The organism is uncultured Cellulomonas sp. (assembly GCF_963527515.1).
Taxonomy (GTDB): Bacteria; Actinomycetota; Actinomycetes; order Actinomycetales; family Cellulomonadaceae; genus Cellulomonas.
This window is the reverse complement of record NZ_CAURTV010000015.1, coordinates 1-53,929: the sequence shown is the minus strand read 5'-3', so window position 1 is coordinate 53,929 and position 53,929 is coordinate 1. Positions and strand designations below refer to the sequence as shown.

General features: G+C 71.1%; 53 protein-coding genes, 1 tRNA gene and 1 pseudogene. 26 read left to right on the top strand and 29 right to left on the bottom strand.

Annotation, left to right across the window (positions count from 1 at the left end):
• On the top strand, window positions 1–481 hold a 481-nt coding region (locus RYN42_RS06505; protein ID WP_315094752.1), incomplete at its 5' end, for a hypothetical protein.
• Between the two features lie 175 nt (window positions 482–656).
• Here RYN42_RS06505 and rocD read toward each other — a convergent pair.
• The 3 genes from rocD to RYN42_RS06490 form a co-directional block, all read right to left on the bottom strand.
• Window positions 657–1,865: an ornithine--oxo-acid transaminase gene (gene rocD, locus RYN42_RS06500; RefSeq protein WP_315094751.1), complete on the bottom strand. Its 1,209-nt coding sequence runs from the start codon at window positions 1,863–1,865 to the stop codon at window positions 657–659.
• On the bottom strand, window positions 1,862–2,707 hold the full coding sequence (gene ddaH, locus RYN42_RS06495) for a dimethylargininase (RefSeq protein WP_315094749.1): 846 nt from the start codon (window positions 2,705–2,707) through the stop codon (window positions 1,862–1,864). Before ddaH ends, rocD begins: the two co-directional genes overlap by 4 nt.
• A 104-nt stretch (window positions 2,708–2,811) precedes the next feature.
• Entirely contained in the window at window positions 2,812–3,279 is a 468-nt protein-coding gene (locus RYN42_RS06490) for an SRPBCC family protein (RefSeq protein WP_315094747.1), read from the bottom strand.
• A gap of 47 nt (window positions 3,280–3,326) precedes the next feature.
• On the opposite strand from RYN42_RS06490, the gene RYN42_RS06485 reads away from it, so the two are divergent.
• Window positions 3,327–4,316 (top strand): aldo/keto reductase, encoded by a 990-nt coding sequence (locus RYN42_RS06485; protein WP_315094756.1) that lies wholly within the window; start codon window positions 3,327–3,329, stop codon window positions 4,314–4,316.
• Between the two features lie 3 nt (window positions 4,317–4,319).
• Here the strand turns inward: RYN42_RS06485 and RYN42_RS06480 are convergent, their stop codons facing one another.
• On the bottom strand, window positions 4,320–5,060 hold the full coding sequence (locus RYN42_RS06480) for a hypothetical protein (RefSeq protein WP_315094745.1): 741 nt from the start codon (window positions 5,058–5,060) through the stop codon (window positions 4,320–4,322).
• Entirely contained in the window at window positions 5,060–5,518 is a 459-nt protein-coding gene (locus RYN42_RS06475) for an OsmC family protein (protein ID WP_315094744.1), read from the bottom strand. Before RYN42_RS06475 ends, RYN42_RS06480 begins: the two co-directional genes overlap by 1 nt.
• Before the next feature lie 82 nt (window positions 5,519–5,600).
• Here RYN42_RS06475 and RYN42_RS06470 point away from each other — a divergent pair, with 82 nt between their 5' ends.
• Both RYN42_RS06470 and RYN42_RS06465 read left to right on the top strand, forming a co-directional pair.
• Window positions 5,601–6,878, top strand: a complete 1,278-nt coding sequence (locus RYN42_RS06470; RefSeq protein ID WP_315094742.1) for an MFS transporter — start codon at window positions 5,601–5,603, stop codon at window positions 6,876–6,878.
• Window positions 6,879–6,904: 26 nt separating this feature from the next.
• Window positions 6,905–6,977: transfer RNA gene (locus RYN42_RS06465), tRNA-Arg, on the top strand.
• Between the two features lie 300 nt (window positions 6,978–7,277).
• Here RYN42_RS06465 and RYN42_RS06460 read toward each other — a convergent pair.
• The 6 genes from RYN42_RS06460 to mobF all read right to left on the bottom strand — a co-directional run bounded on the left by RYN42_RS06460 (window position 7,278) and on the right by mobF (window position 13,774).
• Complete coding sequence (locus tag RYN42_RS06460) at window positions 7,278–7,811, bottom strand: hypothetical protein (RefSeq protein ID WP_315094741.1); 534 nt, start codon at window positions 7,809–7,811, stop codon at window positions 7,278–7,280.
• A complete protein-coding gene (locus tag RYN42_RS06455; RefSeq protein WP_315094740.1) occupies window positions 7,811–8,041 on the bottom strand; it encodes a hypothetical protein in 231 nt (76 codons plus the stop codon). The genes RYN42_RS06460 and RYN42_RS06455 overlap by 1 nt, the downstream gene beginning before the upstream one ends.
• Window positions 8,042–8,145: 104 nt before the next feature.
• Complete coding sequence (locus RYN42_RS06450) at window positions 8,146–8,928, bottom strand: immunoglobulin domain-containing protein (RefSeq protein WP_315094739.1); 783 nt, start codon at window positions 8,926–8,928, stop codon at window positions 8,146–8,148.
• A 618-nt stretch (window positions 8,929–9,546) separates the two neighbouring features.
• Window positions 9,547–10,620 carry a site-specific integrase gene (locus RYN42_RS06445; RefSeq protein ID WP_315094738.1) on the bottom strand — a complete coding sequence of 358 codons (1,074 nt, stop codon included), beginning with the start codon at window positions 10,618–10,620 and terminating at the stop codon, window positions 9,547–9,549.
• Between the two features lie 35 nt (window positions 10,621–10,655).
• Window positions 10,656–10,859 (bottom strand): helix-turn-helix domain-containing protein, encoded by a 204-nt coding sequence (locus RYN42_RS06440; RefSeq protein ID WP_175346810.1) that lies wholly within the window; start codon window positions 10,857–10,859, stop codon window positions 10,656–10,658.
• Between the two features lie 29 nt (window positions 10,860–10,888).
• Complete coding sequence (gene mobF / locus RYN42_RS06435; protein ID WP_315094734.1) at window positions 10,889–13,774, bottom strand: MobF family relaxase; 2,886 nt, start codon at window positions 13,772–13,774, stop codon at window positions 10,889–10,891.
• A gap of 347 nt (window positions 13,775–14,121) precedes the next feature.
• On the opposite strand from mobF, the gene RYN42_RS06430 reads away from it, so the two are divergent.
• Window positions 14,122–14,862, top strand: coding sequence for a hypothetical protein (locus RYN42_RS06430; protein WP_315094733.1), 741 nt, complete (start codon window positions 14,122–14,124; stop codon window positions 14,860–14,862).
• A gap of 763 nt (window positions 14,863–15,625) precedes the next feature.
• Window positions 15,626–15,934, top strand: coding sequence for a hypothetical protein (locus RYN42_RS06425; protein ID WP_315094732.1), 309 nt, complete (start codon window positions 15,626–15,628; stop codon window positions 15,932–15,934).
• A gap of 443 nt (window positions 15,935–16,377) precedes the next feature.
• Here RYN42_RS06425 and RYN42_RS06420 read toward each other — a convergent pair whose 3' ends face one another.
• From RYN42_RS06420 to RYN42_RS06410, 3 genes are all read right to left on the bottom strand, one after another.
• Entirely contained in the window at window positions 16,378–16,896 is a 519-nt protein-coding gene (locus RYN42_RS06420) for a hypothetical protein (RefSeq protein WP_315094731.1), read from the bottom strand.
• 319 nt (window positions 16,897–17,215) lie between these two features.
• Window positions 17,216–18,160 (bottom strand): nucleotide-binding protein, encoded by a 945-nt coding sequence (locus RYN42_RS06415; RefSeq protein ID WP_315094730.1) that lies wholly within the window; start codon window positions 18,158–18,160, stop codon window positions 17,216–17,218.
• A gap of 57 nt (window positions 18,161–18,217) precedes the next feature.
• Window positions 18,218–18,967, bottom strand: coding sequence for an AAA family ATPase (locus RYN42_RS06410; RefSeq protein WP_315094728.1), 750 nt, complete (start codon window positions 18,965–18,967; stop codon window positions 18,218–18,220).
• Between the two features lie 743 nt (window positions 18,968–19,710).
• On the opposite strand from RYN42_RS06410, the gene RYN42_RS06405 reads away from it, so the two are divergent.
• Complete coding sequence (locus RYN42_RS06405; protein WP_315094726.1) at window positions 19,711–20,520, top strand: hypothetical protein; 810 nt, start codon at window positions 19,711–19,713, stop codon at window positions 20,518–20,520.
• Window positions 20,521–20,849: 329 nt separating this feature from the next.
• Here the strand turns inward: RYN42_RS06405 and RYN42_RS06400 are convergent, their stop codons facing one another.
• Window positions 20,850–21,569, bottom strand: a complete 720-nt coding sequence (locus tag RYN42_RS06400; RefSeq protein WP_315094723.1) for a transposase — start codon at window positions 21,567–21,569, stop codon at window positions 20,850–20,852.
• Between the two features lie 201 nt (window positions 21,570–21,770).
• Between RYN42_RS06400 and RYN42_RS06395 the strand changes: the two genes are divergently transcribed.
• From RYN42_RS06395 to RYN42_RS06385, 3 genes are all read left to right on the top strand, one after another.
• A complete protein-coding gene (locus tag RYN42_RS06395) occupies window positions 21,771–22,712 on the top strand; it encodes a hypothetical protein (RefSeq protein ID WP_315094721.1) in 942 nt (313 codons plus the stop codon).
• A 69-nt stretch (window positions 22,713–22,781) separates the two neighbouring features.
• Window positions 22,782–24,587 carry a hypothetical protein gene (locus RYN42_RS06390; protein ID WP_315094719.1) on the top strand — a complete coding sequence of 602 codons (1,806 nt, stop codon included), beginning with the start codon at window positions 22,782–22,784 and terminating at the stop codon, window positions 24,585–24,587.
• Window positions 24,584–25,288, top strand: coding sequence for a hypothetical protein (locus RYN42_RS06385; protein ID WP_315094717.1), 705 nt, complete (start codon window positions 24,584–24,586; stop codon window positions 25,286–25,288). The genes RYN42_RS06390 and RYN42_RS06385 overlap by 4 nt, the downstream gene beginning before the upstream one ends.
• A gap of 765 nt (window positions 25,289–26,053) precedes the next feature.
• Here the strand turns inward: RYN42_RS06385 and RYN42_RS06380 are convergent.
• Together RYN42_RS06380 and RYN42_RS06375 are read right to left on the bottom strand one after the other, a co-directional pair.
• Window positions 26,054–26,863, bottom strand: a complete 810-nt coding sequence (locus tag RYN42_RS06380) for a hypothetical protein (RefSeq protein ID WP_315094716.1) — start codon at window positions 26,861–26,863, stop codon at window positions 26,054–26,056.
• A 157-nt stretch (window positions 26,864–27,020) separates the two neighbouring features.
• Window positions 27,021–27,524 carry a DUF6584 family protein gene (locus RYN42_RS06375; protein ID WP_315094715.1) on the bottom strand — a complete coding sequence of 168 codons (504 nt, stop codon included), beginning with the start codon at window positions 27,522–27,524 and terminating at the stop codon, window positions 27,021–27,023.
• Between the two features lie 133 nt (window positions 27,525–27,657).
• Here RYN42_RS06375 and RYN42_RS06370 point away from each other — a divergent pair, with 133 nt between their 5' ends.
• On the top strand, window positions 27,658–28,098 hold the full coding sequence (locus tag RYN42_RS06370; RefSeq protein WP_315094714.1) for a hypothetical protein: 441 nt from the start codon (window positions 27,658–27,660) through the stop codon (window positions 28,096–28,098).
• 287 nt (window positions 28,099–28,385) lie between these two features.
• Window positions 28,386–30,530 (top strand): DEAD/DEAH box helicase, encoded by a 2,145-nt coding sequence (locus RYN42_RS06365; RefSeq protein WP_315094712.1) that lies wholly within the window; start codon window positions 28,386–28,388, stop codon window positions 30,528–30,530.
• Window positions 30,531–30,534: 4 nt separating this feature from the next.
• Here the strand turns inward: RYN42_RS06365 and RYN42_RS06360 are convergent, their stop codons facing one another.
• The 3 genes from RYN42_RS06360 to RYN42_RS06350 are packed head-to-tail and all read right to left on the bottom strand — an operon-like array spanning window position 30,535 to window position 32,279.
• Window positions 30,535–31,164 (bottom strand): hypothetical protein, encoded by a 630-nt coding sequence (locus RYN42_RS06360; RefSeq protein ID WP_315094710.1) that lies wholly within the window; start codon window positions 31,162–31,164, stop codon window positions 30,535–30,537.
• 42 nt (window positions 31,165–31,206) lie between these two features.
• Window positions 31,207–31,848 carry a helix-turn-helix domain-containing protein gene (locus RYN42_RS06355; RefSeq protein WP_315094708.1) on the bottom strand — a complete coding sequence of 214 codons (642 nt, stop codon included), beginning with the start codon at window positions 31,846–31,848 and terminating at the stop codon, window positions 31,207–31,209.
• Window positions 31,848–32,279 (bottom strand): VOC family protein, encoded by a 432-nt coding sequence (locus RYN42_RS06350; protein WP_315094707.1) that lies wholly within the window; start codon window positions 32,277–32,279, stop codon window positions 31,848–31,850. Before RYN42_RS06350 ends, RYN42_RS06355 begins: the two co-directional genes overlap by 1 nt.
• A 94-nt stretch (window positions 32,280–32,373) precedes the next feature.
• Here RYN42_RS06350 and RYN42_RS06345 point away from each other — a divergent pair, with 94 nt between their 5' ends.
• The gene (locus tag RYN42_RS06345) at window positions 32,374–32,790 is read left to right on the top strand and encodes an NUDIX domain-containing protein (protein ID WP_315094706.1); all 417 of its coding nucleotides are present in this window, start codon (window positions 32,374–32,376) and stop codon (window positions 32,788–32,790) included.
• On the opposite strand, the gene rox is transcribed toward RYN42_RS06345, so the two are convergent.
• Window positions 32,771–34,201 (bottom strand): rifampin monooxygenase, encoded by a 1,431-nt coding sequence (gene rox / locus RYN42_RS06340; RefSeq protein WP_315094704.1) that lies wholly within the window; start codon window positions 34,199–34,201, stop codon window positions 32,771–32,773. The two genes, RYN42_RS06345 and rox, sit on opposite strands and share 20 nt — an antisense overlap.
• A gap of 139 nt (window positions 34,202–34,340) precedes the next feature.
• Here rox and RYN42_RS06335 point away from each other — a divergent pair, with 139 nt between their 5' ends.
• Window positions 34,341–34,832: a GNAT family N-acetyltransferase gene (locus tag RYN42_RS06335; RefSeq protein WP_315094703.1), complete on the top strand. Its 492-nt coding sequence runs from the start codon at window positions 34,341–34,343 to the stop codon at window positions 34,830–34,832.
• Between the two features lie 12 nt (window positions 34,833–34,844).
• Window positions 34,845–35,438 (top strand): dihydrofolate reductase family protein, encoded by a 594-nt coding sequence (locus RYN42_RS06330; RefSeq protein ID WP_315094701.1) that lies wholly within the window; start codon window positions 34,845–34,847, stop codon window positions 35,436–35,438.
• Window positions 35,439–35,441: 3 nt separating this feature from the next.
• Here RYN42_RS06330 and RYN42_RS06325 read toward each other — a convergent pair whose 3' ends face one another.
• Window positions 35,442–36,086 carry a DNA alkylation repair protein gene (locus RYN42_RS06325; RefSeq protein ID WP_315094754.1) on the bottom strand — a complete coding sequence of 215 codons (645 nt, stop codon included), beginning with the start codon at window positions 36,084–36,086 and terminating at the stop codon, window positions 35,442–35,444.
• A 64-nt stretch (window positions 36,087–36,150) separates the two neighbouring features.
• Here RYN42_RS06325 and RYN42_RS06320 point away from each other — a divergent pair, with 64 nt between their 5' ends.
• A complete protein-coding gene (locus RYN42_RS06320) occupies window positions 36,151–36,906 on the top strand; it encodes a DinB family protein (RefSeq protein WP_315094699.1) in 756 nt (251 codons plus the stop codon).
• Here the strand turns inward: RYN42_RS06320 and RYN42_RS06315 are convergent.
• Complete coding sequence (locus RYN42_RS06315; RefSeq protein WP_315094697.1) at window positions 36,903–37,829, bottom strand: tetratricopeptide repeat protein; 927 nt, start codon at window positions 37,827–37,829, stop codon at window positions 36,903–36,905. The two genes, RYN42_RS06320 and RYN42_RS06315, sit on opposite strands and share 4 nt — an antisense overlap.
• A gap of 101 nt (window positions 37,830–37,930) precedes the next feature.
• Between RYN42_RS06315 and RYN42_RS06310 the strand changes: the two genes are divergently transcribed.
• From RYN42_RS06310 to RYN42_RS06290, 5 genes are all read left to right on the top strand, one after another.
• Entirely contained in the window at window positions 37,931–38,371 is a 441-nt protein-coding gene (locus tag RYN42_RS06310) for a YciI family protein (protein WP_315094694.1), read from the top strand.
• A 2-nt stretch (window positions 38,372–38,373) separates the two neighbouring features.
• On the top strand, window positions 38,374–39,570 hold the full coding sequence (locus RYN42_RS06305; protein ID WP_315094692.1) for a DUF6596 domain-containing protein: 1,197 nt from the start codon (window positions 38,374–38,376) through the stop codon (window positions 39,568–39,570).
• Window positions 39,571–39,746: 176 nt separating this feature from the next.
• A complete protein-coding gene (locus tag RYN42_RS06300; RefSeq protein ID WP_315094690.1) occupies window positions 39,747–41,180 on the top strand; it encodes an MATE family efflux transporter in 1,434 nt (477 codons plus the stop codon).
• Window positions 41,181–41,224: 44 nt separating this feature from the next.
• Window positions 41,225–41,899: a TetR/AcrR family transcriptional regulator gene (locus RYN42_RS06295; protein ID WP_315094688.1), complete on the top strand. Its 675-nt coding sequence runs from the start codon at window positions 41,225–41,227 to the stop codon at window positions 41,897–41,899.
• A 52-nt stretch (window positions 41,900–41,951) separates the two neighbouring features.
• Window positions 41,952–42,926: an NAD(P)-dependent alcohol dehydrogenase gene (locus tag RYN42_RS06290; protein WP_315094687.1), complete on the top strand. Its 975-nt coding sequence runs from the start codon at window positions 41,952–41,954 to the stop codon at window positions 42,924–42,926.
• Between the two features lie 36 nt (window positions 42,927–42,962).
• On the opposite strand, the gene RYN42_RS06285 is transcribed toward RYN42_RS06290, so the two are convergent.
• Genes RYN42_RS06285 through RYN42_RS06270 form a run of 4 tightly spaced genes read right to left on the bottom strand, consistent with a single transcriptional unit; the run spans window position 42,963 to window position 45,724 of the window.
• On the bottom strand, window positions 42,963–43,181 hold the full coding sequence (locus RYN42_RS06285; RefSeq protein WP_315094686.1) for a hypothetical protein: 219 nt from the start codon (window positions 43,179–43,181) through the stop codon (window positions 42,963–42,965).
• 13 nt (window positions 43,182–43,194) lie between these two features.
• Window positions 43,195–43,500, bottom strand: coding sequence for a hypothetical protein (locus RYN42_RS06280; protein WP_315094685.1), 306 nt, complete (start codon window positions 43,498–43,500; stop codon window positions 43,195–43,197).
• Between the two features lie 20 nt (window positions 43,501–43,520).
• A complete protein-coding gene (locus RYN42_RS06275; protein ID WP_315094684.1) occupies window positions 43,521–44,045 on the bottom strand; it encodes a hypothetical protein in 525 nt (174 codons plus the stop codon).
• A gap of 59 nt (window positions 44,046–44,104) precedes the next feature.
• A complete protein-coding gene (locus tag RYN42_RS06270) occupies window positions 44,105–45,724 on the bottom strand; it encodes an LCP family protein (protein WP_315094683.1) in 1,620 nt (539 codons plus the stop codon).
• 134 nt (window positions 45,725–45,858) lie between these two features.
• On the opposite strand from RYN42_RS06270, the gene RYN42_RS06265 reads away from it, so the two are divergent.
• From RYN42_RS06265 to RYN42_RS06245, 5 genes are all read left to right on the top strand, one after another.
• On the top strand, window positions 45,859–47,175 hold the full coding sequence (locus RYN42_RS06265) for a helix-turn-helix transcriptional regulator (protein ID WP_315094681.1): 1,317 nt from the start codon (window positions 45,859–45,861) through the stop codon (window positions 47,173–47,175).
• Between the two features lie 101 nt (window positions 47,176–47,276).
• Entirely contained in the window at window positions 47,277–47,399 is a 123-nt protein-coding gene (locus RYN42_RS06260) for a hypothetical protein (protein WP_315094680.1), read from the top strand.
• 323 nt (window positions 47,400–47,722) lie between these two features.
• Window positions 47,723–52,081 (top strand): hypothetical protein, encoded by a 4,359-nt coding sequence (locus RYN42_RS06255; RefSeq protein WP_315094678.1) that lies wholly within the window; start codon window positions 47,723–47,725, stop codon window positions 52,079–52,081.
• A gap of 34 nt (window positions 52,082–52,115) precedes the next feature.
• Window positions 52,116–52,385, top strand: coding sequence for a hypothetical protein (locus RYN42_RS06250; protein WP_315094675.1), 270 nt, complete (start codon window positions 52,116–52,118; stop codon window positions 52,383–52,385).
• Window positions 52,386–52,392: 7 nt separating this feature from the next.
• Entirely contained in the window at window positions 52,393–53,028 is a 636-nt protein-coding gene (locus tag RYN42_RS06245) for a dienelactone hydrolase family protein (protein WP_315094674.1), read from the top strand.
• A gap of 63 nt (window positions 53,029–53,091) precedes the next feature.
• Here RYN42_RS06245 and mscL read toward each other — a convergent pair whose 3' ends face one another.
• Window positions 53,092–53,547: a large conductance mechanosensitive channel protein MscL gene (gene mscL, locus RYN42_RS06240; RefSeq protein ID WP_315094673.1), complete on the bottom strand. Its 456-nt coding sequence runs from the start codon at window positions 53,545–53,547 to the stop codon at window positions 53,092–53,094.
• A gap of 129 nt (window positions 53,548–53,676) precedes the next feature.
• Window positions 53,677–53,929: pseudogene (locus tag RYN42_RS06235) on the bottom strand (flagellar biosynthesis protein FlgA); the annotation flags it as partial.

Sequence of the window (53,929 nt, the reverse complement as noted above, 5' to 3'; positions counted from 1 at the left end):
GGCGCAGGCAGCCGCGGCCGCCCGCGCCAAGGCCCCCTCCCGCTCCACCGTCCGGGCTCCGCGCACCACGACCACCACCACGCAGTCCGCCCCCGCCGCGCCCGCCACCAGCGGCATCCCCGCCGGCGGCAAGGTCTGCAGCGGCTCGGGCGGCTCCGGCGCCGGCGAGTCGAGCGTGTCCGCCATCGGCGCGGCCATCAACGAGTACCGCGCCTCGCTCGGCCTGTCGCAGCTGTCGGTCTCCCGCAGCGGCAGCCTGGTCAGCCACGCGATCAACATGGCCTCGGCCGGCGGCATCTGGCACTCCGGCGGGGACAACATCGTCGCCTGCGTCAGCAACGGGTCGGCGTCCTCGATGGTCTCCGCGTGGTCCCGGTCCGCCGGTCACGACGCCCAGATGCGCCGCACCGACGTGTCCAGCATGTCCGTCGGCGGAGCCAGCCTGGGCGGCTGGCTGTTCGGCGCAGTCAAGTTCAGCTGACGTCCGAGCATCTGGTCGCCAGAGCAGCCACATGCTCGGACGCAGCGGTCAACCCCCCGCGAGCGTCCGAGCAAGTGAGCGCCGGAACAGCCACATGCTCGGACGCAGCGGTCAACCTCACGCGAGCGTCCGAGCAGAGGTGGGCTGGAGCCGACATCTGCTCGGACGTTGCGGGTCAGTGGAGGGCGTCCGTGAGGCGGTCGGTGGCCAGGTCGAGGTCCTCCGGCGTGATCGTCAGCGGGGGGGCCAGGCGGATGGTGCTGCCGTGGGTGTCCTTGGCCAGCACACCGCGGGCCAGCAGGCGTTCGCACAGCTGACGGCCGGTGCCGCGGCCCTCGGCGACGTCCAGCCCCGCCCAGAGGCCGACGCGGCGCGACGAGGCGAGCAGACCGGCGTCGACGAGCGCGTCCAGGCGGGTGCCCCACGCGAGCCCCAGAGTCGCCGCGCGTGCCTGCAGCTCCCCGGTCTCCAGGAGGCCGACGACCGCGAGGCCGACCGCGCACGCCAGCGGGTTGCCGCCGAACGTGGACCCGTGCGTGCCCGCGGTGAGGACGCCGAGCACGTCCGAGCGGCCGACGACCGCCGACACAGGGAGCACTCCGCCGCCCAGCGCCTTGCCGAGGGTGACCAAGTCTGGCTTCACGCCCCAGAGCTCGGACGCGAGCGTGGTGCCGGTGCGGCCGAGCCCGGACTGGATCTCGTCGGCGACGAACAGGACGTCCTGTGACGTGCACAGCGCGCGCACCCCGGGCAGAAAGTCGTCGGGCGGGACGACGACGCCCTGCTCGCCCTGGATCGGCTCCAGGAGGACGGCCACGGTGGTCTCGTCGATGGCGTCGCGGATCGCCTCCACCGAGTCGTACGGGACCACCCGGAAGCCCGGCGTGTACGGGCCGAAGCCGCGGCGCGCGTCGGGGTCGGTGGAGAACGAGACGATCGTCGTCGTGCGGCCGTGGAAGTTGCCGTCGGCCACGATGATCGTCGCGCGGTCGGCGGGCACGCCCTTGACGTCGTACCCCCACTTGCGCGCGGCCTTGATCGCGGTCTCCACGGCCTCCGCGCCGGTGTTCATCGGCAGGACCATGGGCGGCCCGGCGACGAGCGGCCCGATCAGCGCCGCCAGCCGCGCCGCGAACGGCTCGAGCAGCTCGTGGTCGAACGCGCGGGACGTGAGCGTGAGCCTGTCGAGCTGCGCATGGGCTGCCGCCGTCAGGGTCGGGTGGCGGTGGCCGAAGTTGAGCGCCGAGTACCCGGACAGCAGGTCCAGGTAGCGCCGGCCCTCGTCGTCGGTCACCCACGACCCGAGCCCGTCGACCAGCGTGACGGGCAGCGGGTGGTAGTTGGGCGCGAGGACCGACATGGTGCCCAGCTCGGCGAGAGTCATCGCCCGGACCCGGAGGCGGGCCTGATCTCGAGCGTGCAGCACTTGGCGCCGCCGCCGCCCTTGAGCAGCTCGCTGGTGTCCACGGGGATGGGGTGGTAGCCGCGCTCGGTGATCGCCGCGGCCAGGTCGACCGCGCCCGGTGCGACGACCACGTTGTAGCCGTCGGACACGGCGTTGAGGCCCAGGGCGGCGGCGTCGCGCTCGGTGGCCTCGATCGCGTCCGGGAACAGCCGGCGCAGGACGGCCTGCGAGCCGGGGGAGAACGCCGGCGGGAAGTAGGCGATCTGCGGGTCGGCAGGGTCGCTCGACAGGACGGCCAGCGCCGTGTCCAGGTGGTAGTAGTGCGGGCTGACCAGCTCCAGGGAGATCACCGGGTGGCCGAACAGCTCCTGCAGCTCGGCGTGGGCGGCGCGCTCGGTACGGAAGCCGGTGCCGGCGAGGATGTAGTCGCCGACGACCAGCAGGTCGCCCTCGCCCTCGTTGGTCTGCGCGGCGGTGTGCGTGACGTACCCGCGGTCGGCGAACCACTTCTGGTACGCGGGGCCCTCGGCCTGGCGCTCGGCGTAGCGGAACTTCGCGGAGTAGACGATGCCGTCGACGACGGTCGCGCCGTTGGCGGCGTAGACCATGTCCGGCAGTCCGTCGATGGGGTCGATCGTCTCGACGACGTGGCCGAGGTCCAGGTAGGTGTCGCGCAGCGTGCGCCACTGGCGGACGGCGAGGTCGACGTCGGTGTGCCGCGTCTTGTCCATCCACGGGTTGATCTCGTAGGACACCGTGTAGTGCAGGGGTTCGCACATCAGGTAGCGGCGGTCGGTACGTCCGGGGGCGATCGGGGTCATGAGGCTCCTCGTGGCGTGTCGTTCCCACGAGGGTACGAGTTGGTACGGGCTGCACCGTTCATCTGGGATTGCGCGGTGGGGCGCGATCCGTTGCGCGAAAGGGCTCAGGCGTTGCGATCTGTTGCGCGGACCTCGCGGTGGGCTTTCATCAGCGCGTACCGGACCATCCCGCCGAGGAACGGCTTGAGCAGTGCACCGGTGAGTCGCCGGGGGAGCGGCCCCGCCAGGTAGACGTCCTCGCTCCACAGCACGCGGCTCGACGACGGTCCGGCCGGCACGACGACGATGCTCGCGTGCCCCTTGAGCACGCGTCCGACCTTGGTGAACGTGGCCACGCCCGGTTCGTCGCCCGCCGGCGGGTCGTACCGGTCGATCGTCATCACGTCGGTGAGCCCGGGGGCGCCACGCGTCGCGAAGGGTCCCGAGACGGCCCGCACCGTGGAGCCGTCCACCTCGACGCGGGTCAGCGGGATCCAGCGCTCATGGTTGCGCAGGTCCGCGACCAGCGCCCACGCCGTCGCGGCATCGACCGGGAAGGAGCGGACCACGGCGTCGATCGGGATGCTCGTCACGCAGCCCATGCTGAGCCCGGGTAGCGTCCGTGTCCATGGAGACGTCGATGGAGAGCCGCCAGCTGGGACGTACGGGTCGGTCGGTCGCGGTGGTGGGGCTGGGCTGCTGGCAGCTCGGCGGGGACTGGGGATCGGTCACGGAGGACGAGGCGCTGTCGGTGCTCGACGCGGCCGTCGACGCCGGCGTGACGTTCCTCGACACCGCCGACGTCTACGGCGACGGCCGCTCGGAGAAGCTCATCGGCACGTTCCTGCGCTCCCGCGGCCCGGACCACGGCCTCACGGTCGCGACGAAGATGGGCCGCCGCGCGGACCCGCACACGGCTGAGGCCTACACGCTGTCCTGGTTCCGCGCCTGGACCGACCGCTCCCGGGAGAACCTCGGCGTCGACACCCTCGACCTGGTGCAGCTGCACTGCCCGCCGTCCGAGGTGTTCCGCCGCGAGTCCACGTACGACGCCCTCGACGTGCTGGTCGACGAGGGCCGCATCGCGTCCTACGGCGTGTCCGTGGAAACGGTCGACGAGGCGCTCGAGGCGATCGTCCGGCCGAACGTCGCGACCGTGCAGATCATCCTCAACATCTTCCGCCGCAAGCCGCTGGAGCACGTGCTCCCGCTGGCGCTGCAGCATGGCGTCGGGATCATCGCGCGCGTGCCCCTGGCGTCGGGACTGCTGTCCGGCAAGTACGACGAGGACACCCAGTTCGCCGACGACGACCACCGCACCTACAACCGCGACGGCCAGGCGTTCGACGTGGGCGAGACGTTCGCCGGGGTGCCGTTCCAGGTCGGCGTGGCCGCCGCCCGCGAGGTGGCGTCGCTGACGCCCGAGGGGTGGACCACCGCGCAGCTGGCCCTGCGCTGGATCATCGACCAGCCCGGCGTCTCCGTGGTCATCCCCGGCGCGCGCTCGGCCGCCCAGGCGGTGGGCAACGCCGCGGCCGGGTCACTGGCGCCGGTCGACGAGGAGACCCTCGGCGGGCTGCGCGGCATCTACGACGGCCGGATCCGCCAGCACGTGCACGCCCGCTGGTAGGACCTACTTCTTCGAGCCGATCCGCTTGAACCTGCCCGTCAGCCGCTTGGGCTCGGCGGGCAGGATCACGGGCTTGTCGTTCGGGCCCGCGATCTCGATGACCTTGGGGAACGCCAGCGGCGGGGGACCGAACGCCTTGTGCGCCCCCTCGATGACGGTCTTGCCGAGCGCCCGGGCACCCGCGACGCCGACCACCAGGCCGACGCCGAACGGGATGAGCCGGCCGACGGCCAGACCGGTCTGCTTGGTCAGCTGCGTGCGCACCAGCCGGCGCGTCATCGTGGTGTTCACCTTGCGGACCGTCGCCATCGGCATCCGGGTCAGCAGCGCCCGCGCGACGCTCACGCTGGTCAGCTCGGCACCCTCCGCGACGATCTTGGTGCCGTCGTCGCCGAGGATGGTGGTGAGCAGCAGCGCGCGCCGCCGCTCGACGTCCTCGACCTCGATGCCGTGCACGCTGGCCACCGCGAGCGCGAACGCGGCCGACGCCCCGAAGAACGTCGCCACGTCACTGACCGTGAGCGCCATCGCGACGCCCGTGCCGACCGCCGGCGCCGCCGCCGACGCGCCCACCGCGCCGCCGGCGCTCTGGACGACCAGCAGGTACTCCTTCTCCAGGAGCCGCACCAGCTGCTCCGGCGACGCCTCGGGGTTCTTGCGGCGCAGCGAGTCGACGTGCGCGTGGATGGTGGCCGACGGGACCGTGACGGCCTTGGCGAGCGCCGCTTCGACGAGGGCCGGCATCAGCGCTCTCCGGTGACGGTGAGCTGCACCGTGGCGCCGGCGTCGAGCGTGCGGCCGACCGTGCAGTGCGAGTCGATGGCCCGGTGCAGGAGGGTGATGAGGCGCTCGCGGGTGGGCGCGTCGAGGGCGCTCAGGTCCACGATCAGCTCCTCCGCGATGGCCGGGTAGCGGTCCTCGTCCGCGTCGCTCATGCCGGTGGCCTTGATGATCACGTCGACGTCGTCGCCGAGGTAGTGGGCCAGCTTGGCGTCCGCGGACAGCCCGCTGCAGCCCGCCAGCGCGATCTTCAGCAGCTCACCGGGGCTGAACACGTTCTCGACGCCCACGCTGCCGATCAGCACCTCGGCCCCGCGCGAGTTGCGGCCCGTGTACAGGCGCTTGCCCGTGCGCTCCACCCACAGCTCGGTGTCGCCGGCATTCTTGGTGATGTCGGGCGCTGGCTTCTGCTCCGTCGTCATCCCGCGATCCTGCCACGCACGGCTGACGGTCACGCGTCGAGCGCTCGCCGCAGCCGGGTCCCCGCCGGAGGTACCGTGCCGCGTGAGAACGACACGATCGGCGGGCGCTGTGTTCGCCGCCGCCGTGGTCGTGTACTTCACCGCGGTCGTGCACCGTACGGCGCTCGGGGTGGCGGGCGTCGAGGCCATCGACCGGTTCGGCCTGTCCGCCACGATGCTGGCCCTGTTCTCGGTGGTGCAGCTCACCGCGTACGCGTCCATGCAGCTTCCCGCGGGGCAGCTCCTCGACCGGTTCGGCGCCCGGTCCGTGCTCGTCGCCGGCTCGCTGGTGATGGCGTCCGGGCAGCTGCTGCTGGCCGTCTCCGACCAGGTCGCGTGGGCCCTCGTCGCCCGCGTGCTCATCGGCGCCGGCGACGCCCCGATCTTCATCGGCGCGTGCCGGCTGGTCGCCGAGTGGTTCCCGCCGCGCCGCGTGCCGGTGATGGTGCAGACCACCGGGCTGATCGGTCAGGCGGGCCAGCTGGCGTCGGCGATCCCGGTGGCCTGGCTGCTGCACGACCACGGCTGGACCGTGGCGTTCGCGACGCTGGCGGGCCTCGGGCTCGTAGCAGCCTCCGTCGCGTTCGCGGGCATCCGCTCCGCCGCGTCGCCGACGCCCGCGCCCGAGCGCTTCCTGTCCGCCGTCCGCTCGGCCGCGCGCCCGCACGGCACCCGGCTGGGCTTCTGGAGCCACTTCGTCTGCCCGTTCTCCGCCAACGTCGTCGCTCTGCTGTGGGGCGTGCCGTTCTTCGTCACCGCCCAGGGCCGCACCCCCGGCGAGGCCAGCCTGCTGCTCATCGTCCTCACCCTGTCCGCCATGGTCACCGGACCGCTGGCCGGGCACTTCACCGCCCGCCACCCCATGCGCCGCAGCTGGGCGGTGCTCGGGACCGCCGTCGCCACGCTCGTGGCCTGGGCCGTGCTGCTGGCGTTCGACACCCCGCGGCCGCTGTGGCAGCTGGTGGTGTTCGTGGTCGTCCTCGGCGCCGGCGCACCGATCTCCCTGGTCGGCGTCGACTACGCCCGGACCTTCACGCCCCGGGAGCGGCTCGGGGCGGCCACCGGGTTCGTGAACATGGGCGGGTTCACCTCGACGATCCTCGGGGTACTCGCCGTCGGGCTGGTGCTGCAGCTGGTCTCCCCGGCCGGCGCGAACACCTACACGCTCGACGCGTACCGGGTCGCGTTCGCCGTGCTGCTGGTGCCGTGGGTGGTCGGTGTGGCGTTCGTGCTCCACCACCGCCGCGGGGCGCGGAACGACCTGGCGGCCGAGGGTGTGCGGGTCCGGCCCCTACGGGACGTGCTGCGGCGCGTTCGGTAGGCTCTGCGGCGTTCCCCGTGGATCGCGCGCCTGTAGCTCAGGGGATAGAGCACCGCTCTCCTAAAGCGGGTGTCGGCAGTTCGAATCTGCCCAGGCGCACAAGTGTTGGTGCAGGTCAGGGGCGGTCTGGCTGCAGCCGGTGAGTGCGTTGCGGTGCTCGCGAGGGCCTCGTGGTCAGCGTGTGGTCAGCAGGCCCTCGCAGGGGCGGGACTAGTATCCGGCGACTGGCTGGTGGCGACTGTTCATCGTCGAGTTCACCAACGGTCATCAGTCCTAGTGCCGAATCGAGTCGATCCGCGGTGCGGCAGCGTCGGGCAGTCCCGCACCATCGGGGCCCAGCCGGGCATGGGGGGCTGAGGGCGGGGTGTACCCGGAAGGCCAGCGGCCGAAGTTGGGACGTCACCGGCGCGACAGAAGGTCCGGCTCCGGCAACTCAACGTCGTCGAGGTCGGCAAGCGTTCCGACTTCCCGCATTTCCGCGATCGAGCAGCCCAAGAATCCTTCATGACCGCGGCCACCCTCATCAGCGAACCTCCGCTCGGCTGGCGTCCATGGAAGGGACGCGGCCGGGTCCCGCACGAGCCACAGCTGATCGGGCTCGGATCGCACCATGACGTTGGTGACGACATAGAGCCACGCGTTGTGTCCGAGAGCCCGCCAGGTGGCGACCTGTCGTCCGCGGGATGTGAGGTCGCCGCCACCGCGGGCGAACGACTTCACCTCGATCACCCGGATCTCGGACCCGACCCGTGAGATCAAGTCGGCGGAAGCGCGCGGTGGCTGGATTGCGTGGAGCTCTGCGAACACGGCGGACAGGCGCGGATCACCCCCTCGACTGATGTCCTCGAGGCGGCCACCTCGATGGCGCTCGTACGCACTGGCGATGGCCTCTCCTCGACGACCGGCCGCCTCCGCGTAGGGGGACCAGACCATCAGGGCACCGCCGGAGTCGTTGAGCCCACGAGTAGGTCAGTCATCATCCGATCGAGCATTGGCTGGATGAAGTCCTCCTGAATCGCGGCGGCCTTCTCGGTGACGTACCAGACGAAGGGCGCCCCGTTGCCGGTCACGACCACCCCAACGACTACGACGAGCAGTGCACCCCGGATCCAGCGGCGCGGCAGCACTTCGCTCAGCAGGTCAACGAAATCAATCGCTCGCATGTGGTGACGATTGCACGAGGGTCCGACACGGCTGGGGCAACGTCTCCATTGGTCAGCCATGTGGCCCTCGTGCTGTCCGGACAGGCCGACGGCAGTCGCCCGGCCTACGGACCGGGCGGGATGACCGTGTAGACGAAGCGGTGCTCCTCGTCTATCGCACCGTGGCGATGATGTTGGCGATCGGACCACAACCGAATCTCGATCGCTGTGCCTTCGCCGATGTTGAGTGCGTTGACGGACCACTCAAACTCGACCTCATGCCCGTCTTGCTGTCCAAGCAGCTGCCAAGGGCGCGTTCCCCGACAATCCCAGTGGAGCTGCAGACCATCTGGGTCCGATGCGCGACAGCGGAAGGTCACCTTCTCGCCGACCCGCACCACGGCGAGCGACGGAAAGGAATACAGGTCACCGTGGGTCTTGGTGTTCCCGAACGAGTCGGTGATGCTCTCCACGATCGGCCACAGCCCGCTGACCGGGTCCATGCGACTCCTATAGGTGGCTACGAGGTTCCGAACGAGCCCAGACATTCCTGAGGCGAGCTGCTCCTCAAAGGGCAAGAGTCCACGCACGTGTGCATCTGGGTGACGGATAGCGATCATCCGGTCGAGGTACACGCGCGTTGTGTCCTCATCGAGGAGGGCGGGCTCGAACGCCGACCAGTTGGCCATAATGATCGAGCGCAGCTCGGCCAGTTCGGTGAACTCGATCAGGTCGCTAGGAACCACGACGCCGTGTCGGCGCTGTTGGTCGGCGTCTCGCCGACTCCTGATGTCCCGCCGCTTCGCAGAGTTGAGACCAGGGCCTTGCAGCCAGGCATCACCGAGCACAAGGCGTACGAGCTCGCGTAGGGCGGTCTCCGCCGCCTGCAGTTCCTCGTGAGCGCCCACAGAGCGATCATTCCCTAGTTGCTCAAGCGCAGAGCGGACCTACGGTTCGTCGCGGCCGCGATGTGAGAACAAGTTCGCTTGATCGCTACCGTGAGCGTCGTGAATCTAGGGACGGCTGGTGAGTGGGCAAGCGTTGTGGTCAACGGCGCGGTGGCCGTGGCAGCGATTGTCGGCCTGAGTCACGCCCGGCACGATGCGCGCCGCGCAGAGCGCCGTGCGGAGATCGCGCAAGCGGAACTCGCCGCCGATCGGGCGCGACGTGAGAGTGCCCGGCGAGCCCACGCCGACCTCGAGTGCGCCATGACCATCCTGGTCATGCACGAGACCGCGACACGCAATGTGCAGCTGAGTCCACTGGACCTTGGGCAAATCCGAGCGGCCCTCGCGTCTCTGCCCCCTGACAGCGTCCCCAATGCACGCGCGATGTACGCCGGGGGTGGTGTGCGACCGTCGCGAGACGACGTTTCCGATGAACTTCACGCACTTGTGCAGCAACTGAGGGGGCTGAGCAGCGCAGCGTAGCGCTGCAAATTACCAGTTGCTCCGGGCGCCGGAGGCGTCCAGCGCGACGCAGCCGCCCGCCTGCTGAACCGCCAGCGTGATCAAGGGACCGGCCGGTCAGTTACTGGCGGGAGTTGCTCCCGGGTCCGGAAACATCGGCATCCGCTCCATCGCCACCCACGGCGCCTCGGAGAAGAGGTGGCCGTAGAGGTCCATGGTCATCGTCGCGGTGGCGTGGCCGAGTATCATCTGGACCGCCTTCACGTCGGCGCCGGCGGCGATGAGGAGCGAGGCGGCGGTGTGGCGGAGGTCGTGGATCGTCGTGCCCGCCAGGCCGACCGACTGTGTCGTCTCGGTCCAGCGCGACCGGACTCGGAAGTTGGTGTTGGTCCACATCGCGCCCGTCGGGCTCGGGAACAGGTACGAGCCGGACGGCGCATTCTCGATCCGGTCTCGGACGTAGCTCTCGAGCGTCGGCGGGACCGGCACGGTGCGGGTCTGGTGTGTCTTTGTCGGGCCGAAGATCGCTCCGCTGGTCCGCTTCGACTGCGGGGCGGCGCGGTGGATGCGGACGCCAAGGCCGTGCGGCGTCTGGACGACGTCATCGACCCGGAGCGCGCACATCTCCGAGAACCGGCAGCCGGCCAGGCCGAGGAAGAGCACGACCGGCCGGCAGTTCGGCGGCATGGCGTCGGCGAGCTTGCCGAGCTGCTCCGCGCGTAACCAGTGCGGTTCGCGTTTCGTCGTGCCCTTGGGGAGCGGGATCGAGCGGGCGACGTTGACGGAGATCCGCCGGTCGCGGACCGCGTAGTCGAGCACCAGTCGGATGACGGACAGGACGCGCCGCCGGGTGGCCGTCGCCAGCCCGCGGACCGTCATCGCCGTGAGGACGCGTTCGACGTCCGTCGCGGAGATGACGGCGATCGGGAAGCGTCCGAGCAGAGGGATGACGTAGGAGTCGAGCAGGAACTGCGTGGTCTCCTGGCTTCGGACCGCGAGGTGTTGTCGCGAGGCCTGCCACTCCTCGGCGAGCGACCCGAAGGACACCCGACCGCGGGTCGGGTCGATCCAGGTGCCGCTCTGGAGCTTGACCAGCTGGTCGGCCTCCCAGCGCTTGGCGTCGGTCTTCCGCTGGAACGACTTCTCGGCGATGACCCGGTGCTCGAAGAAGACCTTCGCGCGCCAGGTCACCTTGCCCGAGGGCAACGTCCGCCGGGTGACGGACATCAGCGTCGGCGCGGCTGCGCGGGCTCCCGATCCACCCACGAGGCCGGGATGAGGATGACGGTCCCGAGCCGGCGGCAGGGGATCTGCTCGGTCTCGGCAAGATGGTAGAGCGTCCGCACCGGCACCCCGAGCACGGCGGCAGCGTCCTTGACGCGGTAGTACTGCCGAGCAGCGGTGACGGCGGTCTGCGTGGTCGTCGACATGGTCGTTCTCCTTCGGTGGGTTGGGGTGGTCACCACCGCTCCAGTACCGGTCCATCGGGGACCGGGCTGGGCGGGGGCGTCAAGGGGCGCGGCGTCATCTGTGGACGCAGCGGCGGGATGGCGGGCTGTGGACGGGTCGCCGGGAGCGGCGGCTGCGGCCCGTCTGGGTGGTGCGTGGCCCAGGTCTCGGTGGCGGAGGTCTCGGCGTGCGTCGTGGCGAGGATCCGGTCGAGGACCTCCCGGACGGTGACGATCTCGCCGGACGGGAGGCAGTCGGGGTCGGGGCGGTCGGTGGCGACGTAGAGCCGGTTGAGGTGTCGGCCGCGGCTGACTGCGACGTAAAGGTCTTCGCGGCCCATGCCGGCGGTGATGACGGTGTGGGTCTCGTCGACGGTCATGCCTTGGCTGCGGGCGGTGGTGGTGGCGTAGCCGAGTTCGACGGACTCGGCGACGTAGGCCGCCGGCAGTCGCAGCGTGCCGTTGGTCGGATCTGCGACGGGCTGGACGCACACGCCGCCACCGGGGAGGACCTCGGTGATCGTCCAGAGATCGCCGTTGCGGACGAACCCGTCGCTGGTGCGCAGGCGGCGGTTGTTGCGGCGGGTGACGATCCGGTCTCCAACCCCACCGGTCAGTCCGTCGCTCAGGGTGATGCCAGTGGTGCGAACAGTGCCGGTGTGGATGCGTTCGGCGCGGGTGCGGGCGTTGAGCTCGTTGACGGTGCGCCGGTCGGCGGCCGCGAGCAGGACGGTCCGGCCCTGCGCTTCGGCATCGGTTGCCGCAGAGAGCGCGTCGTCGAGCATGTCGTCGTGCGTGCCGTGGCTGACCCGGCCGTGCTGGATGTAGGCGTCCAGGGCGGCAGCGTCACCGTGGCGGAGGTCGAGGGTGGCGCGCGCTTCCCACGGGTGGCTGAAACGCCAAAGGGTGCGCAGCTCGGCGGTGGGTCCGCGGCGGGCGAGCATCCCGAACGCCCCGCCGGCGTCGACCGCGCCACGTTGCAGGTGGTCCCCGACGAGCAGCACTTTCGCCTCGGCGGCGCTCGCTTGGTCGATGAGGGCGGCCAACGTGCGGGTGTCGGCCATCGAGGCCTCGTCGACGATGACGAGCTGCCCGCGACGGAATCGCCACTGGTCCTGGTCCGACGCAAGGTGGTGGCGCCGATCGTTCGCGTCGCGACGATCCAGAAGGCTTGAGGCGGGATCGCCAAGCACGGCCATCTCCACCTGGTACCGCAGCGCTCGCCGCGCGGCACCGTCACCCGTGGACTCGTAGATCCACTTGGCTGTCGTCTCGCACCGGGCGTCGAGCGCAGTCGACAGGGTCGCGGCCGCGCTGGCGGAGGGCGCCAGCCCGACGACGTCACCACGCGTCAGCCGCCAGGTATCGGCCAAGGCCGCCAGGGTCGTCGTCTTCCCCGAGCCGGCCGGCCCGACCAGGACGTCGAGGCTTCGTCGGGACAGGAGCGCCGCCTTGGTCGCGTCGCGTTGGTCGTCGGCGAGGTCGCGCAGTTCGCGATCGGCGATGCGATCGGCGAGAGGGTGGATCCCGATCGGGAGGTTCGTCTCGGCGGCGTCGAGCAGCGTCCGCTCGGCCTGCAGAAGCTCGGTCGACGTGAACATCTCCTCGCCCACGCGACGCCGCTCGGGGTCTGCGTCGTCGTCAATCCGTACGCACGCGCCGCCCGCTTGGATCACCAGAGCATTGGTCAGCTCGAGGCGGTCCTCGGGGGAGGCCATGCGGAGCGCGAGCGAGGACCGCAACGCAGCGGCGCCCAGGTTCCAGGTCGACCACACCGACCGACGCGTCGAGACGTCGTCGATGACCTGCGCGACGATCGCCGACCGGACCTCCGGACCGACGTCGGTCGCCCGCAGCGGACGCCCGTAGGTTCCCGACAGCGCCCGAGCGGCAAGGTCGACCGGGTCGAGTCCGGTCCGCTTGCGTGCGCGGTTGGCCCAGTCCGCGAGCAGGTCGCGCAGCGGGCGGACGACCTTCGGTGGCCGGGTCTCGCGGGTCAGATGCTGCCGCGCCCGCGTGGTCTCCGTGCGAGACGGCGCCCGCCCGCGGCGCTCGGTGAACTCGTCCGCCCAGCGCTGCTCGGCACAGTGGATCTGCTCAGAGCGCGCGGAGAACTCGGCCAACAGATCCTCGCCGACACCGTCCAGCTCGAACGCGGGGTTCCGGCGCTCCCCACGATCACGCAACGACCACGACGCGCCGATCCGCCGCGAGACCTCATCGGCGAGCAGGGAGTCGTAGAGCTCCGAGACGGTCACGACCGCGGCGTGCAGGGTGCGTCCGTCCACAGAGCGCCATGCGCCGTCGGGTCCCTGGACCTTGTTCGCGACGACGACGTGCGTGTGCAGGTTCGGGTCACCGGCGCGGGAGTCCCAGTGGTCGAACGCGGCCGCGATGATGCCGTGCGTCTTGACCTGCCGACAGCCGGCAGCACCTACCCGGGTCCGGATCACCGAGTGCTCGACGAACCGCAGCGCCGTCGACAGCGCCGCCCGGTGCGCCTCGTAGAGCGTCGCCCGCGCCGACTCGTCGGCCAGACCCCAGGCGACGGAGACCGACTTGGGTGCGGTGAACGTCAGGTCGTAACCGGCTACAGCGTGACGACCCTCGCCAGGAGCGGTCTTCCGGTACGGCTTGCCGAGCGGCGCACGGCTGACCGGGTCGCATCCGTCGCGGAAGACCTGCGTCATCGCCAGCTCGGTGACGAGGCTTCCGACCGGCAGATGACCGTTCCCTAGCGCCCCGAGGCCCTTGCCGAGCCATCGACCCGCAGGGTTGCCCGTCTGCTCGTAGTACGCGGTGAGCGAGTCGCCAGCCGAGAGGTCGGCATCGCCAGCAGCAACGTGCCTGGGCAGGTACGCGTAGCCGTCGCCGACCGTGAGCTTGTGCATCGACATCACCAACGCGCTACCTCCTCCTGCGGCTCGAGCAGCGGCTGCTCCCAGTGATAGGTGCGCCAAGAAGTGCGTAAGACGCGAGGTCTGTCTTCACCGGCAGCCGGAGGCGGCAGCATCACGAGGTCGAGTCGCGGCCTCCTCCTGCAAGCAGGTATGCGGAACTGCGCGCAAGACGCGACAGTGCACCTGGATCGCGAGCAGTACCGCCGGGGTCATCGGAGCCACCTGCGCGGGCCGACGACGACATCGAACTCGGTGGGCAGTGGCAGCTGGGGCCTCCCCGGCCCACGCGAAGACCCCGATCGACTGCACGTCAGCGGAGCGCCGCGCCGACCTACCCTGTGCCTATGCCAGCCGTGATCGGTGACGTCGACGCCGACTACTCCCAGATCGAGCTCCACCCCGGCGACGGCGGGCACGTCGCCGACCTCCATGAGATCGGCTTGGCCAGCGGCGAGTTCGGCGAGCATGCCGTCCTGACCACGCCGCGCCAGCACGGAACGATCACGATCGAAGTCGACGTCCTCGATGCACCGGCACCGCTGGATCCGTCGTGGGACACCGCCGTCGAATTCTCGATGCGTACGGGTCCGGGCGCCTGTGTCCAGGGTTGGGCCGGCACCGGACGTCTCGAGATCCCGATCTCTGCGGGCGTCGGGGTCCGCGTCCGCTACATCGTGATCGACGGCGAGCCGGCCTCGTCTTGGTCAGACGCGGCCGACACCGAAGCCGAGCGATATCTCCTGCAGATTTGGCCCGCTCCCATGAGCGAGGCCAGGACCATCGCCGCCACGACTCCGTGGAGCCAGTACTGGTCGTTTGGCCCTGCCGCCGAGGCACTGGTTGCCAGGTTGTCAGATGTGCCGGACCCGGATCGGCTCCATGCCGTCATCGACCGCGCATTGGCGGACCATCCCGACGTCGCCGCACACCTACGCGCTGGCCAGCAGACCTACCAGGTCGGCATCGGGCGGTATGCCCAAGAGCTCTTCCGTGTCACCTACGCGTCCGACGTGTACGAGGGAATCCGGAACGACAGCGACGCACTTCGACAGCTCATCACAGCGCGTGTTAAGCGCACCGGATGAACCGGAGGCTGCCCGCACGAGCGAGTCGCGGGTGAGGTGCACGGCGGCGACATGGCTAGAACCGAAGCCCGGCCGGTTCTCGGCTATCGCGACCCAAACCGTCTCCGCCCGTGTCGGGCAGCGGACACCGTCGTTCGGCGGGGCCTCTGTGCTCGAGCAATCGCTGCGTCCAGTGATAGGTGCGCCGAGATGCGCGTAACCCGCGACGTCAATGCGCCCGTGCGACGGCGAGGTCCCGAGTCGCTGCTGGAAGAGGTACGCGGAATCGTCCGCAACACGCGCGATTGCCATCTGCTCCACTGACTCTCGGCGTCGTGACCCGCCCGGGGGACATCCCTTGACCTGCAAGCGCGGCGACCGAGATGGTCTGCATCACGACCATCGGAGGTGCGAGTTGATGCGACCCGGCGTAGGGGTCCTTGCGTGTCTCCTGATGGCGGTGGCCGGGTGCGCCTCAACCGCACGAGCCGATGGCCCGGATGCCCATGAGTCACGGGGTGCGCTCGATGTTCGGTGCGATGAGGACGGGGTTCGCGTCGGGGCGTCTGAGGTCTACACGACCGAAGCCGGGGTCCCGCTGCTCGTGAGCAGTACCGCGCCAGCCGGCACGTACGTCAACCTTGCCTGGAAGGGCGGAGGGCAGGGCGATCCAGCACCCGCCACGGCGACTCCGTGGAACATAGGTGCTCCGCCCGGCCGACTTGAGATCGGGTGCTCAAACCTGGATGTGCCGGAGGCTGAGTGGCCCCGGACGACGGTCACGGTGCATGACGAGGGTCATTGGCGCGGCCGGGCGCTCGCGGACTACGAGTGCGGGGGCAACTCCACATCGTCCTGGGTCGATATGCCCCTCGCGGGCCAGAACGCCACGAGCGAGAGTGCTGCGCTCGAGGGCGTCATCCCGCTCTTCAAGCTCGACGGCGATGTCGACATCGAGCCGACGGAGATCGGCTATGCCGGTGCGGATCGGCAGACGTGGATCGTCTCTGAAGGCGATGAGCCGTACATCGCGGTCGACGTCATCCGGTCCGGGGACCGATACACCGCCTCGCCGAGCGTGTTCTGCGGCTGAATGTTCGAGGGCGCCGCATCCGCGCGCGTCAGCGATCGATCACAGCGTCGACTCTTCTTGCACTTGTGCCGCTGGCAGCGGGTTTGCCGTCAGCCCGCCTCTGCGTGTGGTGGCGTAGCGAAGGCACCGCAGGGGGAACCGTGGCCGACCCCCGTTAATGCCTCACATGTGGACGAATGAGCGCCACCAGTTGCTCAGACCCCCGCCCGCCCTGGACCTCTTGAGGACGTTCCCTTGCGCACAAGGCGGATAGCGCCGGACACAACCTATCCGGAGTTCCATGCCCTCATCCGAGCTACAACCAACAGGGTGGCCGACGCGCTCGAGGTGTGGGATTCCGGCGCGCCCTAGCGCCGGTGGGTCGCGTGCGGGCGCCTCGCAGCGGGCTGTGGCGTCGAATCTGCGCACGCGGCGCGGCAGGCCCCAAGAACAGTACCGTCACGCTACGTATTTAGCTCCTCGACAGTCGCCTGGGACTTGCCTCGTCCCCCTCTACTCACACGCCAATAGCGCAAGTCTCCATCACGGCCCCGGAAAGCAACAATCCAGGGATGGTTTCCCCGTCCCGTTCGACGTGCGGCGCCTACGAGGTTTCGAACGCGCCACCTACCCGTCTCATGCCGGGACTCCCAGTACGCAAGGAGATCGGCGAGAACGGCAAGAGGAACGTCTCCAGGGTGCACGACTCCGAGGTCGTCGGTAGCTGCCGTGTAGTGCTCAAACCCTCGCGAGGCTTCCGCATAGGGGTCGTCTTCGTCCTCGTCCACATCGACAGGCGTGAACTTTGTGAGCTCAGTGCGCAATGCCTCAGAATCGGAGCGCCATGTCTCCATCAGTTCGTCGTGCTTTGCTTGCGAGTCGACGCCCTGCCGTATGTATATGGCGATTGCGACAACGAGTCCGATTCCGGTCAGCGAGACGCCAACGACAGTTCCAAAAGGCGTCGAGAATGCGGCGATCACGCCGAGTGTTGTCGCGAGGAGCGTGCCGATAATCAGCAGTGGCCCCGTTCGCGCTGTTCCACTCTGAACCCCAGGAGGGCGACCCATCATGGGTGGCATGGTGTCACCGTCCTAGCGTCGCCGTCTTGCCGTGCACGTGCTTACTTCAACGGCCCTCGCCGCGCCCATCCCTGCCCGCGGAGTACAGCGCTCTCAACGCGGGATCGACTGAGACCAGTCCTAGTCCTGCCGCGTGGGGTCGTTGTCAGTTGGAGGTCGTGGCGGGTGCCATTTCGGAGACTCGGTACTGGTTCGCCAGTGGAACGGCTCCAGCCTCGCCTCAGGGGGCCGCGGGATCGTCTTTCACAAGGAACGGTCCGGCGTGCGGCCCACGAAGATCCCCCAGGTGCTTCGCGACGGCCGCGCCAGCGTCTCGGAGCCTCCTGACCAGGTCGTCGCGGCTGTCCCAAGTGCCGTTCATCTTGACCCAATTGAAGCCACTGATGTCGCTGATCTCCCTGGTGCGGGCCGACCGTAGGAATACTGTCTTGTGAGGCGCGAGGGCGAAGGCCATCCCCGCTTCTAGGAGGACGTTCTGTCGAGCCTGACCGGTCAGGTCCTCCGCCGGCTCGCTTGGATCGGCGAGGGAGGCTTTTAGACGCGCCTCGTCGTCGGGAGAGAAGACCACGATGATCGCTCCGGCAGCGTCCATCCCCTTCCGGATGATGTCGTAGGTCGTGGGCGACGGCTGACCGGTGAGCGCCCGGGCGTCGGACCACGTCATTTGCCGTAGGCCTATGTAGATCAGGAACTGCTCAAGGACGTTTACGGGACGCAGGTCGCGTCCATGAACAACGAACACTCTGGTCGGGTCGCTTGTTGCGGCTGTCGGCGCTGGCGTCATGGGCGCGGTCCTCCGGCTGACGGTGGGCGAGTTGGCGACTGTCCGTGGCGCGACGGACGGTGGAAGGTGGAAGCCATCAGCGTCTCGCTCGATCCCACGAGGCTCGAGCACCTCGCCATTCAGGGCGGCGAAGGTCTCCTCGTAGAACCGCGCCTTCGGGGACGACACGAAGATGAAGTTCAGGAGGGTGATTACCTCTCCGTCGGGGTCTGGCGTCTCCCCGAAGATGTGCCGTATCAGTGCGGCGCCCCGAGCTGTCCGACTCCCCGTTGTCTCGACGCCAAAACGGAGTTCGTAGGCCGATTGCTCGTCGTGAGTGAGAGTGTTGGCCACCGCGAACGCAAGGGCGGAGTGGTCGGCCAAGCGGAAGACGGACGCCATGCCGAGAAGGCTAGGCCTTGGACGCCGCAGCTGGGCACGCGGCAGGAAGGAAGGCGCTCACTTGTCCTGATCTGACAGCGCGCCGTTCAGCGACAAGCCCCAGCAGGCGGCGCAGATGGCGGCTCGATTGCCCGCGGGGCCTTCAAGTGCGGTATCACGGGCAGCCACTCCATCGCTTGCCACGTCGCCTCGCTTCCTGTTCGGCCCGCACACGCCAGTGCTCCTCGTTGGCCGCACGCATCTGGGTCTAGTCCCGGGTCGCCATGCGGGCCATAGCGTCGGCGTACCGCAGGGCCCGGGCGGTGGCGCCGTCGCTGGGTGGCCTCGTGCAGCCACTTCGCGGTCGTTTCGCACGGCACCCCGAGCGACTCCGCAAGCGCACGGGCCGCGGTGGCCGACGGCGCCCAACCCGACGACCGACCCGATGCCGTGCTGCCAGAGCGAGGTGAGCGCGGCGAGGGTGGTGGTCTTGCCCGACCCCGGCGGGCCGACCAGCACGTCCAGGAGCCGAGCGGAGGTGATGACGGCCTCGGCGGCCGCGCGCTGATCCGGGGCGAGGGCGCCGAGGTGGTGCTCGGTGCGCAGCCGGATGACGCCGAGCATCTCCGCCGGCCGGTGCGGTGCGCCGGTCGTCTCGGCGGCATCGATGAGCACCTTCTCCGCCCCGAGTAGCTCGGTCGAGGTGAGTAGCGACTCCCCGACCCGCCGCGTCATCGGGTCCCGGTTGTCGTCGAGCTTCGCGCAAGCCGTCGCAGCCTCGGTCGTCACCTCGTTGAGCAGCGCCCGCCGCTCCGCGTGTGACGCCATCCGCAGGAGTCTCGAGGCGCGCGCACGGCGGCGGCGCCGAGGTTCCACGCCGACCGCCGCGTCGACACGTCGCCGAGCACCTGGGCGACCATCGCCGCGCTCACCTCCGGGCCGACGTCGTGCGCATGCAGCGCCCGCCCGTAGGCGCCGGCCTGCGCGCGCCGCGAGGTCGCCGCCGTCGCCGATGCGCGTGCGGATGACGCGCTGCTCGACGGACTCCAGCGATGACGCCCGTCTGCTCGAAGTACGCGGTCAGCGACGCACCCGCATCGAGGCCGGCGTCGCCCGCAGCGACGTGCCAGGTCAGATAGGCGTCCCCGTCCCCGGCCGTGAGCTTGTGCATCGACATCCCCGACAGTCACCTCCCTGACGCGCCGACTCCCGCCACCTGCAGGTGTGCGGCAGCAGCCGAGATGAACCGTCACTGCCCGCCGTCCCCCGCGCATCCCGCGGCGCAATGGGCCAGAGTCGGGCGGTGCACACGACGCCAGACTCCTCACGCCCGATAGCCGAAGTGATGACGAGTTGCGCGCGCGGGCAGAGAAGCGATGACGCGGCGATCACGGCGCCATGAGCCCGGCGCGTCATAGCGATGACGGCAGGGAGGCCTGCAAGGCCCGCTCCCGCGAGGGCGAGCCTTCCGGCTGTGCTCACGTGGACGGCGTCGTGGCGCGCCAGCAGGTGGACTGTCGCGCTCATGGCCTGCATGCCTTCGTTCGGAGTCCGTCTGTCATCCTGGCCGCATGATCACTGAGATCACCCGCATTCAGGTCGACACCGGTCCCCTGTGGCCGCAGATCGCAGCCGTGATCGTTGCGCTCATAGCTGCGGGGGTCGTCGCCTACCAGAGCGTCCAGACCAAACGCTCCGCAGACGCTTCGCTCAAAGCCGCGGACGCCGCTGCTAATGCGGCAGATGCCGCGGTCCTCGGCCTGGATGTAAGCCGCCGAATGGAGGTCAGCACCACCCGAGCTCGCATGGACCAGCAGATGCCCACTTGGTCGGTGACTTGGCTCGGGTGGAAGGAACACATGCGCTCGCTAGGCGCCGCCTGGGCTGACGGCCTCGGGTCGCTGCTCCCTGCGGAAGACTTCGTGGTGCCTCGCGACCAGGGGGTGTACTTCGGTGTCGTGGGTGCGGTGAACCTGCACAACGACAGCGAGCGGCACGTGAGTCTGAGCGTGCACTCGCTGCGCCCCGGCGCGCGTCAGCCCGGGGGGGTCGACATCGTGCTCGGGCCTCACGAGACCCAGACGGTGGACTTCGTTATCGCCCGGACTGTGCGGGACTGGCTCAGTGGGACCCCTGGCCTGACGGATGGTGGCACGTGGTACGGCGAAGGATTCACCGTCGCGTACGACGCGCCGGGCGACCAGGGAGCCAGTGACGCCTGGCGGTTGACGATCACCGGTAGCCCTCTGCACCCTTCTAGCGAAGACGCCGGCAAGGTCATCACCGAAGTCAAGGGGCTTGCTGCCGAGCACACCCAGGGACGGGTGTACTGGCTCTCTCGCGCGCAAGATCGGCAGCTACCGGACGAGGAACTCAACTGACGGCCTGCCTGCGCGCATCGCCCGCGGTCTCAAGACCGACGCCCGAACGCGCGACGACCACGGCGTTAGCTCACGCACGGTCACCGAGGGGTGAGGGGGTTGCCCAAGGCGTCCGATCGGTTTGCAGTCGTTGCGAAAGCGGCGTCGTCGGACGTAGACGAGCGCGGCCCTAACACCCTACGCCGGCCGCTGGCTGCCGCACGCCGGACCCCCCGATACGACTGCCGGCCGCTGGACAGTGACCCGATGGCGGCCGCGACTGACCGTGAATGTCCGCGAGTGGGCGCGGCAAGCGGCCGGGCGGAGCCCGGGGTCGTGTGGTGTTCAGGTCAGCTGGTCTTGTCGAGGGTGACGGTGTGGCCGAGGTCTTCGAGCTGGTGGACCAGGCGGCGGGTGCGGTCGGTGGTGCGTCGCGGATCGAGCAGCCATTCGGCGCCGAGGTCGCGGTAGGGCTCGTCGCGCACGGGCATCCAGTAGGCCGATGTCAGGATCGAGTGGGCGACGGCCACGGCGGCGCGGGCACTTCCGCGCCGTGCCGCGATGCGCCGGTACTGGCCGGCCAGGTAGGTGGTCTTGGTGCGCGAGGCGGAGCCGGCGGCCTCCACGAGCATCGAGGTCAAGAACCGGTTGCCGTGCCGGGCGCCGGTCGGGGTGCGTTTGCCGGCGGACTCGTGCATGCCGGGTGCGACCCCGGCCGGGCGGCAAGGTGCCCCGGGGTGGGGAACCGTGTGCGCCACGACCGGGCCGACCCCGGGGATGGTGCGCAGCAGGTCGACCTCGTGCTGCCAGGGCGCGACGTCGATTGCGATCTGGGCGTCCAGGTCGGCTAACCCTTGCTCGACGTGGTTCACCCGGGTCAGCAGCTGGCCGACGATCAGGGCGTGATGCTCATCGAAGCGTCCGGTCAGCGCCTCGATCAGGTCCGGGATCTTGCGGCGCAGTTTGGACTTGGCCAAGTCCGCCATGACCGCCCCGTCGCGCTGCCCGGCCACGAGCTGGCCGAGGTGCGATGCACGTTGCGAGCAGGTCGACCAGACAGGTCTACCCATCGCGTCCTTGACCAGAACAACGAGGACGTTGCTCGCGCTAGCGCCGTCGAGACAAAGCTCCCTATCGAAAGGCGCGCAGCAGATTCGGGTCGCTCCGACTCGGACGGCGAATCGGATCGCGAACCGCGTCCGGCGTAGAGACGGTGGGCATACGCTGTTCACGCTGTCACCGGTGCGGCAGCCCACTCACGAGGGGGTCGTGTGCTGCAAGGACGTCGGGGCCATGCTCGTGCTGTCGTCCTCACCGTTGTGGACGAGGAATTGAACGCCGTGCTTGAAGAGTTCTCTACTGCCAGCGAACTTCGTGGGCACGGATGCTGGACAACGGGGATGGTTGACGACGTCCATCCGGTTCTTGTCGCACAATCCTCGGATCGATCGAATATGCCGTCCGCAGAGAGTGTGCACGACTTGGTGGAAGACTGGCGGCCAGAGTTCGTTGTTCTGGTAGGCATTGCCGGTGGGATTGTTCGCCTTCGCGAAGATAGCGAGAGTGTCTCAGGCCCAAACGCTGGCGATGTCGTTTGCGTCGAGTACGTCCACTATGGCGAATACACCAAGAACGTCAACGGCGAACGACAGATGCGGTATTTTCCAGTCCAGCACCCATCGACAGAACTGATCAAGCGGCACGTTCGACCCCTGGCGCGGGAGGGTTGGCACCACGACCTTCCGACGACGCGACCGTCAGACACGCCGCAGGAAACACCCTCCGATCGCGCTCCGGGTTCCGGAGGCAGTGCCCCGATCTTGCGCTTCGGAGAACTGGTCTCGGTCGAATTTCTCGCCGGAGACGCCACCGTTGCGCAGCAACGCGATGTCTTTGGACAGTACGACCATGCCCTCGCGGTCGATATGGAGTCGGCCGGCGTCGCGAGAGCGATGCACGTGGCTAGTAGCGACGTCCACTATCGACCGACGTGGCTGTGCATTCGCGGCATCAGTGACCGCACCGCGGCAACCTTAGAGGCGCAAGCAGCGCTCGGCGCCGAGAACGACACGGAGAGGGTCCAGTGGCGGCCGTACGCTTCGGCCGCAGCAGCCAGGGTGGCCCGCCTGGTCGTCGAGCGACTGCTCGAGTCGGCGAGGCCGCCACAGGACGCAGATCCGGGGGCTCCCTCGTGGAGTCTGGCTGGCGCATGACGCCGTGTCGTAGGCACGTGGAAGGATGCGACCGTGGGGCCAACTGAGCGGAATCGAGTCCACTACCCAGTGGCGCTCACGCAGTTTCCAAACTTCACGGCCCTTCTTAGCGGAGAGGGAGGGACGGAGCTCACCGTAGAGGAAGGGCTCGGCACCATCTTCGGGAGCGGTCGCGCAATCCTGCAGGCGCGAGCGGGTGCCGGGAAGACGACGACTCTCCAGCGCCTAGGCGAGGCGCTGAGCAATGGGGATCTGCATCGCATCAACCTCTCGACCGTCGAAGACCGAAGTCTGCTTCAGTCCACGGATTTGATCGAGCGCGGGCTCGATCAAGTCGTCCGCGCCTATCCGGGACGTGTACTTGTCGAAATCGATGGGCTCGACACGGTTTCACTCGAGGATGGCCAGCGTGTCCTAGAGGCCGTCGACCGAGTGACAAGTCGAAATGCCATGTGTGCGATCATTGTTTCAGATCGGCTGGGTCGACGTCCCATTCGTGAGAAGCGATGGGCGCTCCTGGGTCTGTCGACCTTCGGCGACGATTTACCGAGAGGCACTCGAGCGGTCGTCGGCTGGCGGACGTTGCCAATGTACCGTGACCTTGTGAGTAGAGAACGTACCGCGGAAACGCCCGGGAGCGCTTTGGACGCCGCGATCACTCGATCGTTTAATGGCGACGCACGCTTCGTCGATGAACTCTCGAAACTCGTACTAACGAGTCGACTCACGCATCGCTCAGACTGGATCGTCGAAGAAGAGCTGGAATCAGCCGTGGGTTCCGGCGCTACGCAGCGGGTGACGTCTTCTGGGCTTATCGACCGAAATGAAGGCTCGACCCAGCTTCGGTTCCGGCATCTTCTGGTTTCGGGCTATCTCACCGCTCGAGCGGCGTCGCGGCTGCCGGAACTGTGGGACCGGCGGCTATTTGACTTGCTTACCTACGGTGGTGCCTCGTTTGACGTGTTGGGTCTATTGCTGGAAATGGTGGAGGACGCCAACGTAGACGACTTGGTGCGTCAGGTCGACGACTGGAACTTCTACGCGGCGGCGCACCTCTTGGCCGAAGACGCGGAACCGGCTCCTCGGGTCTCGGACTCGCTTCGAAACGCCCTTCTCCTTCTCCTCGGCAGGAGGCGGTTCACTCAGTTGCCGAGTACCCGCCGCCAGGTGGAGGACGCGCTCATCCTGCACGGAGGACCCCTCGCCGGTTCAATTCTCGAGGCTCGCACTGAGGCCGAGCTAGTGCGTTTGGCCAATGAGCAAGAGGGCGCCTCGGCCGAGTGGTGGGAACAGTGGCTTTCGACCTTCTCATTGGTGTGGCCGGCGTCTCCTTCGGCGGAGGTGATATCAGCTATCGCGAGCGATGATGGATTGTTGGGATGGACCGCAGCTAATACGCTGATATCGCTCGATCTCAGCGATGAACAAGAAGTTACCGTCATGGAAATCGCTCTGAGTCACCCGCAGGCGGTCGTGAGGTGGCGGGCAGTCCACGTCCTTGCGGGGCATGGGACCCAGCGTTCAGCCGAAACTTGCCTGCGCGTCTTTCGCTCGGACGAATCGGACTGGGTGCAGTACGGCGCTCTACGCTCTTTTGTCGCGATCGCTGCAGAACTCTCCAGCGCATCTGAACGCGCGGATCTGTTCCTAGACTTGTCACGTGACGCGAGAGCCATTGCAAAGAATCGAAAGTGGAGGCGAGAGATTGAGCGATCGGTGATATTGGATACCCAGCCTGCGGATTGGCCGGAGGCCGTCGGCCTGCTGCTTGAGAAGCTCTGGGCAATGTCGGACTCGGTCGAGGAACAAGATCGATGGCGGAGACTTAGTGCTCGGTTGCGCACGGGCTGGGCAGGAGGCGGTGAACTCGTGTGAGTGCGATCGCGCAATCTATGTCGACAACTGAGGCGTTGGGAGTCGACTCGGTATTCGCCAAGTCGGTCGTCGACAACGCTTTCTCGCGCCTCGGCGGCGACTCCTTGTTGAGCGCGCTACGTTCGATTGAGGATGAGATTTATCTGGTCGGTGGTGCGGTCAGAGATGCCCTCGCGGGGACCGATGCGCCCCGGGATCTTGACCTGATGATTCCGAACTTCTCCACGGAACCGCACCGAATCCTGCGCGGCCTTGCCGACGGCCGCCAGAACAGACACGGGAACTGGCGCTACGTGCTTTGTGATGGTTTGCAGATTGACGTCATCGAGCCACGATTCTTTTATCGAAACTTCACGAGCGCGGCTGGTGCGCTCGCATACTTTGACGCTTCTGTGAACGCGATTGGATTCCGCATCGGCGATGGTTGTGTGCTTGACCCATTAGGCGGTGCGCGTGACCTAGCCAAGCGGAGAGTTACGTTGCCGGTGGCGAGGTGGTCGTCGATGAATGACTTCGAAAGCGTGCATGTAACGCTGAGGGTTGCACGATTACTTTCACGCCTAGCTCTGAAAGTAGTGAATCCGAGTCTCGCGCTGGACCAGTATTCAAAATTCGATCTGGTGGACTGGACCGAACTGGAACGGCTGAACGGTGTTTCGCGCGGTCGCGCCCTAGAGCAGGTCCGCTTAGCCTTTGGGTAGCTGAGATTCGGCCGCCAAGCCGAGTCGGCTCCGTTGTTACTAGATTGCTCTGGAGTTGTTCGCCCAAAGACGGTTGTACTCATTTTGAAGCGACGGTTGCTCGCGGATCCGCGTTGTGAGGTCCGTAGGGAGTTCCAGTAGCGCTGCAACGGACCTCGTCGTCGTCGCGCGAAATTTACACGCGGACGCCGCGCGTACGGATTCCGTCGACCCCGCCGAGCACGCGCAGAAGCAGACCAAGCTCAGTCGCCACGCTCTCGGGTGGGCGATCGGAGCGACGATCATCGCCTTTGTCATCGGGTTCGTAATGACCTGGGGACCCTGGCTGCCGCAGCACCCGACGAGGACCATCCAGCCGCGGCACCAGACTCAACGACTCGTGCGCCATCGTCCCCCAGTTGGGCGCTCCGACCCCGACGTCGTCTCGAGCAATTCAGATGCAGACAGCACCGGGCTTGTCTCCGTCGGGGGATGACCTCACGTGCTCCCTGCGGTCTGTCCCGCTCGCGCGGCGGTGATGCTAGCACCACGTACTGAAGGAGGTCGTCAAGAAGGATTGGCGGAGCCATCTGCCACGGGTCTCGCGAGCATGCCGCCGAAACTGGCCGTGCGGCGTGGAGCGTGTCCGTGGTCAGCATGTGGTCAGCAAGGGTGGCGTAGCGGGAGCAATTTCGGAACTACTTGCATGTATTTCTGCTGGTCATGGCGGCGAGGCTTTGCTCGCGTCGAACTCCTAAAGCGGGTGTCGACAGTGGAAACTGCTCCCTACATCGCGAGGTTCTCCCAGCGGCACAGAGCGTTGGAGATCGAGATGTCCGACGCCACTACCTGCAGGATCTCGTCGGGCTCCGGCTGCACGACATCAGGTGTCGCAATGGTCCCGAGCTGCTCCCAACCCATCCGACGCAGATGGGCCTTGCTCAGCGTCCCCAACCCGACGGGTCGCGCCTGGAGTCGTTCGACCGCACGTGCCAGCGTGGGTCGGTGAGGCTCGATCGTGAGGTCGGGCCGGACCGCGTACCAAGCCAGATAGCCCAGCGCGTGGTCCGCGGCTACGACGACGCAGCAGCCCCAGCCGATGGCATCCATGCCGGCATCGACGCCGTCAGGGAAGTAGGGGTTTCGGACGTTCCCGCGGGCGTCGACCGGGAAGGCGAACACCTCGCCCGGCGATACGAGCAAGGGCTGAGGCGAGCGAAGCACTCGTCGCGGCTTGTCGGGGAGTGGACTCTCGAGCTCGTCGCGAAGCGCCAAGAGGGCGACCTCGCGTTTGCGCAGGTCTGCCTCGGACATCTCACGCTCCTCGAGACCGATGAGGTTCGAGCGGTCGTCGATGATGGCCCGCGCGCGCTCTCGGGCAGGGGAGGTGATTCCGCGCTGATGCAACTGGTCGGCCACGACCAGCCAGAAGGTCGTGTAGTCCTCGTCGCCAGGGGTCGCGGCCAACGGCTCGAGCTCCTGGAGAAGTCCCACGATCTCCTCGCCCGAGAGGGGCAGGCGGCACACCGTGCTGATCGTCGTCCTCAGGTCGGCTGCGAAGTCGTCCGAGTAGAGCCCCGGTTCCCATGCGCCCACGAAGCGCTCTCCCTCCAGCGTTCCACCACAGCCTGACGACTGTAGGACCGCACGACGCAGACGCAGGCGCCGCAACGCCCGCGCATCCAGCAGCCGACCTGGCGCCCGAGTGAACGCGTCGGGTCTGCCCCGACCGTCGCGGTCGGGTGCCGTGCTCCTAGAAGATCCAGCCGATGACGGTCACCGCTCCGACGACCACCAAGGCCCCGAGCACGAGGCCAGCTAGCGCGCACCCGATGATCCAGGCGCCCTCCGTCCAGGGCGCGCTCACATCGCGTCCGCCTGTCGACCAGTCCAGCTTCTTGCCCTCCGCCGCTTCCGCCCGCGTGCGGACGTCACGAAGCCGCTGTTGTGCGAACTCGGTCGCAGCCGCCTCTTCGGGCCCACGCCAGGACAGGCCGCGCATGATGCGGACCGGGTTGTGCCGGCAGGCGCGCTCGAACGCGGCGATGTCGCCAGGGGCGGCGTGCTCGTCGAGGTACGACCAGCGCCCAGCTTCGATGTGGTTGCCGTCGAGTCGATAGATCTCGGCCAGCCGCTCACGGGCCTCGAGCCGGTGGGGGAGGCTCTCGACGAGACTCTGCAGACGCCTGCGAGCCATGGCGACGTCGCCCGTGCTGAGGTCGTCCTCGACCCTGGCCAGGGTCCGCTCCACGGTCACGGCGCCACCCTAGGCCGCGGTCGTCGGGCGTCCGACTCATTTGACGGACGCCCGTCCGGTGGCCTCACGGTGGGACTGGAGCTCCCGGACCAGGGCAGTGCTGCACGCGGGCAGGCGACTACGGTGGCTGTCCATGAGCGGTGAACCCGTCGCGTACGACAAGGCGAAGTGGCACTACGACGGCGACTTCCCGCGATGGACGCGGAAGCGTCAGGCCTTCGTCCACACCGGCCTCTTCCTCGCCTGGCTCGCCGACCGCGGCATGGTCGCTGCTGAGCTTCTCACCGAGAGCGCGCGCACCATCGCGGCGATCCGCGACCGCCGCGGGCGGCCGGACGACCTGTACGCCGAGTGGGACGGAGTCCTGATGTCGACGATGCTGACCGAGGAGGCCAACGCGTTCGCGGGCGCCTACTACGAGCAGCTCTACCTCGAGGACTACGACCGCGTCTTCCCTGAGGCCGGCCCCTACGCAGTTCGCGGGACGTGGCAGAGCTACGACCGCATCGCACCCGTGCTCGACGAGCGACTCGACGCGTGGCGCTCGGGGACGATCGGCGCGCCCGAGCGCTGAGACGACGGCTGTCCGTCGGCGGTAGGCTCCCACTGCTGCGGCGTTCGGTCAGGCCGCAGCCCACGCCGCGCGGTGCTCACGCAGACGCCCGGCGGCGTGTCACCATCGGCATGAGCAGGACCCGCGGACCGCGCAGGCGGCGACGCTGCGCGGCGAACTGATCCGTGCGCCCCCGCCGGGGCCCCCTGCGGCACGGTTCGGCGGCCCGACGCGCGTCCGGTCCGCGGCGCGTCGTCGCGCGACTCTCTGCGCCGCGGTCGAGGTGTGGACGCTACGAAGGAGGACAGGTGGCACGACCAGCCCAACGCGGGTCCGGTCGCGCGCGCACGGATCCCGGCGCGCAGCGTCGCCGCGCCCCGCGTCCTGCCGAGCAGGGGATCATCCCGGTGCTCGCCGAGATCGCCCGCGAGGTCGACAGGGCTGTGCAGCGTCCGCCCACCCGCCCCGGCGTGCGCACCAAGTTCCAGGTCGTGGCGCTGCTCGTGCGCGAGGAGCGGGCGCGGGTGATGGCCGACGGCGGCACCGCGGCGCGGCGCACCGAGCAGCTCAAGCGGCTCGACGGCGTCGCGACGATGCTCGCCCGGACCGCTGCGCGGGACACCACGCTGCTCGAGCTGCTGGCCGACGACGCCCGGGTCTCCGACGCGGCGCGGGCCTACAAGGCGACCGTGATGCGCGCCGGAGGGCTGGAGCCGCCGGAGGAGCCTGCACCCGTCGAGAAGGCCGCGCCGGCGCCCACCACGACCACCCGCGTCGTGCCCCGGTCGGTGATCTCGCGCCAGCTGGCCAACCCGTTCCTCGCCCCGGACTTCGAGGCTGCGGCCGAACGGACCGCGACGCGCGCGCGCCGGCTGGCCGGCTGGGAGCTGCTCGACCCCCTGTTCACCTCGTTCGAGCGGGCCGCGACCGGTGCACCCGCCTGCATGACGCTGCCGGCGCCGCGCCCGGTGCCCACCCCCGCCGGCCGGGAGCTGATGCCCCACCAGGCGCAGGTCGTCGCCGCGACGGCCGGCGGGCACCGCACGTTCCTGCTGGCCGACGAGCCCGGGCTCGGCAAGACCGCGCAGGCGCTGCTCGCCGCGCAGGCGGCCAACGCCTACCCGCTGCTGGTCGTGGTGCCCAACGTGGTGAAGACCAACTGGGCGCACGAGGTCGGGCTCTGGACACCGTTCCGCCGGTCGACCGTCGTGCACGGCGACGGTGACCGGATGGACGGGTTCGCGGACGTGGTGATCGTGAACTACGAGCTGCTGGACCGGCACGTCGGCTGGCTCGGCGATCACGGCTTCCGCGGGATGGTCGTCGACGAGGCGCACTTCATCAAGAACAAGTCCTCGCAGCGCTCCCAGCACGTCCTGTCGCTGTCCGAGCGGATCCGTGCCCGCGTCGCCCGGCCGCTGATGATGGCGCTCACGGGGACGCCGCTGATCAACGACATCGAGGACTTCCGCGCCATCTGGCAGTTCCTCGGCTGGATCGACGACACCAAGCCGCTGGGTCCGCTCATGGGCGCCCTCGAGGAGACCGGGCTCACCCCGGCCGACCCCGGGTTCTACGCCGCCGCCCGGGCCAGCGTGATCGACATGGGCATCGTGCGTCGTCGCAAGATCGACGTGGTCGCCGACATCCCTGCGCGCCGCGTCGCGGACCTGCCCGTCGAGCTGGACGGGGCGGTCGGCCGCTCCATCCGCGCGGCCGAGGCGGCGCTCGCCCGGCAGATGGTCGGGCGCTACCGGGCCGCCCTGCAGATGCGTTCCGGCGGCGTCGTCGAGGAGGGGATCGACCACGACCTGGTGCGCCGGGTCGCGGCAGCGGAGCTCAAGGACTCCAGCTCGAAGGCCGGCGGCGAGAACGTGTTCACCATGGTCCGTCGGATCGGTCAGGCCAAGGCCGGGCTGGCCGCCGACTACGCCGCGCAGCTGGCCCGCAACGTGGGCAAGGTGGTGTTCTTCGCCAAGCACATCGACGTCATGGACCAGGCGGAGCAGACGTTCGCCGACCGCGGCATCCGGTACGCGTCGATCCGCGGCGAGCAGACGCCCCGGGTGCGGGCGAAGAACATCGCCGCGTTCGTCGACGACCCCGAGGTGTCGATCGTCGTGTGCTCCCTGACGGCGGCCGGCGTCGGGCTGAACCTGCAGGTCGCGTCCAACCTCGTGCTCGCGGAGCTGTCCTGGACCCACGCCGAGCAGACCCAGGCCATCGACCGGATCCACCGGATCGGCCAGGACGAGCCTGTGACCGCGTGGCGGATCATCGCCGCGCAGACCATCGACTCGAAGATCGCCGAGCTGATCGACAGCAAGGCGGGACTGTCTGCCCGGGCGCTCGACGGGGCGGGGGACGAGGACGTGACGTCGTCTACCGACGTGCAGCTGGAGACGCTGGTCGGCGTGCTCACGGACGCGCTCGCGGCCGAGGGCGTGGACTGAGCCCTCAGCCGGAGAGCGCCCGCGCGAACCAGCTGCCCGGCGGCACGTCCGGCGTCGGCGGTGGGACGGCATCGTGCACCCGGTCCGGCTCGCGCGGCCACAGGACCTCGGTCTTGCCGGCCGCAGCCCGGAGCGCCTCGGCGGGCACGGTCACCGCGGACTCGTCGACGCCCAGGTTCGGGGCCGCGACGACGACGACCAGGTCTCCTGGGGGCGGCGCGGGCGTCAGCCACAGGGAGCTCGACCACTCTCGGCCGCCGCCTCCGCCGTTCCGGTGGGTGAGCACCGGCTCACCCGCGGCGGGCGCGGTGCTCCGGTCGCCGTAGCCGTAGCCGTAGCCGGAGACGACCGTCCGACCGTCGGCCAGCTCGACGCCGACGAGCAGCCCCGCGTTGTAGGTCATGTGCATCGGGTCCTGCTCGTCCGGATCGAGACGACGCCGGATCGCCAGGTCGATCTGCAGCCCGGCGGTGTACCGGGCGAGGCCGACCAGCAGGATCGCGACGTCGTCGGACCGCGCGATGACACCGCTCACGCCGACGGCGGCGGGGACCTCGTTGTCGGGAGGGCTGAACCGGGACCTCAGGAGCGAGAGGTCGTCCGGGTCGCCGGAGAGCGTCATGACCGAGTGCATGGACCTGACCCTGGGCGACAGCCGACGCCCCCGTCAACGGGTTCACGCAGCCAGGTGGAACGTCGTCGCGAAGCGGTCGAGCAGCGCGCCGGGTCCGTGCAGCACCTCGACGACGCCGGTCGCGATCGCGCGGTCGGGGGCCAGCTCGCCGGAGATGAGCCGGCGGATGTCCGGACCGGCGGCGAACGCGAGGTCGACCGGCCCGTCCCCGCGGGTCACGTCGAGGGCGGAGCCGTCCACCCGGATGAGCAGCTCGGCGGAGCCGAAGCGCCCGGCGTAGGCGGTCGGCGGTAGGCCCGCCGCCACCTGCGGCCGGAACGCCGTGCGCAGGGACATGGTCATCGAGTCCGGGGTGATGATCTGCCCCTCGCGCGGATCGCCCATCGCCTTGAACCCCCAGGCGCCGAGCGCGAGGACGACGGGCTCGAGCTCGCGACCGTAGGGCGTCAGCTCGTAGATGATGACGCGCGAGCGCGGGACGCGACGCAGGATGCCGGCCGCCTGCAGCTCCTTGAGCCGCGTCGCCAAGATGTTCGTCGGGATGCGGGGGAGGCCCGCGGCCAGCTCTCCGTAGCGACGCGGCCCGACGAGCAGGTCGCGGACGATCAGCAGGGCCCAGCGCTCGCCCACCAGCTCGAGCGCCTGGGTGATCCCGCAGTACTGCCCGTAGTCGCGCGCGGCCATCAGGCCTGCTGGTCAGCGAGCGCCTCGGGCGCTTGTGCGGCGGCGGGGTCGAACCAGCCGAACTCGAGGATGTTGCCGTCGGGGTCGGTGAGCTGGCGCTGGTACATGAAGCCGTAGTCGGACGCGGGTCGCTCCTCGATGCCGCCCGCGGCGAGCCCGTCGGCGATCCTCGCGTCGACGGCGTCCCGGGAGTCGAGGAAGACGACGGTGGACACCGACGGGTTCACGGCCGGGTCGCCCAGGGGCTTGTCGGTGAACGTCTGGAAGAACTCGCGGGTCAGGACCATGAGGTAGCTGTGGTCCTGCTCGACGACGAAGCACGCGGCGTTGTGGTCCGACATCGCGGGGTTCAGGGCGAACCCGACGCCCGAGTAGAACGCCTTCGCGCGCTCCAGGTCGGTCACCGGCAGGTTGACGAAGATCGCGGTCATGGTGGTCGCCTCTCGTGGGTGTGGGATGTGACGAGGACGACACTTGCAAAAAACAAGTGCGGCGTCAAGACCCCGACGCCCGTAGCGTCAGGTCGTGCCCAGCGTCCGAGCCCTCGCCATCGCCGTGATCCGCCACCCGCGCACCGGGGACCTGTTCGTCGACGAGGTGGTCGAGCCCGGCACCGGGCGCACGTTCCACCGGCCCGCCGGCGGGGGCATCGAGTTCGGCGAGGCCGCGGCGCAGACGCTCCGGCGGGAGCTCGAGGAGGAGTACGGGCTCGGCATCGTGGTCGGGCGGCGGCTCGGCGCGCTGGAGAACCTGTTCACCTACGCCGGCCGCCCGGGGCACGAGATCGTCCTGGTCCACGAGGCCGTGCTGACCGATCCGGACGACTACGACCCCGACCGCCGACCGTGCCGGGACCAGCCCCACATCACCGGCGTGTGGCGGTCGTCGACGGAGGACCGGATCCCGCTCTACCCGAGCGACCTCACCGACCTGCTCGCGTAGCGCCGAACCACCTCGGCAGGTGGCGCAGCAGGTCGTCCTGGTCGTCGCCGATCCACACCACGTGGCCGTCCGGCCGGAGCAGGACCGCGGGGGCGTCGAGGTCGGGGCTGGTGTCGGCGACGTGGTCGACCCGGTCCGTCCAGCCGGTGACGGAGAGCCGGCCGGTCTGGTCGAACAGCAGGCCCCGGCCGGCGCGGGTGAGCTCGTAGAGGCGGCCGCGGGGCAGGGGGACGTCGCGCAGGCGCCTGCCGAGCAGCTCGGGTCCGTCGCCCACGTCGTAGCGGATGCCGGTGCCCGCGATCCGCTCGGCGAGGAGGCTCGCCACGTCGGGCAGCGCCATCAGCTCGGTCAGCAGGCGGCGCACGGCCTGCGGGCCCGGTTCGGGGGAGATCAGCTCGCTCTGCGCCCGGGTGAGGGTGAGCACGTCGTCGGCGACCGGGCGACGCTCCGTGGAGTAGCTGTCCAGCAGGGCGTCCGGCGCCCACCCGGCCACCTCCGCGGCCAGCTTCCAGCCGAGGTTGAACGCGTCCTGGATGCCGAGGTTCAACCCCTGCCCGCCCAGCGGCGGGTGCACGTGCGCCGCGTCGCCGGCGAGCAGCACCCGGCCGACGCGGTACCGGTCGGCCAACCGGGTGGCGTCGGTGAACCGGGACAGCGAGCGGGGCGAGTGGACGCCGAAGTCGGTGCCCGCGTACGCCCGCAGCTGCGTCCGGAACTCCTCGAGGGTCGGCGGGACGGTGCGGTCCTCGGCGACGGTCGCCGCCGGCACGACCGCGCGGAACAGGCCGTCGCCGGCGGGGCCGATGCCGAACCCCCGGTGGGTCGTGCGGACTCGGGCGGAGACGGCAGCCACCTCGTCCGGCTCGGCGGTCACGCGCACCTCGCCGAGGATCCACTCGGTCGCGGCGGGCTCCCCGGGGAAGCCGATGCCGACCAGCCGCCGCACCAGGCTGCGCCCACCGTCGCAGCCGACCAGCCAGCGTGAACGCAGCCGCGTGCCGTCGGCGAGCGCGACGCTCACGCCCTCCTCGTCCTGCTCGACCCCCGCCACCTCGGCGCCCCGTCGGATCTGCGTGCCCAGCTCGGTCGCGCGCTCCGTGAGCAGCCGGTCGGTCACCGGCTGGGGGATGCCCAGGACGTAGCCGTGCGCGGTGTCCAGGTGCGTCGGCGCCTCGATGCCCGCGAAGCTGCCGACGCCGCCGGGGTACTGCTGCCCGTGCGCGAGGAACCGGTCCAGCAGGCCGCGCTGGTCCAGGATCTCGATGCTGCGCGGGTGCAGGCCGAGCGAGCGGACGGCGGCGCTCGGCTCCGTGTCGCGCTCCAGGACGAGCACGTCGACCTGGTGCAGCCGCAGCTCGGCGGCCAGCATCATCCCGGTCGGCCCGCCGCCGCCGATGATCACGTCGCACATGTGGAACCCCTCCCGATGGCCTCGGCCGGCCATTCTGGGCGGGGGAGGGGGTCTTGTGGGAAGCCCCCGAGCGCGCTATAGGTTGCCAGTGGAAGGTGTACGTCCCTCCCTCGTGTCGGGCGGGGCTAGCGTGGCGGGCATGACCACGCCGCTCCTGCGTGCCGCGACACCTGCCGACCTGCCCGGGATCGTGCGGGTGTGGAGCGCGTGCTGGGCGGAGGCTCACGGCGGCCGGGTGCCCCGCGCGCTCGAGCTGGCCCGGACGCCGGAGTCCTGGGAGCCACGTGCCCGCGAGCGGCTCTCGGGCACGTGGGTCGCGGACGTGGACGGGGAAGTGGGCGGCCTCGTGGTGGTGGACGGGGACGAGGTGGACCAGCTCTACGTCGACGCAGCTCACCGCGGGTCCGGCGTGGCCGCGGCGCTGCTGAGGGCCGGCGAGCGGCTGGTCCGCGAGGCCGGTCACGACCGGGCGTGGCTCGCGGTGCTGTCGTCCAACGACCGAGCCCGCCGGTTCTACGCGCGCCAGGGCTGGGCGGACGAGGGCGCCTTCGAGCACCGCGCGGACGGCGGCGAGGGCCGCACCGTGGGGGTGGAGTGCCACCGGTACGCCGTGGCGCTCGCCCACCGCTGAGGAGGGACGGGCATGGCCGAGCTGATCGTCGACTTCATCACCTCCCTGGACGGTTTCGGTGCCGCCGACGGGTGGCCGGGGTTCTGGGGACTCGAGGCGCCCGAGTACCTCGCGTGGCTCGACCAGCTCCCCGACCGGAGCCACACCCTCCTGATGGGCGCCACGACCTACCGGCTGATGTCCTCGTTCGCCGACGGCACGATCGAGACGCGCGACGCGGAGAAGGACGCCATCGACGAGCTCTCCGCGGCGACCAAGGTCGTGTTCTCCTCCACCCTGGAGGCTCCGCTGACCTGGGGGAGCTGCCGGCTCGTGCGCACCGACGCCGCCGCCGAGGTGCGCGCGATGCTGGACGCCGGGGTCTCGCTGCGCACCCTGGGCAGCGTCAGCCTGTGCCGGAGCCTGCTGACCGCAGGGCTGGTGGACAGGGTGCGGGTGGGCGTCTTCCCGGTGATCAACGGGGCGACCGGGCGTGACCGGATCTACGACGGGTACCCGGACGTCTCGTTGCAGCTGGTCCAGAGCCGGACGTTCGACGGTGCGATCCAGGTGCTGGAGTACGTGCCGACGGTGCTCGACGCCCCTCCGGCGGCGGGGCTGGGCTGAGGGCTACCCGGCGCCCTGCCGCCGGACCATCTCCGTGATCCAGATCGGTGCGTACGGGGACGTGCAGCCCGGCGGCGTCGGGTAGTCCTCGAGGACCCGCAGGCGCTCGCCGATGGCGAGGGCGCGCGCCCGGAGCGCGGGGTGGTGGATGCCGATCATCGCGAGGCACGTGTTCATGGCCCACTGCAGGCGGTCCGGCGCACCCTGCATCTGTACCTCGACCAGGTCGAGCAGCCCGTCCAGGTCCAGCCCGTCGGGGCTCTTGGCCACCCGGTCGCTGGTCAGGTCCCAGCCGGCGCTGGCCACCACGGGGTCGGCGTCGGCGAACCACGCGGTGCGCAGCTGCTCGACGTGCGGGCTCTTCTTGACGACGTAGCCCACCAGCCAGTCGTGCACCTTGGGCACGCGCGCCTCGCGCAGCATGGCGTCCAGCTCCGCCGCGCTGTACGCCTTGGGGCGGCAGACCAGGAGGGCGACGAGGCGCGCGGCGGTGTCTCCGGTCTCCCACAGCAGGCCGGCCAGCTCGTGCTGGGTCTTGAGGTTCTTGGCGACCGCGCGCAGCCGGGTGAGGTTCACACCGTGGTCGTCCCCGTGGCGCTCGTTCACCGCCCGGATCCGGGGGTCCTCCAGGGCCGCCAGGTCCGCCATCACCTCGCCGACAGTCGCCACCCCCCGACCCTAATGTCAGTGCCCGGGAGCAGACTGCTCACCCATGACGACCTTCACCCGGTCCGACGACCTGCAGGGCGCGCTGTTCCGCGGAGCGAACCTGCGCGGCGCGCGGTTCGTCGGCTCCGACCTGTCCGGCGTCGTGATGCGCGGGGTGGACGTGGACCTGGCCGACATCGACGCGCCGTGGCTGCCCGAGGGCGACAGGTTCCTGGTCAACGGCGTGGACGTGATCCCGTTCGTCGAGGCGGAGCTGGATCGACGCTTCCCCGGTCGCGGCCAGCGGCGCGCGCAGGACCCGGACGGGCTGCGTGCCGCGTGGGAGGTGCTTCAGGCGACCTGGGCGGCCACGCTCGTGCGCGTCGACTCGACTCCGGCCGGCACCGTCGACGTGTCGGTGGACGGCGAGTGGTCGTTCTCGCAGACCTTGCGGCACCTGGTGATGGCCACGGACACGTGGTTGGGCCGGGCGATCCAGCAGCGGGAGCAGCCGTACCACCCGCTCGGGCTGGCCAACGCCGGCGCGGAGGCCGACGGGCTGGACCTGTCGATCTTCCGGACGGCCACGCCCGCGTTCGACGAGGTGCTCGCGGTCCGTACGGACCGGGTGGCGATGGTGCGGGACTTCCTGGCGACGGTGACGCCCGAGGAGCTGGACGCGCCGCGCACCAACCCCTGGGCGCCGCAGTACCCGGAGACCGTCCGCTCCTGCCTGCACACCATCCTCGAGGAGGAGTGGGAGCACCACCGGTTCGCCGTGCGCGACCTCGACACGATCGCCGCAGGCCCCCCCGCCTAGAGAGATCGGGTCACGGGGCCGACCACTCGGCCGTCGGCCTCGGCCCAGTCCCCGAGCAGCGCCCTGACTTGGTCGGCGTCGCCGGCGACGCCGAACCGGCGGGACGGCACCCACGCCGTCTCGTGCTGGTGCTCGTCACCGGGCCGGCCCTCGCTGCACGCCCGGCACAGCAGGTGCAGGTTCGCCGTCCAGTCCTCCGCCGCCAGTCCGCGGTCCTCGGCGAGCGCGGTCAGCGCGTCGGCGTCGGACGCGTCGCGCGCCTCCACGTCCACCGTCCAGGTGACCCACGCGGACCGGGCGAGCAGCAGCAGCTCGTCGAACACGGAGACCCACGCCCGCCCGTCGAACCGCTGGCCGTGCGGCACCCCGTCGGTGAGCACCACGTCGCCGTAGCGGTGCCCGGAGTCCGGCGAGGGCACGTTCACCACCCGGGCGTGCGCGGGGGAGAGGCGCTCCGCCCACACCACCTCGGTCGCGTGCACGACGCCGTCGATCGCCAGGGGCTCGGCAACCAGGTCCGTGTCCGCCGGGTTGAGCCGGACCGGGATCATCCCGAGCCGCATGGTGATCGGGCCGTCGCCGTCCGGAACCCGCACCCCGAACGCCCGCCAGCCGCGCCGCGCCTGCTCCCAGTCACCGAGCGCGGTGGCCGCGATGCCCAGGTTCCAGCCGGCGGGGTTCTGCTCGACGTCGCCCGGCCCCACCTCCAGGGCTCGGGCGTTGAGGCGCAGGGCCTCGGGCCAGTCGCGCCGCCGCTTGGCAAACAGGGCGAGGTCGAACCAGAACACGTGGTCGCTGGGGTCCGCGGCGACGACCTGCCAGGCCAGCCGCTCCGCCTCGACGTGGTCGCCGGCGTCGTCCGCCGCCCGGTACGCCGCCCGGAGCCGGTCGGCGTCGTCGCCGGAACGCCGTCTGGTGCGCATGGCAGGAGATGGTGCCACGGGGAGTGGATGTCGAGAACCGCCGGACGGCTCCGTTCCCCGGATGAGAGTGCCAGCATGGGCACGACGGAAGAGGAGCAACCATGGCCAAGTACCTGCTGATCGTCGACTTCCAGAGCGGTCCGGACGACTCGCCGATGTCGCAGTGGTCCGACCAGGAGGTCGCAGCGCACCTCGACTACTACGGGCGGCTCAACGCCGAGCTCACCGAGCGTGGCGAGCTGGTGGGCGGGGAGGTGCTCACGGGACCCGACCTGGCCAAGGTCGTGACCTCCGACGGCACCACGAAGGTGGTCCTCGACGGCCCGTTCCAGGAGTTCAAGGAGTGGGTGGCCGGCTACCAGATCGTCGACGTCGACAGCGAGGAGCGGGCGCTCGAGATCGCCGCGCTCGTCTCGGCGGTGCCCGGCCGGGGCGGTGTGCCGACGCAGCAGCCGATCCAGGTCCGCCGGATCATGGAGTCCGGACCGGCGGACGTCGAGGAGATGAACGCGTTCCTGGAGACGGCGAGCAACCCGCGCTGAACGTGCCGGGGGAGGTCGAGGACCTGCTGCGCGAGCTGGCGCCGCAGGTCCTCGGCACGCTGGCGCGCCGGTGGGGCGACTTCGACGCGGCGGAGGACGCGGTCCAGGAGGCGCTGATCTCGGCGGCGACGCACTGGACGGCCGACGGCATCCCGCAGCGGCCGCGGGGCTGGCTGCTGCAGACGGCCGCCCGCAAGATGGTCGACCGGTGGCGCAGCGACGTGGCTCGTCGGGAGCGCGAGCTCCGCGTCGCGTCCGAGCCGGCGCCGGGGGAGGCGTCCCAGGAGGACGACACCCTCACCCTGCTGTTCCTGTGCTGCCACCCCGTGCTGACGCCCGCGTCGGCCGTGGCGCTCACGCTGCGGGCCGTCGGCGGGCTGACGACGGCGGAGATCGCCCGCGCGCACCTCGTGCCGGAGGCCACGATGGCGCAGCGGATCAGCCGGGCCAAGCAGCGCATCGCGGCGTCGGGCGAGCCGTTCGCGATGCCGTCGCCGGCCGACCGCCCGGAGCGGCTGCGCAGCGTGCTGCGGGTGCTGTACCTGCTGTTCAACGAGGGCTACCTCGGCAGCGCGGGGCCGGACCTCACCCGGGTCGACCTGTCCGACGAGGCGATCCGGCTCGCGCGGGTCGTGCACGGCGCCGACGACGACGCGGAGGCCACCGGCCTGCTCGCGCTCATGCTCCTCACCGACGCGCGGCGGGCCGCCCGGACCGATCCCGCCGGTGCCCCCGTTCCTCTGGCGGACCAGGACCGGACGCTCTGGGACCGCGACCGGGCAGCGGAGGGGCTCGCGCTGCTCGACGAGGCCATCGGGAGCGGGGCGGTCGGCGAGTACCAGCTGCAGGCCGCGATCGCCGCGGTGCACGTGCGGGCCGCGAACGCGGCCGCGACCGACTGGCCGCAGATCCTCGCGCTCTACGGCCTGCTCGAGCGGATGACGGGCAACCCCGTCGTCACACTCAACCGGGCGGTGGCGGCGGCGATGGTCGACGGACCGGCCGCCGGGCTGGACCTGCTGGACGGCCTCGACGACGGGCTGCCGCGGGTGGACCAGCTGCGGGCTCACCTGCACGAGCTGGCGGGCGACCGCGAGCGGGCGCTGGCGCACTACCGGCGGGCGTCGGCCCGGGCCACGAACCTGGCGGAGCGCCGCCACCTGGACGCCCAGGTGGCCCGGCTCTCCGACGCGGGCTGACCGCCGCAGGGTGCGCCGCCGGACAGATGTCCGAGTTCTCCCAGAACCGCGTGTGACCTGCATCAAATCGTTTCGTGCGGGCGCGATCGTATCGATACGATCGACGTGCGACGCGACCTGGCCCACCGACCTCCGCGGACGTACCACCCCTGTCCCTGCGCTCTCAAGGTCTCGTTGTGCCCAAGGTCCTCACCGCCGGTCGCCCCTGGCGCGTCATCCTCCTGTTCGCCGTCCCCCTGCTCGTCGGCAACGTCGTCCAGCAGCTCTACCAAGCGGCCGACGCCGTCGTCGTCGGCCGCGTGCTCGGCGTCGACTCCCTGGCCGCCGTCGGCGCCACGGGCAGCCTGCTGTTCCTCCTGCTGGGCTTCGCCTGGGGCATGACCAACGGCTTCGCGATCCCCACCGCGCAGGCGTTCGGCGCGGGCGACCACGCCGCCGTCCGCCGGTCGGTGGCGGCCGGGGCCGTGCTGTCCGGTGCCACCAGCGCGGTGCTCACCGTGGCGGCGCCGCTGCTGGCCGGTCCCGGTCTGCGGCTGCTGCACACGCCCGAGGAGCTGCTCCCCGAGGCGACGACGTTCGCGGTCATCAGCTTCCTCGGCGCCAGCACGATGATGTTCTTCAACTTCTTGTCGGCGATCATCCGGGCGATCGGGGACTCCCGGACCCCGCTCATCTTCCTGACCGTCAGCTGCGTCCTGAACATCGTGCTGGTGGTCGGCGCGGTGGCCGGGCTCGGCATGGGCGTGGCCGGTGCGGCGATCTCGACGGTCCTGTCCCAGGGCGTGTCGGTGGCGCTCTGCCTCGACTTCGTGCGCCGCCGGGTCCCCGTGCTGCACGTGCGGCGCGAGGACTGGCGGGTCAGCGGCGCCGACCTGCGCCGGCACCTGCAGCTCGGACTGCCCATGGGGTTCCAGGCCTCGATCATCGCGATCGGCGCGCTCGCCGTGCAGGTCCGCCTCAACGAGCTGGGCTCCGAGGCGGTCGCCGCGTACACCACGGCGGTCCGCGTGGACGGGCTCGCGGTCGCGCTCCTGGCCTCCCTGGGCCTCGCGGTGTCCATGTTCGTCGCGCAGAACCTCGGCGGCGGCCGGCCGGACCGCATCCGTCGCGGCGTTGTGCAGGCGATGGGCATGTCGGTCGTCGGCTCGCTGGTGCTCGGCGCGGTGCTGGTGGCGGGCGGACCGTCGATCATCCGGGTGTTCGTCGGCGACGGGCAGCAGCGCGTGGTCGACATGGCCGCGCACTACCTGCTGGTCAACGGCCTGCTGTACGTGATGCTGGGGGTGCTGTTCGTGCTCCGTGGCGCGCTGCAGGGGCTGGGGCAGACCGTGGTCCCGACGCTCACCGGGGTCATCGAGCTGATCTGCCGCGTCGGCGCGGCCGCGGTCCTCGGTGCCGCGTTCGGCTACAGCGGCGTCGTCTGGGGCAACCCGCTGGCGTGGATCGGCGCGGTCGTCCTGCTGGTGCCCGCGTACGCGGCCGCGCAGCGCCGGCTGGCGCTCGCGCCCGTGACCGGCACCGTGGTTCCCGAGGCGGCGTCGCGGCGGATCACCCGGGTGCGCCGTCGCGGCGTGTCGGGCCGCGTCAAGAAGCGGGTCCCGAGCGCCTGACCCGCACGCACCTCGTACGATCCGCTGAGGGATGAGGTGATGTGGTGACGGCGCAACCGGCGCAGGCGCGGGTCCCGCTCAGCCGCGAGCGCGTGCTCGCCACGGCGGTCGCGATCGCCGACGAGCACGGCATCGACGCGGTGACCATGCGCCGGGTCGCCGACGAGCTGGGCGCCGAGGCGATGTCGCTCTACCACCACGTCGCCAACAAGGGCGACCTGCTGGACGGTGCGGTGGACCGCGTGGTCGGGGAGGTCAACCAGGCGGTCGACGCGCTCGCGCACGACGACGACTGGAAGCAGGGCGTCCGCACGCGCATCCTCACCGCCCGGGCGGTCCTGCTGCGGCACCGCTGGGCGCCGCGCGTGCTGGAGACGCGCACGGCGCTGAGCCCGAACGTCGTGCGGTACCACGACCGGCTGGTCGGCCTGCTGCGGGCGGGCGGGTTCTCCCACGACCTCATCCACCACGCCCTGCACGCCCTGGGCAGCCGCGCGCTCGGGTTCTCCCAGGAGCTGTTCGACCCCGGCTCCGGGGGCACCCCCGGACCGCTCCCGCCGGAGCTGGCCGGTGATGTCCCGCACCTGCTGGCCATGCTGCAGGAGGTCGTCCACGACGACCCGGGCTCGACGATCGGCTGGTGTGACGACCAGACGGAGTTCGAGTTCGGCCTCGACCTGCTGCTCGACGGCCTCGAGCGCCGCCGAGCGGCCCCTTGACCTGCCTTACGTTGTAAGACACCCTCTTCCTTACAACGTAAGGGAGAGGGTCATGAAGGCGATCGTGCAGACCAGGTACGGCTCATCGGACGTCCTCGCGCTCGAGGACGTGGACCGGCCTGTGCCGGCCGCAGACGAGGTGCTGGTGCGGGTGCGCGCGGCGTCGCTCAACGCCCGCGACTGGCACCTGATGCGCGGCGACCCGTACATCGCTCGGCTCTCCGCGCAGTTCGGGCGGCGTGGGCCGAAGGAACCGATCCGGGGGTCCGACTTCGCCGGTGTGGTCGAGGAGGTCGGCCGTGACGTGACGGGCCTGCGACCGGGCGACGAGGTGTTCGGCGAGTCCGACGGCGCGCTCGCCGAGTACGTGGCCGCCCCGCAGCGGCTGGTGGCGCGCAAGCCCGCCGCGCTGACCTTCGAGCAGGCCGCGGCCATGCCGCTGGCGGGGACGACCGCTCTGCAGGGTCTTCGCGGGCTGGTGCAGCCCGGCACGACCGTCCTGGTCAACGGCGCCTCTGGCGGCGTCGGCACCTTCGCGGTGCAGCTGGCCCACGCGTGGGGCGCGGAGGTGACGGCGGTCTGCAGCACGCGCAACGTCGACCTGGTCCGGTCGCTGGGCGCCGACCAGGTGGTCGACTACACGCGCGAGGACGCCTTCCGGGCGGGCCGCCGGCACGACGTGGTGCTCGACCTCGTCGGCAACCGCTCGCTGCGGGACCTGCGCCGCGCGACCACGCTCACCGGGACCCTCGTCCTGTCCGGCGGCGGCGTCTGGCACGGCGGGAGCCTCTTCGGTCCGATCGGCCTGATCGCGCGCAGCCGGCTGGCGGCGCCGTTCGTCCGCCAGCGGGTGGTCCTGCTCTCGACGGTGCCCGGCGCGGAGGAGCTGGACACGCTGCGAGAGCTGGCCCAGGCCGGGACGATCGTCCCCGCGATCGACCGGACGTTCCCGCTGCCCGCCGCCGCCGACGCGATGAGGTACCTCGAGGGTGAGCATGCCCGGGCCAAGGTGGTCATCACGGTGTAGCCCGCCAGCGCGGGCTACACCGTGACGGTGTGGGCGTCAGGCCCGGGTGACCAGCCTGCGGCTGGTGGGATCGACCGACAGGGCGGCCAGCGCCCGGGACGCGGCCTGCTCGGCGTCCGGACCGGACAGGTCGGGGAAGCCGGCGGGGAGCTCGAAGTCCCCGGAGGGCCCGTCCTCGGCGTCGGCCAGCAGGCCGTCGCCGAGCCCGATCGACCGGATCGTGCCGTCCTCGGTGTACGTGACGTGCGCTCTCATGTCCTGCTCCGTCCTAGGGCTCGATGAAGCTGAGGTTGAGGTACCACAGCTGCGGGGCGTCGGGTCCGATGCTCTCCACCTGCACGCGGACCGTGGGCAGGTCGCCGGTGTTGGGGTTGGGGTTCTCGGACGTGACTGACAGGGTGGTGACCCGCAGCTGCCGGTCCTCGCCCCCGGCGTTGAACGGCGAGGCGCTCGCGGTCACGACCGTCTCGCGGTACGAGCCGGCCGCACGCACCGGCAGGAAGAGCTTCTTGTTGCGGGTCTCGCCCGCGAGGAAGCCGTTGGCCTCGATGAACTCGAAGTGCGATCGCCGCACGGTAGGCATCGGAGCGCCGCCTACTGCACCGCGACGGTGCTGCTGTACGAGCCCTTGGCGTCCGGGTCCGCCTCGCTGTGGTTGGTCAGCGGGTGGTCCCAGGACGTCTGCCAGCCGGCGACCGAGACGCGCACGAGCTCCTTCGAGGTGGTGGTCGGCCGCGTCGGGCGGAACATGAACGGAAGCGTCGACCACGTCACCGGGTTGTTCGGCTGGTGGGCGGGCAGGTCGGGGAACCAGCCGGCGTTGGTCTCCCACGAGGCCACGTACTGCGCGGCCGCGCCGTTGCCCTTGACGAGCGTGCCGTGGAGTCCCTCGATCTTGAAGGAGAGGTCGGTCATCTCCAGCGGGCCGCTGTTGGTGACCTGGAAGCGGAACTCGACCTCGTCCTCGTCGCTGATCACGGCACCGGGCCAGTTGACGTCGATGATCTCGATCGTGACGTAGGTGCTCGGGTAGTCCTTCAGTGCGGTGGTGATGTCGTCCAAGACGGTCATGATCGTGCCCTTCATGGTGGTCGGGCCGCGTGTCGGCCCGGTTGCCATGAACGAACCGTCCAGGGGTCGTCCTGATCGGTGGGGAAACCCCAGTCCTCCCCCAGACGTCAGTCCGGCGCCGGACCCCGGCCCAGCGTGTCCGTGCGCAGCGCGTCCATCAGGGCGGCGAACGGAGCGGCGTCGGGGACCACCACGGGCGCGCCACCGACCGCGGAGACCGTCGTCGGCACCGGGACGACCTCCACCTCTCCGGGACCCAGCGTGCGGATGCTGGTGAGCAGGCCGACCATCTCCGCACGGTCGAACCCCTCGTCCACCGCCACGGAGCCGGAGACGACCCCGAGCAGCCGCAGCCACGTGGCGGGGCTGTTGCGCACGTCGCCGTCGCCCAGCCGGTCGAGGATCGCGCGGAGCCAGTCCACGGAGCGCTCCGCCCGGGCCAGGTCGTCGTCACCGGGCTCGCGCACCCAGGCGAGGGCCTGCGTGCCGTCGAGCCGACGTTCACCCGCGCCCACCTGCCGTCCGCCGACCACCAGGGGGCTGTCCAGCTGGAGGTCCACACCGCCGAGGCTCTCGGTCACCCGCGCGAACGTCTCGGAGTCGGTGAGGGCCACGTGGTCCAGCCGGACGTCGGTGAGCTGCTCGACGGCCTGCACGGCGCCGGCCGGCCCGCCGACCGCGAACGCGGAGCGCAGGGTGGCACCGGCGGTGTCCGGCGAGTCGGGGGACTGGATCGACAGGTCGGGCGGCATCGCCACCACCTGGGCGCTGGCGCGGTCCGCCGCGACGTGCGCGAGCAGGACCACGTCCGTCTGCGCGGCCGCGGCCGCCCAGCCCTGGCCGTCCTCGGTGCGGACGTCGTCGGTGGACCCGAGCACGAGGATCGTCATCGGCCGCTCACCGCCCGACGCGACGGGTGCCGGGCGGTCGGTCAGGCCCGCGAACGGGTCCGCGAAGCGCTCCACGCGGTTGTCGAGCATGCCGGCGACGAGCAGGGCGCCGGCGGTCGCGACGACCAGGAGCAGGACCAGCGACCCCAGGACGGCGATGAGGGCGTTCCGGGCCCGGTGGCTCCGCCGGACGGGTGGCTCGTCGTGGGTGGGCGGGGGAGGGTTGTCGTCCCCGGGGTGGGCGAGCACCGGTCGCGCGATGTCCTCCACGGCGGCGCGCACCTGGTCGAGCGAGCGCTGGTAGGCGCCGCGGCCCAGGTCAGCCGGGTCCGCGAGGTCGTCGTCCGCTGCGACCGCGGGGGCGGTGGGTCCGCGCCGCGCCGGAGCGGCGCGGACGAGGGCGTCGAGCCGACCGGCGGCGTCGCCCTCGGGCAGCGCCGACGGACCGAGCGACGCGGCCACCCGGGCCAGCTCCCGCACGGTGAACGTGCGGCCGACGGCCGACGGGACGAGCCGGACCACGGCGGAGCGCTCGTGCCGGGTGACGGTCAGCACGAGGTCGGCGGACTCCACCAGGTCGCGGTCGATCTCACGCGGCCGGTGACCGCCGGCCGCCACGCCCGTGGCGTCCAGCAGCTCGGTGAGGTGCTCGGGCACCCGCTCCCCGGGCTCGGGGTGCGTCCCGGCGCTGGTCACGGCGACGTCGGCCGAGTCACCGAGCCGGTCGAGGAGCAGGCGCTCGGCGGCGAGCGACCGGCACACGTTGGTGGTGCCGACCACCAGCACGCGGAACCGGCGCGCGACGGCCACGGACGTGGCTGCCGGGGTCGGGGTCATCGAGCCAGTGTGTGCGAGATCTCCTGCGGGCGCTATGGAGGGGTTCCTCCGGTTTGTCCGGTTGCGCTCACCCGTTCGGTCGGCGCCCGGCCGCGTTGCTTCCGGTCGATCGGCTCGGTCCCTATCGTAAGTACGTGAACCCGCTGAGCAGACGTGTGCGCGAGGCCCGGGAGAAGGCCGGGCTGAGCCAGGGCGAACTGGCTCGCCGGGTCGGGGTGCATCCCACCTACATCTCCCACGTCGAGCGCGGTCGGCGCGCGCTGGGGGAGGACGCCCTGGCGCGGGTGGCCGAGGTGCTCGGGGTCTCCGTCGCCTTCCTGCGGGACGGCGAGCAGGCGCCGGAGTACCGGTCCGCGCAGGACGCGCTCGTCGAGGGCCGCCGCCTGTCCCGCATGGGTGAGGCGCGGGCGGCCGCGGACGTCCTCGCGCAGGTCTCCGTGTCGGGGCTCGACGTGGACATGGCCGCGCGGGTGGGCCTCGCGCACGCCGAGGCGCTCGACCTGGCGGGGGATCTCGAGGGGTCGGTGGACGCCCTGGAGCGGGTGTGCGCCCGGCTGATCTCGGTGCAGCGGTACCCGCAGGCGGCCTACGCCGCGATGCGGATCGTCATGGCGCTGACCGAGGCGGCGGACCTGCACCGCGCGGTGAGCCGGGGAGAGGAGCTGCTGGCCCAGCTGCCCCCGTCCGCCGCGGGCAGCGACGAGGTCGTCCGCCTGGAGTCGACGATCATCTGGGCCTACATCGCCCGCGGAGACACGACGTACGCGCGGTACCGGGGGCGGCAGCTGCTGGCGCACACCCGCGAGCACGGCTCGGCCCGAGCGGTCTCGTCGGTGCACTGGAACCTCGCCTTCGTCGACGACGCCCTGGGTGATCCCGACGCCGCGCTGGCGCAGCTCGAGTCGGCCATCGCGCTCGCGGGCGCGGACGAGATCGACCGCGACCTGCCCCGCCTGCGCCTGGACCGGGCCTTCCTGCTGGTCTCCGTCGAGCCGCCGCGGCCACAGGAGGCGCTGGCGGACCTGGACGCCGCGCAGACCGCGCTCGAGGTGGGCGAGTCCCAGATCGAGCTGGCCCGCGCCGACTCGGTCCGGTCGCGTGCCTGGCTGCTGCTCGACGAGCCGGCGGCGGCCCAGCGGTACGCCGCGCAGGCGGTGGAGCTGCTGCGCGCGGGCGTGCGCCGTGACTCCGCGTCCGCGCACGAGGCGCTCGGCGACGCGATGCTCGCGCAGCGGTCGCGTCCGGAGGCCGTCAAGGAGTACCGCTCGGCGGCCGAGCTGCTCGACATGATCTCGTCGGGACGGTCCGCGGCGACGCTCTGGCGTCGGATCGGTGACCGGCTGCGGGTGGCCGGCGACGAGGACGATCGGGTGGTCGAGGCGTACGGCCGTGCGCTGGCGGCTGCGGGCATCCGGGGGGTTCTCCCGGTGCCGCCCCCGTCAATACGGTGATGTCTACCCCCTAGTGTCCTGCGTCATTGCGGTGCAGACATGGGCTAGGGACCATTCGGGGTGTACGGGAGAGTCCGGTACATCTTCGGGAAGGTCCCCTCATGAAGAAGCTCAGCATCGTCCTCGTCGTCGCCCTCACCGCTTTCGCCGGTGTCACCAGCGCCAGCGCCTCCGTCGCCGCCCCCCAGCTGTCCGCCTCGCCCTGCTGCAAGACGGGCTTCTGACCACCGGCGCCTGAGCCGGCCCGCCGACCGGTGGACGCCCCTGCGTCTGCCGGTCCGGCCACGCTCGTCCAGGTGACTCCCAGGTGCGCACAACCTGCGCGGGATTCACCCGGACGGATGGCCTGGACGTTTGACCAGCACCACATCCGTGCCGCACACTCGTCATGACGGTGCGCATCGCCTGCCCCCTGCGCGGTGCGCACCGTCTTCACGTCCGGAGAGCGGGACGGGTCCCCCGACCTGTCCCGCTCTCTGCATGTGCACCCGCCCCGCGTCGGCGCGCCATGCCCGTGATCACGCGGGTGCGCGGTTAGCGTTCCAGCGTGACCATCCCCGTGCGCACCCCCGGCCCGGGACCCGACCAGGCTCCCCAGACCGGCGCAGACCCAGCCGACCGCCCGGTGCTCGTCGAGCCCCCCACGCCCACCGAGCTCCTCGAGGGCGCGGTGGCGACCTGGCGCGCGTCCCTGGTGGAGGCCGCAGGTGGGTCGACGCTCGTCGACGTGGAGCTGCTCGGTGAGGCGGCGCTCGACCTGTCGGCCGCGCACCCCTCGGGCATCTCCCAGCTGTTCGCCGGCCGTGAGACCCGCCTGTCCAACCTGGTCCGGGAGGGCGCCGCGCTGTCCACCGCCCGTCGGCGCGCCCGGTCCGTCAGCGCGCGGGCCGCCGTGTACGCCCAGCGGTACGGCATCGCGCCCACGTCCCTGGCCATCGGCGTCGCCACCTGGACGGAGCGGACCACCCCGGACATCGCCAGCGACGACGTCGCCGCCCTGGCCTCGGTGACCCGCCAGCGCTCCCCGGAGGGCGACCAGCACGACGCCACCGCACCCCGCACCGTCCGCGCTCCCGTCCTCCTGCGCCCGGTCACCCTGCGCGCCCGCGGGTCGGGGGAGAGCGACTACGAGCTCGCGCTCGAGCCCTCGCTCGAGGTCAACCCCGTGCTGGCCCGGGCGCTGCGTGCCCGCGGCGCGCTGCTCGACCCCGGCGCTGTGGCCCGCGGCACCTTCACGTCCAACGGGTTCGACCCGCGCGGCGCCCTGCAGCGGCTGACGTCGCTGGGTGAGGCCGTCCTCGACGACTTCTCGATGAGCGAGCGGGTGGTGGTCGGCACCTTCGTGCACCCGGGCCAGATCCTGGTCGACGACCTGGACAACCTGTCCGGCACGCTCGAGCGCCACGAGGTGGTGGCCGCTCTCGCGGGCGTGGAGGAGTCCCGCACGCGGCTGCAGCGGGTGCTCCCGCCGCCGGTGCGCGGCGACCGCGACCCCGGCCACGAGCGTGGCGTCGGCGACCTCGACCCCGCGCAGCAGCACGTCCTCGACGTCGTGGCCACCGGCTCGCACCTGTTCGTCGACGCCCCCGCCGGCGCCGACGTCACGGGCACCCTGGCCGCTCTTGTCGCCGACGCCGCGGCCTCCGGACGGACCGTGCTGTACGTGCCCGGCCACCGGCGCGCCGCCGCCGCGCTGGCCGACCGCCTCGGCACCCTGGGCCTCGGGGACCTGCTCCTGGACGTCGCCCCCGACGCCGGCTGGCGGTCCGCCATCTCCCGACGCCTGCTCGGCGCCATGACCCTGGACGCCCCGGCGGTCGACACCCAGGGCGTGGTGGCCCTGCGCAGCGAGCTCGTCGGCACCCGCGAGCGCCTGCGCTCCTACGTCGACGCCCTGCACGCCGAGCGCGCGCCGTGGGGCGTGTCGGCGTACGACACGCTCCAGCAGCTCGCCCGGCTCACCTCCACGCGGCCGACGCCGAAGACCACCGTGCGCCTCTCTCCCGACGTGGCGCGGGTGCTCGACGCGCCCCGCCGCGAGGACCTGACGGCCGACCTGGTGCGCGCCGGGGAGCTCGGGGCGTTCCGCCTGCGTCCCACCGACACCCCCTGGTACGGCGCCGACCTGCGCACCCGCTCCGACGCTGAGAACGTGGTCCGCCGCCTGGCGCGCCTGCTCGACTCGACGCTCCCGGCGCTCGTCGAGCGCACCGCGCAGGTGGCCGCCGAGACCGGGCTGACCCAGGCCACGACCGTGCTGGCCTGGGCGGAGCAGCTGACCATGCTCGACGGCGTCCGTGCCGCCCTCGACGTGTTCCAGCCGATCGTGTTCGAGCGGACTGCCGCGGACCTGGTCGCCGCGACCGCCACCAAGGAGTGGCGTGCGGAGCGCGGGATCGAGATGGGCTACTTCCTGCGGCGCCGGTTGCGCAAGCAGTCCAAGGACATGGTCCGGCCCGGGCGGCCCGTGGCGGACCTGCACGCGGGGCTGCTCGAGGTGCAGGCCCGGCGCGAGGTCTGGCAGGCGCACTGCCCGTCCGGGGGCTGGCCGCGGCTGCCCGACGGGCTCGAGCACATCGAGGAGGAGCTCGCCGCGGTCCGGACCGACCTCGACGCTCTCGAGGAGGTGCTCGCCACGACCCCCGGCGGCGCGGGCCTGCCCGGCCTGCCGTTCGCCGCGCTGACCGAGCGCCTGACCCGGCTGCGGTCGGACACGGACGCGCTCACGGACCTCCCCGACCGCACGGCTCTGCTGCACCGGCTCCGGTCGGCGGGCCTCGGAGCCCTCGTCGACGACCTGGCGACCCGCCGCATCGACCCCGCCCTGGCGCCGGCCGAGCTCGACCTGGCCTGGTGGAGCACCGTCGTCGAGCAGATCCTCGGCGCGGACCCGGCGCTCGCCGGGTACGACGGTGCCGCGCTCGGCGCCCTGTCCGCCCAGTACGCGACGCTCGACCGCGCGCACGTGGCCAGCCTGTCCGGGCCGGTGCTCGGCGCCGTCGTGGGTCATGTCTCGCACGCCCTGCGCCAGCACCGCGAGCAGGCCGAGGCGCTGTTCGGCGACCTCGTCGAGGAGCGGTTGACGTCCCTGCGGGACACGATCGTGCGGCACCCCGACGTGGCGCGCCGGCTGCGGCCGGTCATCGCCGCCAGCCCCATGCTGGTGCCCCAGGTCCTGCCGCCCACCCGCACGGTGGACCTCGTGGTCATCGACTCCGCCGCGCACCTGCCCGTGGAGGTGGCCCTCGCCGCCGTCGCGCGCGGTCGCCAGGTGGTCGTGGTCGGTGACGCCCGCTGCGCCTCGGGCAGCGCCGTGCGCGAGCTGGCGGCGGTGCTGCCGTCGGTGGCGCTGCGCGCGGACTCCTCCCGGCGGGACCCGTACCTCACGGCGTTCCTCGCGGCGCACGGCTACGCGGGCGTGCTGCGCCCGACGCCCCTGCCACAGCACCGGCCGCTGGTCGGCCTGGACGTCGTCGACGGCACGGGCATGCCCGACGGCGAGACCGGCTCCGTGGACTCCACGCGCGAGGAGGTCGAGCACGTGGTCGAGCTGGTGCTCACCCACGCGCTGTCGCGCCCCGAGGAGACGCTCGCCGTCATCACGGCGACCTCGACCCACGCCGAGGCGATCCGCGAGGCGGTCCTGTCCGAGGTCCGCGGCAACCCGGCGCTCGCTGCCTTCTTCGACTCCGGCCGCGTGGACCCGTTCGTCGTCACCGACCTGCCCAACGTCGCGGGGCTGCGCCGCGAGGCGATCATCCTGTCGCTCGGCTTCGGCCGGACCCCGCACCGCCGCGTGCTGCACACGTTCGGGCCGATCTCCACGCCGGGCGGCGACGCGCTGCTGCTCGACGCCCTCGGCTCCACCCGGCACCGCCTCACGGTGGTGTCGTGCTTCGGTGCCGACGACCTCGACCCGGAGCGCCTGCGCGGCCCGGGCCCGCGGCTGCTGGCGGGCCTGCTCGCGTTCGTGGCCCGCCGCGGTGCCGGCGACGACGTCTCCGACCTGGTGACGCCCCCCGAGCCCACCGACCCGCTGCTGCGGTCCCTGGCCCAGGCCACCGCCGCGGCCGACGAGGCGCTGGCGGCGTCGAGCGAGCCCGACCGCCTGCTGCTCGACCTCGCCGAGCGGCTCTGGAAGCACGGGCTGCTGGTCGAGGCGGACCACGGCATCCCCGGCGGCGACCGCATCCCGCTCGTCGTCGGCCACCCCGACCTGCCCGGCCAGATGCTCGTCGCCGTCCTCACCGACGACGCGCAGTACACCGCGGAACCCAGCGTCCGCGTCCGCGACCGGCTCACCGCCGACCGCCTCGAGCGCGTGGGCTGGAGCGTCGTGCGGGTCTGGTCCGCGGCCGCGTTCATGGACCCGCAGGCCGAGGTCGACCGCATCCGGCGCGCGGTGCACGCCCGCGTGCCCGCCCCGTCGGCACCGCGCAGCGCCCCGCTGCAGCTCGGCCTGATCGAGGAGACCGACGACGTCGAGGAGCTGCCGACACCGTCGGCTCCCCGCCCGTCCCCGTCCCCGCGGCCGTCGCCCGAGCCGCCTGCGCAGACCGGTGCGTGGTCCGTGGTCGAGGTCGTCGACGAGCCTTCGTCTTCGCCTTCGCCTTCGCCTTCGGCGGAGCCTGAGCCGGAGCCCGACGACGCCCGCCCGCCGAGCCGTGCCCTCCAGCTCGCTCTCGCCGTGCCCACCCGGCAGCGCCCCGACGTCCGCCGCGGGCTCCCCATCGGCGCCTACAGCGACGACCAGCTCGACGAGCTGGTGGCGTGGCTGCAGTCGGACGAGCAGGAGCGCACCCGAGAGGAGCTGGCCGCGGCGCTGCGCGACGAGCTGGGCATCACGCGCCGCTCCTACCGCATCGACACGGCGGTACGCAGCGCCATCACCCGCGGGATGCGCTGACCCGACCGCCGGGCGGTGGTGGGATCATCGGGGCATGACGTCCGCCGAGGGAGCACCCGTGCGCCGGTCGCGCCGTGCGGTGCGGCACGCCGGCACGGTCGGGACCGACGACGCCGTGCTGGTCTCGACGCACCCCGCCCTGCCGACGAGCCCGGCGCCGACGGCCGCCCCTGAGCCGAGCGTCACCGCTGCCGAGCCGGTGGTGGCTACGCGCAGCGCCGACGACACCGACGTCGGCTGGGGCGAGGCCGAGGGCGGCTCGAACGACGACCGCCTGAGCCGGGACAAGCCTCCGCACTGGTGACGCGCGCGTGTCGGACCGCTGCGGGACGATCAGCGGGTCCGTGCACCGAGCGAAGGAGAGTTCCATGGCCGAGGTCCTGCTGTTCCACCACGCGCAGGGGCTCACGCCCGGCGTCCAGGAGTTCGCCGAGACGTTGCGCTCCGCGGGCCACGTGGTGCACGTCCCCGACCTGTTCGACGGGCACGTGTTCGCGGACCTGGAGTCGGGTCTGGCCTACGCGGACGAGGTGGGGTTCGGCACCGTCATGGGCCGCGGGCAGCACACGGTGGACACCCTGCCCGCCGAGCTGGTCTACGCCGGGTTCTCCCTCGGGGTGCTGCCGGCGCAGATGCTCGCGCAGACGCGCCCGGGGGCTCGCGGCGCCCTGTTCTTCCACTCGTGCGTGCCGACCGCGGAGTTCGACAGCCCGTGGCCGGCGGGTGTGCCCGTGCAGGTCCACGGGATGGACGCCGACCCCTTCTTCGCCGGTGAGGGCGACCTCGACGCGGCGCGGGCGCTGGTGTCGGAGGCGTCGGACGCGGAGCTCTTCGTGTATCCGGGCGACCAGCACCTGTTCGCCGACTCCAGCCTGCCGTCGTACCGCCCGGAGGCCGCGCAGCTGCTCACGGAGCGCACCCTCGCGTTCCTGGCCGCTCTCCGGTAGACGACGAACGGCCCGGGTGGTGCCCGTAGCGGGCACCACCCGAGGCGCGTGTCGAGACGGCGGTCAGACGGCCGGCGGGACCGACGGCGGCGGCGTCGTGGCGCCCCGTCCCGCGTCGTTGACGATCGCCGGGGTGAGGTTGCGGGCCAGCAGGTCGCGGATCTCTTGCAGCACCAGGACGTCCTCGGCCGGAGCCACGGGCTCGACCTCCTCGCCGCGCTTGCGGCGGGCCGCCATGGCGTTCATGGGCACGACGATGAAGAAGTAGACGGCGGCGGCGGTGAACAGGAACAGGATCAGCGCCTGCAGGATCAGCCCGAACGAGAACACCGCGTTGTTGAGCTCGAACATCCAGACCTGGCTCAGGTCCGTCTGACCGAGGATCGCCGAGATCAGCGGCCCGATGAACCCGTCGACCAGCGACTGCACGACCGCGCCGAACGCGGCACCGATCACGACACCGACGGCCAGCTCGATCGCGTTTCCGCGTGAGATGAAGTCCTTGAATCCCTGGAGCATCTTCGCGGTTCCCTTCGGTCCGTGGCCGCCTTCTGCAGCCACTCGTGGTCGGTCTGAGGTGGTGCTCGTGCGAGTGCGGGGAGGTGGGGATGAGCCGGGTCTCCCGTCATACCGGTCCGGATCGGACGATCATGGCACGACGACCGCCGAGAGCAAGGCAGAAGCGGCGGCCCCGGCCAGACCGGGTGCCTCGGTCGGGGAGACGGCGAGCAGGACGGGGACCGACGTGTCACCGGAACCGCCGAGCCCCAGGGCGCCGCCGGCCCGGTCCTGCCGCGCGACCGGGAGGACGAGCGCCCGCGTCGCGACCACCCCGCCCGGGCCGCCCTCGGCCGTGGCGGCCAGCACGTCCACCCGCATGCCGGGGGAGAGCAGTCCGGCC

What these genes read in the sequence shown, in the direction of transcription:
- rocD (WP_315094751.1), bottom strand. Translation starts at nt 1,865, where the DNA reads ATGACTCTCGCCGAGCTGGGCACCATGTCGGTCCTCGCGCCCAACTAC.
- ddaH (WP_315094749.1), bottom strand. Translation starts at nt 2,707, where the DNA reads ATGACCCCGATCGCCCCCGGACGTACCGACCGCCGCTACCTGATGTGC.
- RYN42_RS06485 (WP_315094756.1), top strand. Translation starts at nt 3,327, where the DNA reads ATGGAGAGCCGCCAGCTGGGACGTACGGGTCGGTCGGTCGCGGTGGTG.
- RYN42_RS06480 (WP_315094745.1), bottom strand. Translation starts at nt 5,060, where the DNA reads ATGCCGGCCCTCGTCGAAGCGGCGCTCGCCAAGGCCGTCACGGTCCCG.
- RYN42_RS06475 (WP_315094744.1), bottom strand. Translation starts at nt 5,518, where the DNA reads ATGACGACGGAGCAGAAGCCAGCGCCCGACATCACCAAGAATGCCGGC.
- RYN42_RS06460 (WP_315094741.1), bottom strand. Translation starts at nt 7,811, where the DNA reads ATGGTCTGGTCCCCCTACGCGGAGGCGGCCGGTCGTCGAGGAGAGGCC.
- RYN42_RS06455 (WP_315094740.1), bottom strand. Translation starts at nt 8,041, where the DNA reads ATGCGAGCGATTGATTTCGTTGACCTGCTGAGCGAAGTGCTGCCGCGC.
- RYN42_RS06440 (WP_175346810.1), bottom strand. Translation starts at nt 10,859, where the DNA reads ATGTCGACGACCACGCAGACCGCCGTCACCGCTGCTCGGCAGTACTAC.
- mobF (WP_315094734.1), bottom strand. Translation starts at nt 13,774, where the DNA reads ATGTCGATGCACAAGCTCACGGTCGGCGACGGCTACGCGTACCTGCCC.
- RYN42_RS06430 (WP_315094733.1), top strand. Translation starts at nt 14,122, where the DNA reads ATGCCAGCCGTGATCGGTGACGTCGACGCCGACTACTCCCAGATCGAG.
- RYN42_RS06415 (WP_315094730.1), bottom strand. Translation starts at nt 18,160, where the DNA reads ATGGCGTCCGTCTTCCGCTTGGCCGACCACTCCGCCCTTGCGTTCGCG.
- RYN42_RS06410 (WP_315094728.1), bottom strand. Translation starts at nt 18,967, where the DNA reads ATGGCGTCACACGCGGAGCGGCGGGCGCTGCTCAACGAGGTGACGACC.
- RYN42_RS06405 (WP_315094726.1), top strand. Translation starts at nt 19,711, where the DNA reads ATGATCACTGAGATCACCCGCATTCAGGTCGACACCGGTCCCCTGTGG.
- RYN42_RS06400 (WP_315094723.1), bottom strand. Translation starts at nt 21,569, where the DNA reads ATGGGTAGACCTGTCTGGTCGACCTGCTCGCAACGTGCATCGCACCTC.
- RYN42_RS06370 (WP_315094714.1), top strand. Translation starts at nt 27,658, where the DNA reads ATGAGCGGTGAACCCGTCGCGTACGACAAGGCGAAGTGGCACTACGAC.
- RYN42_RS06360 (WP_315094710.1), bottom strand. Translation starts at nt 31,164, where the DNA reads ATGCACTCGGTCATGACGCTCTCCGGCGACCCGGACGACCTCTCGCTC.
- RYN42_RS06355 (WP_315094708.1), bottom strand. Translation starts at nt 31,848, where the DNA reads ATGGCCGCGCGCGACTACGGGCAGTACTGCGGGATCACCCAGGCGCTC.
- RYN42_RS06350 (WP_315094707.1), bottom strand. Translation starts at nt 32,279, where the DNA reads ATGACCGCGATCTTCGTCAACCTGCCGGTGACCGACCTGGAGCGCGCG.
- rox (WP_315094704.1), bottom strand. Translation starts at nt 34,201, where the DNA reads ATGTGCGACGTGATCATCGGCGGCGGCGGGCCGACCGGGATGATGCTG.
- RYN42_RS06335 (WP_315094703.1), top strand. Translation starts at nt 34,341, where the DNA reads ATGACCACGCCGCTCCTGCGTGCCGCGACACCTGCCGACCTGCCCGGG.
- RYN42_RS06330 (WP_315094701.1), top strand. Translation starts at nt 34,845, where the DNA reads ATGGCCGAGCTGATCGTCGACTTCATCACCTCCCTGGACGGTTTCGGT.
- RYN42_RS06325 (WP_315094754.1), bottom strand. Translation starts at nt 36,086, where the DNA reads ATGGCGGACCTGGCGGCCCTGGAGGACCCCCGGATCCGGGCGGTGAAC.
- RYN42_RS06320 (WP_315094699.1), top strand. Translation starts at nt 36,151, where the DNA reads ATGACGACCTTCACCCGGTCCGACGACCTGCAGGGCGCGCTGTTCCGC.
- RYN42_RS06315 (WP_315094697.1), bottom strand. Translation starts at nt 37,829, where the DNA reads ATGCGCACCAGACGGCGTTCCGGCGACGACGCCGACCGGCTCCGGGCG.
- RYN42_RS06310 (WP_315094694.1), top strand. Translation starts at nt 37,931, where the DNA reads ATGGCCAAGTACCTGCTGATCGTCGACTTCCAGAGCGGTCCGGACGAC.
- RYN42_RS06290 (WP_315094687.1), top strand. Translation starts at nt 41,952, where the DNA reads ATGAAGGCGATCGTGCAGACCAGGTACGGCTCATCGGACGTCCTCGCG.
- RYN42_RS06285 (WP_315094686.1), bottom strand. Translation starts at nt 43,181, where the DNA reads ATGAGAGCGCACGTCACGTACACCGAGGACGGCACGATCCGGTCGATC.
- RYN42_RS06275 (WP_315094684.1), bottom strand. Translation starts at nt 44,045, where the DNA reads ATGGCAACCGGGCCGACACGCGGCCCGACCACCATGAAGGGCACGATC.
- RYN42_RS06270 (WP_315094683.1), bottom strand. Translation starts at nt 45,724, where the DNA reads ATGACCCCGACCCCGGCAGCCACGTCCGTGGCCGTCGCGCGCCGGTTC.
- RYN42_RS06260 (WP_315094680.1), top strand. Translation starts at nt 47,277, where the DNA reads ATGAAGAAGCTCAGCATCGTCCTCGTCGTCGCCCTCACCGCTTTCGCC.
- RYN42_RS06250 (WP_315094675.1), top strand. Translation starts at nt 52,116, where the DNA reads ATGACGTCCGCCGAGGGAGCACCCGTGCGCCGGTCGCGCCGTGCGGTG.
- mscL (WP_315094673.1), bottom strand. Translation starts at nt 53,547, where the DNA reads ATGCTCCAGGGATTCAAGGACTTCATCTCACGCGGAAACGCGATCGAG.